Annotated in this window: 51 protein-coding genes and 1 tRNA gene (2 of these 52 only partly in view); 23 read left to right on the top strand and 29 right to left on the bottom strand. The window is 51.0% G+C overall.

Annotated elements, in window-relative coordinates:
• The 5 genes from M0L20_RS19520 to M0L20_RS19500 all read right to left on the bottom strand — a co-directional run.
• On the bottom strand, positions 1-846 hold the 5' portion of the coding sequence (locus M0L20_RS19520; RefSeq protein WP_248478650.1) for a Gfo/Idh/MocA family protein. 498 nt of this gene lie to the left of the window's left edge; only the first 846 of its 1344 coding nucleotides appear in the window; its start codon is at positions 844-846; its stop codon lies off the left edge, out of view.
• Between the two features lie 42 nt (positions 847-888).
• On the bottom strand, positions 889-1755 hold the full coding sequence (locus M0L20_RS19515; protein WP_248478648.1) for a sugar phosphate isomerase/epimerase family protein: 867 nt from the start codon (positions 1753-1755) through the stop codon (positions 889-891).
• Positions 1756-1966: 211 nt separating this feature from the next.
• Positions 1967-3892, bottom strand: coding sequence for a molecular chaperone DnaK (gene dnaK / locus M0L20_RS19510; RefSeq protein WP_232558273.1), 1926 nt, complete (start codon positions 3890-3892; stop codon positions 1967-1969).
• 216 nt (positions 3893-4108) lie between these two features.
• The gene (locus M0L20_RS19505; protein ID WP_248478647.1) at positions 4109-4702 is read right to left on the bottom strand and encodes a phosphatase PAP2 family protein; all 594 of its coding nucleotides are present in this window, start codon (positions 4700-4702) and stop codon (positions 4109-4111) included.
• Between the two features lie 137 nt (positions 4703-4839).
• Positions 4840-5400: a DUF937 domain-containing protein gene (locus M0L20_RS19500; protein WP_232558271.1), complete on the bottom strand. Its 561-nt coding sequence runs from the start codon at positions 5398-5400 to the stop codon at positions 4840-4842.
• A 122-nt stretch (positions 5401-5522) separates the two neighbouring features.
• On the opposite strand from M0L20_RS19500, the gene M0L20_RS19495 reads away from it, so the two are divergent.
• Positions 5523-5963, top strand: coding sequence for a nuclease A inhibitor family protein (locus tag M0L20_RS19495; RefSeq protein WP_232558270.1), 441 nt, complete (start codon positions 5523-5525; stop codon positions 5961-5963).
• 56 nt (positions 5964-6019) lie between these two features.
• Here M0L20_RS19495 and rplT read toward each other — a convergent pair whose 3' ends face one another.
• From rplT to M0L20_RS19455, 8 genes are all read right to left on the bottom strand, one after another.
• Positions 6020-6364, bottom strand: a complete 345-nt coding sequence (gene rplT / locus M0L20_RS19490; RefSeq protein ID WP_232558269.1) for a 50S ribosomal protein L20 — start codon at positions 6362-6364, stop codon at positions 6020-6022.
• A 103-nt stretch (positions 6365-6467) separates the two neighbouring features.
• Positions 6468-6662 carry a 50S ribosomal protein L35 gene (gene rpmI / locus M0L20_RS19485; RefSeq protein WP_162384346.1) on the bottom strand — a complete coding sequence of 65 codons (195 nt, stop codon included), beginning with the start codon at positions 6660-6662 and terminating at the stop codon, positions 6468-6470.
• 241 nt (positions 6663-6903) lie between these two features.
• Complete coding sequence (infC, locus tag M0L20_RS19480; protein WP_232558268.1) at positions 6904-7461, bottom strand: translation initiation factor IF-3; 558 nt, start codon at positions 7459-7461, stop codon at positions 6904-6906.
• Positions 7462-7649: 188 nt separating this feature from the next.
• A complete protein-coding gene (thrS, locus tag M0L20_RS19475; RefSeq protein ID WP_248478646.1) occupies positions 7650-9593 on the bottom strand; it encodes a threonine--tRNA ligase in 1944 nt (647 codons plus the stop codon).
• Positions 9594-9714: 121 nt separating this feature from the next.
• A complete protein-coding gene (locus tag M0L20_RS19470; protein ID WP_248478645.1) occupies positions 9715-10917 on the bottom strand; it encodes a tetratricopeptide repeat protein in 1203 nt (400 codons plus the stop codon).
• 20 nt (positions 10918-10937) lie between these two features.
• Positions 10938-11834, bottom strand: a complete 897-nt coding sequence (locus tag M0L20_RS19465; protein WP_232558265.1) for a class I SAM-dependent methyltransferase — start codon at positions 11832-11834, stop codon at positions 10938-10940.
• A 55-nt stretch (positions 11835-11889) separates the two neighbouring features.
• Positions 11890-12351, bottom strand: a complete 462-nt coding sequence (locus tag M0L20_RS19460; protein WP_248478644.1) for an EVE domain-containing protein — start codon at positions 12349-12351, stop codon at positions 11890-11892.
• An 82-nt stretch (positions 12352-12433) separates the two neighbouring features.
• Complete coding sequence (locus M0L20_RS19455; protein WP_232558263.1) at positions 12434-13006, bottom strand: DinB family protein; 573 nt, start codon at positions 13004-13006, stop codon at positions 12434-12436.
• 569 nt (positions 13007-13575) lie between these two features.
• Between M0L20_RS19455 and M0L20_RS19450 the strand changes: the two genes are divergently transcribed.
• Positions 13576-15069, top strand: a complete 1494-nt coding sequence (locus M0L20_RS19450) for a capsule assembly Wzi family protein (protein WP_248478643.1) — start codon at positions 13576-13578, stop codon at positions 15067-15069.
• Positions 15070-15399: 330 nt separating this feature from the next.
• A complete protein-coding gene (locus tag M0L20_RS19445; RefSeq protein ID WP_232558261.1) occupies positions 15400-15948 on the top strand; it encodes an RNA polymerase sigma factor in 549 nt (182 codons plus the stop codon).
• A gap of 71 nt (positions 15949-16019) precedes the next feature.
• Here the strand turns inward: M0L20_RS19445 and M0L20_RS19440 are convergent, their stop codons facing one another.
• Both M0L20_RS19440 and M0L20_RS19435 read right to left on the bottom strand, forming a co-directional pair.
• Complete coding sequence (locus M0L20_RS19440) at positions 16020-16844, bottom strand: glycoside hydrolase family 16 protein (protein WP_435531841.1); 825 nt, start codon at positions 16842-16844, stop codon at positions 16020-16022.
• 42 nt (positions 16845-16886) lie between these two features.
• The gene (locus M0L20_RS19435; protein WP_248478641.1) at positions 16887-17756 is read right to left on the bottom strand and encodes an alpha/beta hydrolase; all 870 of its coding nucleotides are present in this window, start codon (positions 17754-17756) and stop codon (positions 16887-16889) included.
• A gap of 144 nt (positions 17757-17900) precedes the next feature.
• Between M0L20_RS19435 and M0L20_RS19430 the strand changes: the two genes are divergently transcribed.
• Positions 17901-18605, top strand: a complete 705-nt coding sequence (locus tag M0L20_RS19430; RefSeq protein ID WP_232558258.1) for an esterase family protein — start codon at positions 17901-17903, stop codon at positions 18603-18605.
• Between the two features lie 35 nt (positions 18606-18640).
• Here the strand turns inward: M0L20_RS19430 and M0L20_RS19425 are convergent, their stop codons facing one another.
• Positions 18641-18865, bottom strand: a complete 225-nt coding sequence (locus tag M0L20_RS19425; RefSeq protein ID WP_232558257.1) for a hypothetical protein — start codon at positions 18863-18865, stop codon at positions 18641-18643.
• Between the two features lie 1036 nt (positions 18866-19901).
• On the opposite strand from M0L20_RS19425, the gene M0L20_RS19420 reads away from it, so the two are divergent.
• Complete coding sequence (locus M0L20_RS19420) at positions 19902-20141, top strand: hypothetical protein (protein ID WP_248478639.1); 240 nt, start codon at positions 19902-19904, stop codon at positions 20139-20141.
• A 620-nt stretch (positions 20142-20761) separates the two neighbouring features.
• Positions 20762-21235: a hypothetical protein gene (locus M0L20_RS19415; protein ID WP_232558255.1), complete on the top strand. Its 474-nt coding sequence runs from the start codon at positions 20762-20764 to the stop codon at positions 21233-21235.
• 547 nt (positions 21236-21782) lie between these two features.
• Here M0L20_RS19415 and M0L20_RS19410 read toward each other — a convergent pair.
• Positions 21783-22040 carry a hypothetical protein gene (locus M0L20_RS19410; protein ID WP_248478637.1) on the bottom strand — a complete coding sequence of 86 codons (258 nt, stop codon included), beginning with the start codon at positions 22038-22040 and terminating at the stop codon, positions 21783-21785.
• 195 nt (positions 22041-22235) lie between these two features.
• On the opposite strand from M0L20_RS19410, the gene M0L20_RS19405 reads away from it, so the two are divergent.
• Both M0L20_RS19405 and M0L20_RS19400 read left to right on the top strand, forming a co-directional pair.
• The gene (locus tag M0L20_RS19405) at positions 22236-23324 is read left to right on the top strand and encodes an ATP-grasp domain-containing protein (RefSeq protein ID WP_232558253.1); all 1089 of its coding nucleotides are present in this window, start codon (positions 22236-22238) and stop codon (positions 23322-23324) included.
• A gap of 126 nt (positions 23325-23450) precedes the next feature.
• Positions 23451-24632, top strand: coding sequence for an alpha/beta hydrolase family protein (locus tag M0L20_RS19400; RefSeq protein WP_232558252.1), 1182 nt, complete (start codon positions 23451-23453; stop codon positions 24630-24632).
• Between the two features lie 85 nt (positions 24633-24717).
• On the opposite strand, the gene M0L20_RS19395 is transcribed toward M0L20_RS19400, so the two are convergent.
• Both M0L20_RS19395 and M0L20_RS19390 read right to left on the bottom strand, forming a co-directional pair.
• A complete protein-coding gene (locus M0L20_RS19395; protein ID WP_248478636.1) occupies positions 24718-24933 on the bottom strand; it encodes a hypothetical protein in 216 nt (71 codons plus the stop codon).
• Positions 24934-24975: 42 nt separating this feature from the next.
• Positions 24976-25242 carry a hypothetical protein gene (locus M0L20_RS19390; protein ID WP_232558250.1) on the bottom strand — a complete coding sequence of 89 codons (267 nt, stop codon included), beginning with the start codon at positions 25240-25242 and terminating at the stop codon, positions 24976-24978.
• 152 nt (positions 25243-25394) lie between these two features.
• On the opposite strand from M0L20_RS19390, the gene M0L20_RS19385 reads away from it, so the two are divergent.
• The 3 genes from M0L20_RS19385 (at position 25395) to M0L20_RS19375 (ending at position 28667) form a co-directional block, all read left to right on the top strand.
• Entirely contained in the window at positions 25395-26495 is a 1101-nt protein-coding gene (locus tag M0L20_RS19385; RefSeq protein ID WP_232558249.1) for a carboxylate-amine ligase, read from the top strand.
• Between the two features lie 47 nt (positions 26496-26542).
• Positions 26543-27379 carry a type 1 glutamine amidotransferase gene (locus tag M0L20_RS19380; RefSeq protein ID WP_248478635.1) on the top strand — a complete coding sequence of 279 codons (837 nt, stop codon included), beginning with the start codon at positions 26543-26545 and terminating at the stop codon, positions 27377-27379.
• Between the two features lie 91 nt (positions 27380-27470).
• Positions 27471-28667, top strand: a complete 1197-nt coding sequence (locus M0L20_RS19375; RefSeq protein ID WP_248478634.1) for a hypothetical protein — start codon at positions 27471-27473, stop codon at positions 28665-28667.
• 80 nt (positions 28668-28747) lie between these two features.
• Here M0L20_RS19375 and M0L20_RS19370 read toward each other — a convergent pair whose 3' ends face one another.
• Complete coding sequence (locus M0L20_RS19370) at positions 28748-29944, bottom strand: hypothetical protein (RefSeq protein ID WP_248478633.1); 1197 nt, start codon at positions 29942-29944, stop codon at positions 28748-28750.
• Positions 29945-29989: 45 nt separating this feature from the next.
• Between M0L20_RS19370 and M0L20_RS19365 the strand changes: the two genes are divergently transcribed.
• On the top strand, positions 29990-31192 hold the full coding sequence (locus M0L20_RS19365) for an aspartate aminotransferase family protein (protein ID WP_248478632.1): 1203 nt from the start codon (positions 29990-29992) through the stop codon (positions 31190-31192).
• Positions 31193-31429: 237 nt separating this feature from the next.
• Here the strand turns inward: M0L20_RS19365 and M0L20_RS19360 are convergent, their stop codons facing one another.
• The gene (locus M0L20_RS19360; RefSeq protein WP_232558244.1) at positions 31430-33016 is read right to left on the bottom strand and encodes an acyl-CoA carboxylase subunit beta; all 1587 of its coding nucleotides are present in this window, start codon (positions 33014-33016) and stop codon (positions 31430-31432) included.
• 218 nt (positions 33017-33234) lie between these two features.
• Between M0L20_RS19360 and porQ the strand changes: the two genes are divergently transcribed.
• The 3 genes from porQ (at position 33235) to hslU (ending at position 36904) form a co-directional block, all read left to right on the top strand.
• Positions 33235-34281 (top strand): type IX secretion system protein PorQ, encoded by a 1047-nt coding sequence (gene porQ, locus M0L20_RS19355; RefSeq protein ID WP_248478631.1) that lies wholly within the window; start codon positions 33235-33237, stop codon positions 34279-34281.
• Positions 34282-34351: 70 nt separating this feature from the next.
• Positions 34352-35395 carry an LLM class flavin-dependent oxidoreductase gene (locus M0L20_RS19350; protein WP_248478629.1) on the top strand — a complete coding sequence of 348 codons (1044 nt, stop codon included), beginning with the start codon at positions 34352-34354 and terminating at the stop codon, positions 35393-35395.
• Positions 35396-35512: 117 nt separating this feature from the next.
• A complete protein-coding gene (hslU, locus tag M0L20_RS19345) occupies positions 35513-36904 on the top strand; it encodes an ATP-dependent protease ATPase subunit HslU (protein WP_248478627.1) in 1392 nt (463 codons plus the stop codon).
• A 31-nt stretch (positions 36905-36935) separates the two neighbouring features.
• On the opposite strand, the gene M0L20_RS19340 is transcribed toward hslU, so the two are convergent.
• The 5 genes from M0L20_RS19340 to M0L20_RS19320 form a co-directional block, all read right to left on the bottom strand.
• Positions 36936-37346 carry a hypothetical protein gene (locus M0L20_RS19340; RefSeq protein ID WP_354004232.1) on the bottom strand — a complete coding sequence of 137 codons (411 nt, stop codon included), beginning with the start codon at positions 37344-37346 and terminating at the stop codon, positions 36936-36938.
• Positions 37343-38506 (bottom strand): MFS transporter, encoded by a 1164-nt coding sequence (locus M0L20_RS19335; RefSeq protein ID WP_248478625.1) that lies wholly within the window; start codon positions 38504-38506, stop codon positions 37343-37345. The genes M0L20_RS19340 and M0L20_RS19335 overlap by 4 nt, the downstream gene beginning before the upstream one ends.
• A 372-nt stretch (positions 38507-38878) precedes the next feature.
• Positions 38879-42016 (bottom strand): efflux RND transporter permease subunit, encoded by a 3138-nt coding sequence (locus M0L20_RS19330; RefSeq protein ID WP_248478623.1) that lies wholly within the window; start codon positions 42014-42016, stop codon positions 38879-38881.
• A gap of 92 nt (positions 42017-42108) precedes the next feature.
• Positions 42109-43212, bottom strand: a complete 1104-nt coding sequence (locus M0L20_RS19325) for an efflux RND transporter periplasmic adaptor subunit (RefSeq protein ID WP_232558238.1) — start codon at positions 43210-43212, stop codon at positions 42109-42111.
• Between the two features lie 19 nt (positions 43213-43231).
• Positions 43232-44554: a TolC family protein gene (locus tag M0L20_RS19320; RefSeq protein ID WP_248478621.1), complete on the bottom strand. Its 1323-nt coding sequence runs from the start codon at positions 44552-44554 to the stop codon at positions 43232-43234.
• 463 nt (positions 44555-45017) lie between these two features.
• Here M0L20_RS19320 and mltG point away from each other — a divergent pair, with 463 nt between their 5' ends.
• The 6 genes from mltG to M0L20_RS19290 all read left to right on the top strand — a co-directional run bounded on the left by mltG (position 45018) and on the right by M0L20_RS19290 (position 50618).
• Entirely contained in the window at positions 45018-46055 is a 1038-nt protein-coding gene (gene mltG / locus M0L20_RS19315; RefSeq protein ID WP_232558236.1) for an endolytic transglycosylase MltG, read from the top strand.
• A gap of 8 nt (positions 46056-46063) precedes the next feature.
• Complete coding sequence (locus M0L20_RS19310) at positions 46064-46474, top strand: acyl-CoA thioesterase (protein ID WP_232558235.1); 411 nt, start codon at positions 46064-46066, stop codon at positions 46472-46474.
• A 79-nt stretch (positions 46475-46553) separates the two neighbouring features.
• On the top strand, positions 46554-47507 hold the full coding sequence (locus tag M0L20_RS19305; RefSeq protein WP_232558234.1) for a YihY/virulence factor BrkB family protein: 954 nt from the start codon (positions 46554-46556) through the stop codon (positions 47505-47507).
• Positions 47508-47764: 257 nt separating this feature from the next.
• Positions 47765-48808 carry a glycosyltransferase gene (locus M0L20_RS19300; RefSeq protein WP_248478619.1) on the top strand — a complete coding sequence of 348 codons (1044 nt, stop codon included), beginning with the start codon at positions 47765-47767 and terminating at the stop codon, positions 48806-48808.
• A 65-nt stretch (positions 48809-48873) separates the two neighbouring features.
• Positions 48874-49494 (top strand): L-threonylcarbamoyladenylate synthase, encoded by a 621-nt coding sequence (locus tag M0L20_RS19295; protein ID WP_232558232.1) that lies wholly within the window; start codon positions 48874-48876, stop codon positions 49492-49494.
• 95 nt (positions 49495-49589) lie between these two features.
• Positions 49590-50618 carry a hypothetical protein gene (locus M0L20_RS19290; RefSeq protein ID WP_232558231.1) on the top strand — a complete coding sequence of 343 codons (1029 nt, stop codon included), beginning with the start codon at positions 49590-49592 and terminating at the stop codon, positions 50616-50618.
• Positions 50619-50708: 90 nt separating this feature from the next.
• Here M0L20_RS19290 and M0L20_RS19285 read toward each other — a convergent pair whose 3' ends face one another.
• The 3 genes from M0L20_RS19285 to M0L20_RS19275 all read right to left on the bottom strand — a co-directional run bounded on the left by M0L20_RS19285 (position 50709) and on the right by M0L20_RS19275 (position 54877).
• Positions 50709-53111: a TonB-dependent receptor gene (locus tag M0L20_RS19285; protein ID WP_248478617.1), complete on the bottom strand. Its 2403-nt coding sequence runs from the start codon at positions 53109-53111 to the stop codon at positions 50709-50711.
• Between the two features lie 214 nt (positions 53112-53325).
• Positions 53326-54687, bottom strand: coding sequence for a trigger factor (gene tig / locus M0L20_RS19280; RefSeq protein ID WP_232558229.1), 1362 nt, complete (start codon positions 54685-54687; stop codon positions 53326-53328).
• Positions 54688-54795: 108 nt separating this feature from the next.
• Positions 54796-54877: transfer RNA gene (locus tag M0L20_RS19275), tRNA-Leu, on the bottom strand.
• Positions 54878-55086: 209 nt separating this feature from the next.
• Between M0L20_RS19275 and M0L20_RS19270 the strand changes: the two genes are divergently transcribed.
• A complete protein-coding gene (locus M0L20_RS19270) occupies positions 55087-57339 on the top strand; it encodes a RelA/SpoT family protein (protein WP_248479155.1) in 2253 nt (750 codons plus the stop codon).
• Between the two features lie 121 nt (positions 57340-57460).
• On the top strand, positions 57461-57671 hold the start of the coding sequence (locus tag M0L20_RS19265) for a Fur family transcriptional regulator (RefSeq protein WP_232558228.1). It continues 299 nt past the right edge of the window; 211 of the gene's 510 nt are visible here — the first part of the coding sequence; its start codon is at positions 57461-57463; its stop codon lies beyond the right edge, outside the window.

The following is a 57671-nucleotide window of genomic DNA, read 5'->3' as shown; positions in this document are numbered from 1 at the left end:
CCGCTTGGCAGCCTCAACCGTTACGTATTCAGGATAGTCGACCTGCAAGGCCCAGCGGGCTACGTCCAGTTCATGGGTAGCATTGTTGCCGCTTTCAGCCGTACCGTACAGCCAGCCATACCAGTGCCAGTTGTAATCCCAAGTGTCGTGGGTGTATTCCATACGGGGAGCTGGTCCCTGAAACAAATCCCAGTCCAGCCCTTCCGGAACGGGCGCTTTCTTCGGGATGGGCACCTCGCCCCGCGCACTCGCGTAGAACGCTACCGCTTTAAACGGCTTACCGATAGCACCGTTGTGAATCTGATTGATGATGTCGATGGATTCCAGCGCCGAGCGTTGCTGGTTACCCATCTGAATGACCTTCTTGTATTTCTTCTGAAAATCGACCAGTAGCTCGCCTTCGCGGGGATTATGGCTACAGGGTTTTTCGACGTACACGTGTTTACCACCCTGCACCGCCATCCAGGTACCCGGCGCGTGCCAGTGATCGGGAGTCGCGATGAAAAGCGCATCCACATTTTTGTCGGCAATCACTTTGCGAACGTCGTTCTCCAGTTTTGGTTTGTAGTCGATGTGTTTCGAAAATTTCTGGAGCGCCGACTCCCGCTGCTTTTTCATCACATCACACAAATACACCAGTTCGACGTTACTGTCTTTTTTCGAGATGGGTTCGTAGTACGCGCCCAGCCGCCGACCCAGCCCGACAATGGCCAGGTTTAGTCGTTCATTGGCCCCAATTATTTTCGCGTAGCTTTTCGCCGACATACCCGTCGCCAGTCCGCCAACGGTTAGCCCGGCGGTGCTCAGGGCTGCTTTTTTTATAAATTCTCGTCTCGTTGTTTCCATTCTTGCAGGTTGATTAATACGTGAGTGAGCGACCGAACGGTTCTACGATTTTCGCTTGTTGGTTCGGGTGGCATCGCAAACCCCTTTGAAGTACCCGACCGATTCGGCAATACCCGCCAGCGGATCTTTCATGTCTTTTTCGTACTCCAGACTACAGGAACCGTCGTATTTGACTTTACGCAGCATATCCACAAAAGCCGGAATATCGATTACGCCCCGGCCCAGTTCGCAGGTTTTTCCTTCCTTGGAAGCCGCCGTCACGTTTTTGAGGTGAATATCGAAGATGCGTTTGGCGTAGGTTTGCAAATCCGCTACCGGATCATCGCCGTTCCGCCGGTCATGGCCCATGTCGAAACAGAAACCGATGCGGGCATCAAGGTTTTTGATGGCGTTGTGAATAGAAACGGCATTGGGGTACAATTCGATGTCGGGGCCGTGGTTATGGATAGCGAACCGAAAATCGTACTCTTTTACTTTCTTATCCACATAAGGTAATAAGTCGGTATTCGGCACGCCAATGATAAGCTTCACGCCGACTCGTTTGGCATAGGCAAAGGCATTATCAACCTCCTGCGTGGTTTTCATGTAGATAGGCCCAACGGCATAACCCGTCACTCCCGCCTTGGCCAGCTTTTCGTGGAAGGCCGTAATCTGTTCGGGTGTGCTATTCAGCGGAAGATGAAAATCCTTGATGCACAGATAATGGACGTCCGTTTTCTTCATCATCTCCAACGCCTGATCCAGGCTGAAATGAACAAATGTATACCCCGCCATGCCTAGTTTGAACAGGTCTTCACCGGGAGCGTGGTGGGTTTCGGTAATTCGTCCGGAAGCCATTGCCACCGGGCCTACTGTGGCCAGGGCAACCGTGCCTCCCGCATTTTTTAGAAACGATCGTCGCGTCGTCATTACTACAAACTGGTAAGTTTTTGGGCTATCCCAGGTAAGGTAAGGCCGATGTACGTGGTTTTTACTGATGCGGGCCCTTTGTTTTGGTTATGAATGCAACAGATTATTGCTTTGGTGCAAGAAAGAGCCGATTCTGACCCGTTGGCCCGTAGTAGCCACCAATAAAAAAGCCCCGCTAAGTTTCCTCAGCGGGGCTTCCTGTTTTAGGAGCTTATTTTACTTCTTCGTAGGGTACGTCCGACACATTATCGCCGGTTGGTTGTCCCTGGTTACCGGGGTTCGGGTTTCCACCGTCGAAACCGGCACCATCCGTTGGACCACCCGCGCCGTTAGTCGCGTTGTACAGATCCGTCGAAGCAGCCGACCAGGCCGTATTCAACTTTTCCAGGGCTGCGTCGATGGCCGCTACGTCGCGCGAACCGTGTGCGGTGCGCAGTTGACCAAGGGCCTCTTCGATCGCCGTTTTGTTGTCCGGAGTCAGTTTATCACCGTACTCTTTCAGTTGTTTCTCGGTCTGGAACAACATCGAGTCAGCCTGGTTGACTTTCTCAATTTTTTCGCGTTCCGCTTTATCAGCCGCTTCGTTGGCTTTCGCTTCTTCACGCATCCGGTTGATCTCGGTTTCGGTCAGACCGCTCGACGCTTCAATCCGAATTTTCTGTTCTTTGCCGGTACCTTTATCTTTAGCCGTTACGTTCAGAATACCGTTGGCATCCACGTCGAAGGTTACTTCGATTTGCGGAACACCACGCGGTGCGGGTGGAATGTCCGACAGGATGAACCGACCTAACTGACGGTTTTGAGCCGCCATCGGGCGCTCCCCTTGCAGGATGTTGATTTCCACGCTTGGCTGGTTGTCCGAAGCCGTCGAGTACACTTCCACTTTCTTGCTCGGGATGGTTGTGTTGGCTTCCACCATTTTGGTGAACACGCCACCCATCGTTTCGATACCGAGCGACAGCGGGATAACGTCGAGCAGCAACACGTCTTTTACTTCACCGGTCAATACACCACCCTGAATCGCAGCACCAATGGCTACAGCTTCATCGGGGTTAACGGCTTTAGACGGTTTCTTACCGAACAGTTTTTCGACTTCGTCCTGTACTTTCGGAATCCGGGTCGAACCACCCACCAGAATCACTTCGTCAATCTGGCTGGCCGACAAACCCGCATTTTTCAGGGCACGACGGCAAGGCTCCAAGCTCCGCTGGATCAGCGTATCCGCCAATTGCTCAAATTTAGAGCGGCTCAGCGAACGCACCAGGTGTTTGGGGATACCATTCACCGGCATGATGTACGGCAGGTTGATTTCCGTCGACGTCGAGCTTGACAACTCTACTTTTGCTTTCTCGGCGGCTTCTTTCAGGCGTTGCAGGGCCATTGGGTCCTGGCGCAGATCGATGCCTTCGTCTTTTTTGAACTCATCGGCGAGCCAGTCGATGATCACCTGGTCGAAGTCGTCACCACCGAGGTGCGTATCACCGTCGGTTGATTTTACTTCGAATACGCCATCGCCCAGTTCAAGGATAGAAATATCGAACGTACCGCCACCTAAGTCGAATACCGCGATTTTCTGATCCTTATCCGTTTTGTCCAGACCGTAGGCCAGAGCCGCAGCGGTTGGTTCGTTGATAATCCGTTTTACGTCGAGACCAGCGATCTGACCCGCTTCTTTGGTCGCCTGACGCTCCGCATCGTTAAAGTAAGCCGGAACCGTAACTACAGCTTCGGTTACTGTTTGACCCAGGTAATCTTCAGCCGTCTGCTTCATTTTTTGCAGAATCAGCGCCGAAATTTCCTGTGGTGTATATTGACGGTCGCCGATACGAACGCGTGGGGTTCCGTTCGGGCCGTTTTCGATGTCATATGCGACGTTTTTCGCTTCGTTTGTTACCTCGTTGAAGCGCTTACCCATGAAACGCTTGATCGAGGAAATTGTATTCTTGGGGTTGGTGATGGCCTGACGTTTGGCGGGTGCGCCGACTTTCCGTTCGCCGTTACCGTTATCCATAAACGCGACGACCGACGGCGTCGTCCGTGCTCCTTCTGAGTTGGGGATCACGACGGGCTCGTTGCCTTCCATCACGGCCACACACGAGTTTGTGGTGCCTAAGTCAATACCAATAATCTTTCCCATAACTGCCAACAAATGTTGTGGTTTAGTTTCTTTGTTTCTGTGTATACTCTGACAGACATGATCTATCTATCAATAGAAATGCCAGCGGGGAAAAATGTTTGAATTGCTGTCAGATTGGCAGAGCAATAAGCCTAAATGGGCCAGAATGACGTTTCAGGTGGACCTGCCCGTTTACAATGTGGCAGACCAGCGGCAGAAATTAGCCCCGAAAAAAGCTTACCAACCCGTGAGGCCATAAAAGAGCGCGCCCGTCAACGTACCGAGTGCCATGCCCAGGATCACTTCAGACCAGGTATGCCGTTGCAACACCAGTCTGGAAGCAGCAATAAGTAAGGCTAACGCAATGGCTGCCATTCCAACTGGTTTATTCGATGACCAAACGACCCAGGCCATAAAAAGGGCAACCGATGTGTGCAGCGAAACCTTGTTGAAAAAGTTTACTCCATACGCACAGATAACCAGCAACAGCGCGCTCAGCATCCCCAGACAAAGCACTCGGGATTGATTCGTAGCGAACAGCGCAATAGTCACGAAGGTCAACAACCCAATCACTCTGGGATAAAGTCGGTAGCGCTCCTGCCGATTCGACACATCAGCGTTTGTGTATGTACCCCGTTTCGTCAGGCGATGCGTATGCCAATAGACCGGCACAACCACACCACCCGCCAACAGACCGCAAACCCATACCGCTTGACCGGCGGGTAAGTACTTCCAGGCAAGGAAAGCGGTAATGCAGAACGACAGACACAAGGGGTGACCGACAACGGAGAAGACAGTGGCTGCTTTGACAAGCCAGGAGGACGTGTTCATAAGCGGTGGCGATGGGAAAAATCGCAGGTGTCGTTTAGCCCATGCCTCTCAAAGATAGCGTTTGAAAGCGCTGACGCACAAAAAAAGACCCTGCACAGAACAAGGCAGGGTCTTTTTTTGTGCGTCAGCGCTTCTGTTCAGCTTTTACCGAATAGTCCGCCCAGCATATCGCTTAGTCCGCCACCCGACTGTTGTTTGGGCTGCGCTTGCGCATTGCTTCCGCTCATCATCCGCATCAAGTCGCTCATGTCGAGTTTACCATCGGCCATAGCCGACTGCGCCATGCTCATCCAGTCGGTACCCTGTTTGCCCGTAATTGAACCAACGACGTCGTTCGGATTGACCGAATGGTCATTGGGGTCCTGCGCTTTCTGGCTAAGCTTACTCAATACGATGGGAACGACGGCGGCTGCAATAGACATGGCGACCTGGGGAGAGATTCCCAGTTTCTGAAACAGATTCTCCTGGACCGTTTTCTGAACGCCCTGGTTCACCTCTTGCTGAGCCCCGCTATTTCCGGTCAGCATACCGATCAGATTTCCCAGACCACCACCCTGGGCCTGCTGTTGCAAACCGCTCAGAATGCCCCCCGATACGGCCTGGAACGCGTCTTGATGCTTGTCGCTTGGAATAGCGGTATTGCTGGTGATGGCAGAGCCCGCTTGCTGCTGAACCAGATTCATCAATGTTTCTAACATGACTCTATGAATTTACGATTAATGGAAGATAGAATAACCTACTCCCTATGTGAAAATTAACTAGCGTCCGACAACGACTTGGACCAGAATCCTTTACTTTGCCGCGAATTAGCGTACACTCTATGACGAACGAAAACTCAAAAAGTAGCGATCAGCCTGCCGAAAATCGGACCGTAAGCGATCAAATCAACAGCGTATTGCCTGATTTGCTTTATCCCAGCGAATCCGATGAGCCGGTTGAGTTCGTTACGTGTTATCTTAACCAGGAAGAACCACTAACTGTTAGCCAGATTAAAGACTGGCAGATGCTTCCTCCTGAAATTCACGTTGACGAAGTGCCGGAAAATGAATTTTGGGAGCCCGTCATAACGGAGCAAGACTGGTACGGCGACGAAGAAAAAACGCGGACCACGAAATTTCAACAACTAAAGCAATTGCTGGAAAAGGAGCTAACGGATCGGCAGGTATTCTACGCCGGACAAACGGAAATCGACGTTTTTCTACTCGGCAGACAGGCCAACGGCGAGCGGGCCGGGATCAGGACAAAATTGGTACAGACATAAAAAAAGCGCGGAGCCTACCCTACCAGCAAGCTCCGCGCTTTCAAAACGATTCCTGTTTACTTTACTTGCTCCACGACGGCGGCAAATGCTTCCGGGTGGTTCATGGCCAGATCAGCCAGTACTTTGCGGTTGAGTTCGATGCCCGATTTGCTCAAGGCACCCATCAGTGCTGAATAGGACATACCGTTGATCCGGGCACCCGCGTTGATCCGCTGAATCCACAGACTACGGAAATCCCGTTTTTTGGCACGGCGGTCGCGGTATGCGTAGCCTAAGCCTTTTTCGACAGCGTTTTTAGCAACTGTCCAAACATTTTTACGCCGACCGAAATAACCTTTGGCCAGCTTCATTACTTTTTTCCGACGCGCCCGTGAGGCAACGTGATTGACGGAACGTGGCATATTAATGCGTGTTTTTTGACAACTGGCGACCGTCTGACGGGTACTTTAAGGCCAGGCATCGGGTGAAACGTAAAACCAAGACGCAACTGCGTCTCTTGTTAACTTAGACGTTCAGCAGGGCTTTGATCCGACGCTCGTCAGCTGGGAATACCAGCGTATCGTGCACCAGGTTGCGCTTCTGTTTGGTCGTCTTTTTCGTCAGGATGTGACTGTGGAAGGCGTGCTTCCGCTTGATTTTTCCGGTGCCAGTCAGCTTAAAACGCTTCTTGGCCGCCGAATTGGTTTTAACTTTTGGCATTTCAGTAGACCGCTTTGTATGGAAAATTAAGTAAACAGGCCGCAAAGATACGAAAAAATAAACGCAATCGACCAACTTAGGCCAATTAGCTTGCGTCAATGAATCACACCAACCGCCTAGTCGATATCGGCCCGTTTGTCAGGAACCCGACGCAGCAACAGCAGAAGCCCGTTTTCACCTACCGAGAAGTAGATCAAAACAGGCTTCTGTCAGCCACTATCAACGAGTGAACTGGGGTTGGTTATTTTTTAGCGACAACCGGTTTTGGTGCCAGAAACATAGACATCCGTTTTCCTTCGAGCTTGGGCTCCGCTTCCACTTTGCCGTATTCTTCCAGTCCTTTCGAGAACCGCTCCAGCAGTTGGAAACCACGATCTTTAAAGACGATGGCCCGGCCTACGAATTGTACGTACGCTTTTACTTTGGCGCCTTCTTTCAGGAAGTTAATGGCATGTTTGAGCTTGAACTCAAAATCGTGATCATCCGTGTTGGGACCGAACCGGATTTCTTTAATAACGACTTTCGTCGCGTTCGCTTTGATTTCTTTCTGTTTTTTCTTCTGCTCGTACTTGAACTTGGAATAGTCAACAATACGACAGACGGGCGGCACCGCGTTGGGCGATACCTCAACCAGATCGAGGTTCTGCGCTTTGGCCATAGCCTGCGCCTTGTTTATATCGTAGATTCCCTGCTCTACATTTTCACCGACCACCCGCACCTCGCGGGCTAAAATGCGCTCATTAACTTTGTACGGTTCTTCAACCACACGACGAGGTGGTCTGCGCTGGGGTAATGCCATATATTGTGTTTAGTGTAACTAACTTTTAAATCGCTTGGAATAACGTTTGGAGTACTAAAAAGTTCGGGAAGCTATTGAAAATACTGATGCTGCGCAAGAAAGAATATGTATTCAGGCGCTTCGTTTCCGATTTTTGGCAAGATCGATACCGCACAACCAGAAACCAAGCCCCTGAATAGAATAATCGCTTACACGTTTACTTCGGCCTGGAACAACTGAACAAATTCGTCAATGCCCATACTGCCTAAATCACCCTGGCCTTTCCGTCGTACCGATACCTTTCCATCGGCGGCTTCCTTCTCGCCCACGATTAGCATAAACGGTACTTTGTTGACCTCGGCATCGCGAATTTTACGACCAATTTTCTCGTCGCGTAAATCCACGAAGCCACGGATATCCTGCTCCTGCAAGTTAAAAAACAACTCGTTGGCGTAGTCTTCGTATTTCTCCGAGATCGGCAGGATAGCAATCTGATCGGGCGATAGCCAGAGCGGGAAATTACCCGCCGAATTTTCGATCAGGATAGCAATAAACCGTTCCATGGACCCGAAAGGCGCCCGGTGAATCATTACGGGCCGATGCTTCTGGTTGTCGGCACCGATGTATTCCAGTTCGAACCGGTTCGGCAGGTTATAATCAACCTGGATGGTTCCCAACTGCCACTTCCGGCCCAGGGCATCACGCACCATAAAGTCCAGCTTAGGCCCGTAGAAAGCCGCTTCGCCGAGTTCGGTTACCGTTGGTAGACCCTTTTCGGCGGCCGACTCAATGATGGCGGCTTCGGCTTTCTCCCACAGGTCGTCGGAGCCGATGTATTTGGTTTTATTTTCCGGATCGCGCAGGGAAACCTGGGCGCTATAGTCGGTAAAGCCAAGCGACCGGAAGACGTACAAGACCAGATCGATCACTTTCATGAACTCGTCCTTTACCTGATCGGGACGGCAGAAAATATGCGCGTCATCTTGGGTAAAGCCCCGCACGCGGGTCAGGCCGTGTAATTCACCCGATTGCTCATAGCGGTAAACAGTACCAAACTCAGCCAGCCGCAGGGGTAAATCCCGGTACGAACGGGGTTTGGTTTTATAAATTTCGCAGTGGTGCGGGCAGTTCATCGGCTTAAGCAGAAACTCCTCGTTCGGGTCCGGGGTCCGGATGGGCTGGAACGAATCCTCGCCGTATTTTTCCCAGTGGCCCGACGTTACGTACAATTGCTTGCTACCAATGTGCGGAGTTACCACGGGGGAATAGCCCGCCCGGATCTGTGCTTTCCGCAGGAAGTTTTCCAGCCGTTCGCGCAGCATGGTTCCTTTCGGGAGCCACAGCGGTAACCCCTGTCCAACTTTTTCCGAAAAAGCGAACAACTCCAGTTCTTTCCCTAGCTTCCGGTGATCGCGCTTTTTGGCTTCTTCCAGCAGATACAGGTAATCGTCGAGTTCTTTCTGCTTGGGATACGTAACCGCGTAGATACGGGTGAGCTGCTTGTTTTTTTCGTTCCCGCGCCAGTAAGCCCCGGCCACGTTCATGATTTTAGCGGCTTTGATAAAACCCGTATTCGGGATATGTGGCCCCCGGCACAAATCCGTGAAATCGCCCTGGGAATAGAACGTGATCGTACCGTCGGCCAGCCCGTCCAGCAGGTCGAGTTTATACGGATCGCCTTTTTCCTCGAAGTACGCAATCGCGTCGGCTTTGCTCATCGGTTTGCGGATATATTGCTGTTTCTGGCGAGCCAGTTCCAGCATTTTATCTTCAACCTTCTTGAAATCTTCCTGCGAAAACGCCTGTCCATTGAGGTCGACATCGTAATAGAAACCGGTTTCGATGGCGGGCCCGATACCAAACTTGACGCCCGGATACAAGGCTTCAAGGGCTTCGGCCAGCAAGTGAGCCGACGAGTGCCAGAAGGTCGCTTTACCTTCGGAATCGTTCCAGGTCAGGAGTTGGACATTGGCATCCTCGTCAATTGGTCGCGTAGCGTCCTGAACGACACCATTTACTTTGGCCGCCAGCACATTGCGTGCTAGTCCTTCACTGATTTGGGTGGCAATATCCAGCCCGGTGCTTCCTTTGGGATACTGCCGAACGCTCCCGTCGGGCAGCGTCACGCGGATTTGTTCGTCCTGCGCAATCATTTGTGTACTGATTTATTTGTGGGTACCCGCAGCCTACCTACAACTGTAAGCTACTTCATTGGCTATATGATATAGGCTGTATGGTTGAGTAATACATCCTGTATCGTACAGCTTACATCGTTTAATTCTGTCCGATTGGTTTGACGGTACGCCGGAGCGAATCGCCCGAACCGGTCGTTACCCGCTCCTTGGGCTGAATCGTCTGGATGCGCACGCGCGTCGTATCGATCGTAGCCCGGTTTGACGCGGCTGGCAAGGCTTCATCGGACGCATCGGGCAAAAATAAGGAGTTTTGCGAGTATTGTCGCCGTTGCGAACGCCATAAACCTGCCGCAGCCTGCCGATCGGTCGTATTTAACTGGGTTGCTTTCGTGTAAGCGGCAATCGCCAGGTCGTATTGACCCATTTGTTCGTGGCAATAGCCGATGTACGTATCAATACGCGGAAACTGCGGCCGTATCTGCTGAACACGCTGATAATTGGCCAGGGCTACGTAATAATTGCGGAACTTCTGATTAAGCAAGCCAATCTGAAAGTACGCCTGATAATAGTTGGGCTGTACACTTAGTGTCTGTTGATAACAAGTCATCGCACTATCCAGTTCACCGGCCATGTGGTAGATCAACCCCCGACCGTAATAAAGCTTGGCGTTCTTCGGAAAATAACGCAGTGCCTGCCCGTTGATGTGAAGAGCCGCGTTACGATCACCCAGCGTACGGTAGACCGACGCCAACTGGTTATACGTGTCGAGGTAGCGCGGTTTTAAGTGCAACGATTGCCGATAAAGGGCCAGCGCCTGGGTGGTATCGCCCAGCTTGGCGGCCATCAACCCCCGAAAATAATAGGCTTCGCCGTCGTAGGGAGCCATTTGCAGCGCCTTGGTCACGTAAAGCTGCGCTTTGGGAAACTGATTTTGCTGTTGAAAGAGGTCGCCTAGCAGCGTGTACAGTTCAGGCGTATCAACGCCCAAGAGTTCAGCCCGCTGGGCGTTGACGAGCGCCTTTTCGGGCTGTTGCAATCCTCGCAGAATCTGCGCGCGGATCAGGTAATACGAACCCGCGTTGTCATTTCGGCTGATGGCTTCGTCGATATCACTCAGGGCTTCGTTGACTTTCCCCATCGTCAGCAGAATAGCCGCCCGTTTGGCGTAGGCCGATGCCGGTGACGACTGGTTGATGGCACGCGTTAAGGCCCGCAACGCTCCCTCCGTACGGCTGCTGTCGCCCGGCTTGGGAAAGTCGGGGATGTGGGCCGTCTGCCGGTCATTCCCACCGCAGGACCACAAAAGGACCGTCAAAGGCAAGAAAAACAAATAGGAACGCATAGAAAGTACCATTAGGCTATTCAAACCGACGCAAACCGATAAAAAACGCCTAATGGCAGCCGTTTTTGAAAACTATCCGTTACGACCAGTTCCCCCCATTCCGGATTCGGTACGCTGCCAAATACCTGATTCATCAGATTATCCAGCAGAATCGACGAAAAGCCGAGCGAGTAAAGATTGATGATAAAGAAAAAGTTGTTGCGGTCCAGCAAATCGGCGCAGGATTTCAGCAGATCGCTGAGGTGTTCTTCGAGCACCCATTTTTCGCCATCGGGTCCCCGACCATAAGCGGGCGGGTCCAGAATAATTCCGTTGTATTGATTGCCCCGACGCACTTCCCGACGCACGAACTTGACCGCGTCCTCTACCATCCACCGGATGTTATCCAATTCGCTATGATCCATGTTCTCCCGGGCCCAGCTGATAACCGGCTTCACCGAATCGACGTGGGTAACGTCGGCCCCGGCCTGACGGGCGGCCAGCGATGCTCCGCCCGTATACGCAAACAGATTCAACACCTTGGGCCGGGCTACCTGAGCGGATAGTTTTTGTATTGCGTTGTGAATGTACACCCAGTTATCAGCCTGTTCGGGAAACAAGCCAACGTGTTTAAACGTAGTCAGGGCCAGCTTAAACTTCAGGTTCAACCCACTTTGTCGAAACGAAACAAACCAGGGATCGCGCATGGTCGGCGTAGTTTGCCAGTCGCCCCGCTCAGGTGACTGCCGGTCGCGCCGAAAGATCGCATGCGCCCGCTCCTGCCAGTTCTGATCAGGTAACGATCGATTCCAGATGGCCTGGGGTTCGGGGCGGGCCAGTATAAATTCGCCGAAGCGTTCTAGTTTTTGGAAATCGCCCGAATCAATCAATTCGTATTCAGACCAGGGCGCTGGGGTAATTAGGTGAATATCAGCCATTTTTATTTACTAACGAATGAAGCGTGTAGCGCAGGAGACTTGTTCGGCTACGAGCTTACCTGTCTTCACTCTTCGCTGCATGTTGACCCATTGCCAGAATCAGTTCAAATTCATCGGGTTTGATAGGCATAACCGATAAGCGCGATTGTTTGATCAAGGCCACGGTTGCCAGCATGGGCTCGGCTTTGATGCGCGCCAGCGTAACCGGTTTTTCCAGGGCCATAACCGGCTCCAGTTCGACAACCACCCAGGGGGTCGGGCGGGTGGCTGCGTTGGCGACAACCGGCTCGTCGAGAGCGGTAGGGTCCGGATAGCTTTCCCGCACCACCGTAGCCAGACCAACGACAGCAGGATTGGTCACACTGTGGTAGAACAGGACCTGATCGCCAACCTGCATCAGTCTCAGGTTGTTGCGAGCCTGATAATTCCGGACACCATCCCAGACGGCACGGCCCTGCTCCATAAAATGATGCCACCCGTACGTGTCGGGTTCGGATTTAACTAGCCAGTAATTCAAACGGTGGGTAAGTCATTAAGCGTAAAATGATAAGCTCTCAAAACGCGATTGGCGAACGGCTGCCAATGCGCGCGGGTTCCTATCAATAATAGTCATCCTGCTCGTGACTGTTCCCGTAACGCGAGTCATATTCGTCGTCATCGTCGGCAAAGTTCGAGCCTGCTCCTTTAAACGTCAGGGCTTTCCGGAGGATCATAATCTGCCCGGTATGGTACAGATCGTGGTTGACAATACCGTGCAGCATGTCGTAGTACGTATAATCACGTCCGGGCACGATGTCTTCCAGGAATTCGTCGTCATCGCGTTTGTCTAATTCATTGATGAGTTCTTCCTGGCTCAGGCTCAGTTCCATCTCGAGTGCTTCCCACTCAAAATCATCAATTTTATCAGGCAGTGCGCCAAAGTTTTTTTCTGGGGTTGTGATATCAAACGTCGCATCGCCCTGCATTTTCTTGACGCAGAAAATACGCCAGCTCGTCATGTGAAAAACCAGTTCGGCAATGGAGTGGGTGTTGGGCGCAATTCGGCGACCCGCCATATCAGGGGTCACCCCCCGTAACACTTCAACTACCGATGGACCGTGCCAAGCTTCCTCACTTTCGTAGGTTGTATTGAGGAGGTCAATGATTCGAATAAGTTCGTCGTTTGGAACCATAAGGTTGTTTATTCAAAAAATAAAGCGGTCGGCCTGAGTTGTTCCGGTCGATACGCCACCGTGCTAGCCACTGGCGATCCCGGCTACTGTCCGACAACTCAACAGTAAGCAATTTTAACGTTTATTACTACTTCCTTGCAGACGGTTTGTTTGACACCGCTACAAATAAATTTACGAACTGAGACGTGCTTGTATAAAGTTAACAAAAAGACAACTTCATACAACGCAGTCCTTTTCCTGTCCGCTCAAACAGGTTTAGATACGCCCAACAAAGGTACATCAATATCGGTGGCGTTTCGAAAAAAACATATCGATCAATTTGACTCCTCCTCCGTACGCCCAAATGGTACGCCACTACCGTTTGATTGTCAACCGCTTTTCTTTTCGTAACAAAAGCCCAACCATTTAAATACCTATTTTTTACAGATAAATATACTTACAACTAAATCCAGTTAGTCGATGGCATAGTTTGTGTACCTATCCTTTACCAATTACGAACCGATCGGTAGTGACGGACCAGCACGTTCTACCATCTAAGAGGTATTCCGGTTTTGCTTTTCCTGCTGCCTATGCGTTTACTTGTACTTTATTTGCTAGCTGTATCCACCTGCTTTTGTCAAACCCCCAAACCCCTACGGTACAGTACCGAAGTAGGCAGTTATTTTTCCACGTCGGGCCAAACCCCTTTCTGGCTGAGGACCAATCAATTCGGCATCGTTTCCCTGGATCACTCTCCCCTGACCGTACGACAGGTACTGCACGTCGATTACCACGACGCCCCCCGAACGAAACGGGATAGTTTGCAGGCGCTTAACCGGCGCGTCGATTGGGGCTGGCGGGCGGAAGCGGTGTTCAACACCGGGTACAATGTGCGACTGATTATCCCGGAAGCGTACGTAAAAGTTCGGGTGGGACCCGTCGAAGTCTGGAGTGGTCGCCGACGAGAGATTATCGGTCTGGTGGATACGACGCTCACTTCGGGCTCCTACATGCTCTCAGGCAATGCCCTTCCGATGCTTAAGTTTCAATTGGCGATCCGGGAATTCTGGCCCCGCAAAGGGCTGTTGGCGATAAAAGGATTGTATAGTCATGGCTGGTTTGAAGCAGACCGGTTTGTGCGAAATACGTGGTTGCACGAGAAAGCCTTTTATGTTCGTCTGGGTAAACCCGATTGGCGCTTAAAGCTGTACGGGGGCATGAACCACGAAGTCATGTGGGGTGGCACGACTACGGAACTATCGAGTTCACGCATTAAAAATAACCTGTTGCCTTCCACTTTCCGGGACTACATCGATGTAGTAACCGCTAGTTCACTGGGAGCCCGTACCAACGTGGATACCAACCGGATAAGCCAGTTTGACCGGGAAAACCGGATTGGCAATCACCTGGGCACGGTTGACCTGGGCTTTGAGTACACGGGGCGCTCTTTCGCCGTTTTTGCGTACCGCCAGAGTATTTACGAAGACGGGTCGTTGTTTCACCTCACCAACCTACGGGATGGCTTGCATGGTATCCGCATTCGGCGTCTACATTCGGTCAAGCCAAGGGGTCTGCAAATCGAGACGGTATTACTGGAGTACCTGTACACGCAAAACCAGGGGGGCTCTTTGTTTATCGACAACCAGGAAGCACAACGAGGCCGCGACAATTATTTCAACCATTCGCAATACCAGGATGGCTGGTCGCGGTACGGCATGACGCTCGGTACGCCTTTCATTACCCCTTCCGGCAACAGCCGCAGCGATTTGCCGCGTTACGGGTTCACCAACAACAACCGGGTGGCCGTCCTGCACCTTGGTCTGTCGGGACACATCGCCGATTTTATGCGCTTCCAGTTCAAAGCTTCCTACAGTGAAAACCTGGGCACCTACGAAGTTCCTTTCCCGGAACCGGTTCATCAGTTTTCCGGTCTGCTGGACGTATCAACACAATTACCCGTATTTAACGGCCTGACCGTCAATACGGCCATCGCAACAGATATGGGTCGGTTGTATCCCGCCAGCGTTGGGTATTACCTGAGCGTCCGCAAAGAAGGACAGAACCGAAAGCCAACCAGAAGGTAAGCTTGGCGAGTCCTTATGGCCTGACGGGTTTCTCTTAAAAACGCCGATAAGTATACGAAGTAACCACAACTGGTTCGTACAAATACCAAGGTGTTGCCGTAAGATATATAAGCTAAAAAAGTTTGCTGTATACGTTTTACAGATTATTGACAAACTAATTAACTTGCTGTCTGGGTACGAGTGAATCAGGACTTGCTTGCACGGCTTGTCGTATTGGCAAAGAAACCAGGTCTTTTGTTAGACGAAACCGGTGAACAGTTTTTCTCCTGTGTCAATCGTATCACGAGCGGCCCAATTGCGAACTACCTTGATACCCTAATAACCTAACCTATGAACAGCCAGTTAAAAGATGAGGAATTGATCCGCATGCATCTAATGACTCATCGCAATGACTACTTCGAAACCCTTTACAAGCGCTATGTAACGAAGGTATACCAGCGATGCCTGAACTTGACGAAAGATACCGCTAATGCCGAAGATTACACGCAGGATATCTTTCTGCGGGTATACGGTAACCTCACTAATTTTAAAGAAAACTCGGCTTTCTCAACCTGGCTGTATTCGATCTCCTACAACTACTGCATGGACCAGATTCGTTGTGCCAACCGAACATCTACCGTTTCGCTGGAGCAGGATCAGGAATACACCTGGGCGGAACCGACCGATCAGGAAAACCGGGAATTTCAGCTGCAACAGCTGGACAAAGTACTGGGTGTCATCTCGGAAGAAGAAACCCTGATGCTGCGGATGAAGTATGAAGATGGGCTCGATATTACCGAAATTGCCCAACAACTAAAGCTAAAAAACAGCGCGGTCAAGATGCGGCTCAAGCGAACGCGCGATAAAATCCGGCTTATGTACGGCGAACAGTTTTTCTGATTAGCCCCTACCCTTGGACTCTGTCAGTTGACGTACAGGTTTTACCAATGCCCGTACGTCAACTCGTTTTGTTACTGGCAAACGCGTACATAATCGATTTCCATCCGTTGCGGCCAGATGGACTCATCGACGCCTTTCTGCCCACCCCAGTTGCCGCCAACGGCTACGTTCAGCAGTAAGTAAAAAGGCTGATCGAACGGCCATTGGGCTTCTGTATTTCCCAGGGCTGCTTTTTGAACGCTGTAATAATTTTGGTCGTCGACAAAGAATTCGATTTTGTCGGGCGTCCACTCAATGGCGTACAGGTGAAAGCGGGTACTGACGTCCTTGACGGGGATTGCCTGCCCTTTTTCGGTTTTCTTGGCGTGGTTGTAGGCTTCTGTATGAACGGTGCCATGAACTACCCCTTCATCAAAGCCAACGTGTTCCATAATGTCGATTTCGCCCGCTCTGGGCCACCCTGCGGTTTGAATACCCTGCCCCAGCATCCAGACCGCAGGCCAGGTACCCCGTCCGGCGGGGAGTTTCGCCAGTGCCTCAATACGTCCGTATTTCCAGGCGGCCTTGCCCCGTGTCAGCAAACGAGCGGATGTGTACTTGTTTCCCTGATAGTCTTCTTTACGGGCTTCGATAATGAGTTTTCCGTTTTCAACCCGCGCGTTTTCCAATCGGTTGGCCGTGTAGTACTGCAATTCGTTGTTACCCCAACCCTTGCCACCAACTTCATAGCCCCACTTTGTTGAATCGGGCAACCCGTTTTTCGTAAACTCGTCAGCCCAGACCAACTTGCGGGCGGAAGGTGCAACCGGATCACCCACGGGTAACCCCACATTCGGACTTTTACAGGCTAGCAAAACAGCCACCCCCACCATCTTCACAATCAATACGCTTTTCATCATCGTTCCAAAAGCTTACCGTTACACCGTTTTTTTGTCACGTTAGCGGGTTCCAAATGCCCACGTCAGAAAGTCAGGCATGATCGCACTCCAGGTTTCCTGGTTGTGCTTACCTCCATCGATTTCCACGTACCGAATCGCGGACGATGAAGATGGCACTCGCCCGCCGGTCGGATCCCATACGTATCCTTTTTTAACCAGTTCGTCAATCAGATCGAGCGTGTCGTCAATCGCATCGATCACACCGTTGTTGTTTCGGTCGCTGGTTTCGTCCTCGGTTCCGGTCTCGAACCAGAAGGCAAGGTTCGACTGATAGGTACCCTTACGAACCAGATCGTGCATAATGCGGTCAGTCTCATCGCGGTAGCCGTCTTCAGTGCTTTTACTGCGCCACCAGAACGAGCCCGAAAACACCCCCGCCCGGCTAAATAGGTCAGGATGATGAAACACCAGATCGAAGGCGGACAAACCACCCAGCGAAAAACCAGCAAAGGCACAGGCTGCTGGTTCGCTACTGACGTTGTAATGTTTTTTTACGTAAGGGAGCAGTTCCGTCAACACAAAATCGGTGTACAATCCAGCTTTGCTGCCCCGATGCATGTAATCCGCGCGGGCCGCTGTTCCGTACTCCTGAATCCGGTCGCCGGCATGAATGGCCACCAGCACAAAGGGTTGGATGAGCTGCTGCTGGTACAACGAATCCAGCACCTGCGTCATGCGCAACCGGCCCAGATCCTGACCATCATTCAGGTACAGTACGGGGTAACTGTGACCAGAGGGATGATAAGCAGGGGGCAGAATAATGTCCAAGTGAACAGTACGACGGAGCGGAACGGAAACCAATGAATCGTCGTGCCAAACCGTTACGGAACAAGACTCGGCAGAAGAAACAACCGGTAAATGAGCAGCCATAAGCGCGAAAATTCTCAATAATAAATAGACCACAACCGGCAAAATAGGCATTTTTTTCGGCTTACGCCCGCCTATTTTTGTCGATCCGGGCGATTTCTTCTATTTTTCACCCGAAAAAGAAGGTACGTCTAAACATACAACACCGTGCAGCAAGATTATCGAAAATGGTACTCACACCACCTCGGCCGCGATATTGACATGCTGGTTTACGGCAATTGGGGTTATCCGGTAGTGCTGTTTCCGACCTCAATGGGGCATTACTACGAATACAAAGATTTTGGCCTGGTCGAAACGGCTCGTTGGTTCGTCGAGACGGGTAAGGTTAAGTTGTTTTGTATCGACAGCATTGATCGGGATAGTTGGTACGCCAAGCACCTCCACCCCGGCGCACGCATCTGGAACCACGTTCTGTACGATCGTTTTCTGCACGAAGAACTGGTCCCGGGTATTCAGCGGGAGTGTAACGTCCAGAAAATAGGTGTGTCGGGGGCTTCGTTCGGCGGCTATCACGCCTTAAATTTTGCGTTTCGGCACCCTGAGCAAGTAGGCCACTTGCTGACGATGGGAGCCGCCTTCGACATCCGGTCATTCCTCGGCGGTTATTACGACCAAAACGTTTACTTTAATAATCCGCCCGATTTCCTGCCCAACGCGCAGAACAACGAATTTCACCACATGAACATCGTACTGGGCACATCGGAATACGATTTCTGCCGGGACGCGAACTACCAGATGTCCGGTATACTAAGCCGGAAAGGAATTCGGCATCAGCTGGACGTGTCGCCCTGGGGCAATCACGACTGGCCCGTCTGGAAAGACCAGTTTCCGCGCTACCTGAGCCAGATTTAACCGAAAGAAAGCGTTGTTGAACACCTGCGTTCGGTTCAGTGCTGGTTCATGCGCAGGTGTTCCAGGTAGCAGGTCAGCGCCTGCTCGACGGATATTTCGTGCTGCTGCGCAAGGCAAAGCACCGAATACGTGATGGCGTATGATTCAGGAAGTTTGTGAAAGCGCTGCCAGATGGCGTACGCATCGTCATACCGCTGGCCTGTCAGCCGGGTAATATGAGCCAAATTCGTGGAATCCCAGCCCAGATAGGGCAGAAACATAGCCTTTATACAGTTCACTACGCCAACATTTTCCGTTAACAATAACTCTACGGCGCAAACTAAGGGAATTATACGGAAGCAATTTTCAGCCGGTAATTAAGAAGTAATTAAAATAAGCATAAGGATTATTACCGGTTTGAAAGCGGCCCATACCCTGATTGGCTTACTTTACTTTCATGCCGCCCAAAGGCGCTGGAAGCCAATTATAGAACGCAGCGAGAAAGCCCGGCAGTAGTACCGCCGGGCTTTTCTGATTATTCCTAAACCCTTAATTTTACTTAATTACTTGTATAATTAACGAAGTCAGGGTTCATACCCTTCAACCAGTGGTTTTACTCACCCCAGGTAGTAATTCATCTGCCGGATCTGCCAATAAATCGACTCATTTACTCCTTGCTGTTACTGCGACTACGCGATAAACTTGCGGGGTTCGGCGTAGCTTTCGGTTGGCTTGGCCACTCCATTAAGCCGTTCTTAAGTGGGTGTTAAATTGTCGTTATAATCACTTCGGCACAAAATGATTGCTGGCGACAGGATGTTTACTTTGTACAGCATCCTACATCAACCGTTATGATGTTCAAAAAAAATTCAACGTTAGCGGGTCCCTGGACAATGGTTTTTCTCATCGCGACCGTGGTACTTACCTTGATCGCCGAGTCCGTGATTAAATTGTTTTTCTAGCAGGAAGTGGTTTACGATCGCCTGCTACGCTGAAAGAGGCCATCGTTCACGCTTCCGCTACGCACACCAGCAATGGTTTACCGGCCTTTTCCTTGTGGTTTTAAATCAATACGGGCTAATCGGACCGAACGGGGCTATTTTGTACCGGTAGATCAAATGGACACTCATTAACTCAATCTAGTTTACGCGCGTCGATAAACTCAACTACCTTTCGGATGTGCTTACAAGCACGGTGAAAAGTACCCAAACCCCACTGGCCTTGCGAGTGGGGTTTCTCATGGTTGCCGCTCAATTAATTCGTTTCTAAGTAGTTACGTTTTTCAGTAGATTCGTGTGTACAACCTCACTAGAAACCATGCTTCTCTTTCGCGCACTAGTCCTCCTGTCTGTTGTAGGCATTCTGATTGTCCTGTATCGATTGGTTAGCTTCCGCAAACAGTGCCCTGGTTGTGGCTACGCCGACCCGAATCGAATACCCCGGAAAGGGATTGCCAAACGACTTCCGGTAAAGGCGTATGCTTGTCCCCGTTGCCACAATCATTTTTACAAAATTCGGGAGGTTACGCAGGCTTCTTCCAATGCTACCCTGGTTTGACGATGCATTACCGATCCGACCACTTGCGCGGACGATAGGGGTTTTCGGGTAAGCGCCAGCATCAGACTGGAAAATGCCCGAGCCGAATTACCGTATACTAAAAGCGCTTCGTACTCTCCCTTACTTTTCGGTAATGCCTAGTCTAAATAGTATAAAACAAAAGACTATGCTGGAGCTAATCGATATCGCAATCGCCTTTGGAATAGGGTTTTGGCTACGATCCTGTTTGGTCAATCACAAAAAAAACGAGTCGTAACGCTTTATTCGACTATCTATATTCGGAGACGTGTAAACGCTGGAATTCGCTAGTTACTACGATCCAATTCGTATTGGTTTACTCGGTTAGCCCGACGCTGTGCCTACCAACTCGTCCCTACCGTTTTGCTCCAGGGAGTTGAGGTCCTGTCCGTTGGAAGCCATTCCGAAAATGATACCGAGTCTGACAACTACCCATTAAAAAATACTCGTCTGTTTATAGATCTGGTCCATATACCTGCTTTTTGGCAGCTGGCGTGACAGAGCAACAAGCGTCCCATTACCTCACTATTCGCTGAAACTATGTCGTTTGTTTCATACAAACGGTTAACTTGATGCTCATAGACACTCAACGCTATTTTAGTATGTATTTTGTAATTGACGCGCTTACCCGCGACAACCAGGAGCGAAACTTTGGGTTTCAAGTTAATGAGCAAGAAGTTGAACTAGGACTTGATATCCTGTCTGGCTTTGTTGAGAAAGGGGACAAACTGGTTGAGGTTCTACTTGTTTTTGACAACAACGTAACGAAACTACCGATTTCCATTTTTGATGGTCACTCCTTTGCAAAGCCTATCAAGCAGCTGCAGGGACAATGGCAGGAAATCTTACGTTCAACGCCTGAATGGCAGATGAAACCAGTTTATAGCAGCGATCTTTTGCAGCGAGCCCAAACGGCTCGACAATCTAAAATAGATTGTCTTAAAGTAAGCCGGGAACAGATGCAGAAATTACTCGACCGGGCTAGCCAGCAATCAAACAATGGGCTTTTATTGAATCACTACCAAACGCTTATTAACGCCTATACCCGTATGCTCGCCAGCTACGAGGCCCGGTAAGCGTCAGACAACAGCCTGGCAGACAGGGCAAGCTGACCGAAGCACTCGTTGATAAACCCATCTGAAAATCAAGGCTGAGCCAATCAATTGTTAAAAATAACGATCAGTTATACTATACCGAATAATTTATTTACAATATTTTTATTTCGGTAACATGTATATTGCCACGCATTATAAGGTTAATTATAAATCCCTATTGGCTCTGCTGGTAGGGATTTTCGTCCTGAGCATTCCAATGTGTGCAGACGAAACAGTTGGTTGCAGTAGTTTGTCCTGAATTAAGGCTTTGTTCGATTTGCTTTATTCATGACTTACGTTATTCTTTTCGTCGTTCTACTGCTGAGTCTTGTTTATGCGTATCGACACACAAGCTTTTCGGCAAAATGCCCCAAATGTGGTCGCTTCGATTATGACCGCATCCCCCGCTCTGAACTGCTCAAGATTTTCTCTGCTATCATTCCGTTTAAGGTATACCGGTGTCGCAATTGCTGGAATGCATTCTTACGGATCTCGAGCCGATAGCCTGTACGCTGTAAGCAATTAGCTGTCAATTCAGTCCGTCGGCCAATCTTTTCGGATCAGGCAACCGCTGGCCATTGTCAGGACAAATCGCCATTCGCTGTACCTGACCAGAACCTATGTAGCAAGTTGGCACGGAACCCTGCCGGTCGAGCGTTTGTGGGGCTATTGCGTTACTTTTTGTGAAACCAGCCGGGAAGAGTCGCCTGATTTTTTCCCGAAAACCTACCTCCGTTGAGCACTCAATAGGCATCGTTCCTTTGTGCGAACAATACGCAAGAGGCAAAGGCTGGAGTTACGTTACCCGGCGTTACGCTAACCAAACCTGGTAAACCCAAGCGAACCGCTTATTTCCAATAAACGCACTTGCCCAAGAACAATGGGCTTTTTATCTGGTTTACCCCCGAAATAGGCGTACTTTTCAGCGTTGTTATCCCATTACGGTTTACATCTTCCCACTTTTTAGTATAACAGACAGATTATGAGCGACAAAGTTAAGATTGGCATTCTGTTCGGCCAGGAAAACACCTTCCCACAAGCCTTTGTTGACCGGGTCAACGAAAAACAACGTACGTTCCCGGCTGAATTCGTTTCGATCGAACAGGTCGAACAAAGTGTTCCGACCGACTATGCCGTCATTATTGACCGGATCTCACAGGATGTCCCTTTTTACAAAGCGTTTCTTAAGAATGCAGCCTTAACCGGCACGGCTGTCATCAATAACCCATTCTGGTGGAGTGCCGACGAAAAGTTTTTCAACAATGCACTCGCCGTGCAGCTGGGGGTACCCGTTCCCAAAACAATCCTGCTTCCTTCCAAAGAACGGCCCGACGATACGAATCACAACTCGTTCCGTAACCTGCAACACATGAACTGGGAGGCTATTTTTAATCACATTGGTTTTCCCGCTTTCATGAAACCCCACGCCGGTGGTGGCTGGAAAAGCGTTTACAAGGTAGACAACCCCGAGCAGATGTTTAGGGCGTACGACGAAACGGGGCAGTTGGTTATGCTCTACCAGGAAGCCATTGACTTCACGGACTACTTCCGGTGCTACTGCATTGGCGGCAAAGACGTGCGGATCATGCCCTACGAACCTCGGAATCCACATCACCTGCGGTACGCTTCGGAGATGAAAACGACGGGCGATGCCGGTAAGAAACTGCTCAACACGATGACCGATTACGTGCTTAAACTGAATCACGGTCTCGGCTACGATTTCAATACGGTCGAATTTGCGGTACGTGACGGCATCCCCATCGCCATTGACTTCTGCAACCCCGCCCCCGACGCTGACATTCATTCGGTCGGGCAGGAAAACTTCGAGTGGGTGGTAGAAGCCGCAGCGACGATGGCTATCGAACGAGCCAAGACCCTACAGAAAGGCAAGGACAACCTGACGTGGGGCACGTTTGTGCGCGGTTCGGTAGCCGGCGAACCCCTTCTTTCGCCTAAACCGCCTAAAGCGGCTACGGTCACCAAATCAGACACGGTTACGAAAGAAGCAAAATCGGCAAAACCGGATGTAGACGAGAAAAAACCGGCCAAAGGCAAAAAGCCGAAGGCCTAAGCGCAACGCTACTTGGTAACATACAGACAGCACGTCGTAACTTTTTTTGGCATGACACGCTGTCTGTATGTATTTTTGTGATTGGATTTTAACCACCGTCACACCACCACCAAGTACGTTAACTCGATGAAAAAAGGTTTACTAGTTTCTTTTTTGTGTGCTTTTTCGTTTCTCTTCAACGCCTGTACCCCTCCCGAAAGCCAGCCTAAACCCGTATTAATCAGCGCCAGTCAGATTGTTTTCTACAACAACACGACCCTCAAGGGCGTTACCACAACCAACAGTTCGCTAACCTATCAACCCGCCGATTATGAGGTTAGTGTAAACCGAATTACGTACCAGACTACGCTTAGCGACGGGACAACCATCACGGCTTCGGGGATTGTTTATCTGCCGAATCAGCTGTATTCACCGAACAAACAGTATCCGCTGCTCAGCTTTCAGCACCCTACGGCTTTCTCGAATGCCGAAGTGCCGTCGGGTTTTAATTTCGGTACCGTTAGTTTTTCGTATCCCCTTTATTTCGCAACGCACGGCTACATCGTGGCCTGCCCGGATTACATTGGCTACGGCACCGCTGATCACGTACCCCACGATTACGAACACCGCCAGACGCTGGCTCAGGCAACGGTGGATATGATGCTGGCCACAAAGGACTTCCTGGCCAAGAAAAATGTGCAGTGGAGCAACCAGCTGTTTCTGGCGGGTTATTCGGAAGGTGGTTTTGCCACCCTGTCCGCCCAACAGTTGCTGGAAGAAAAATACAAGTCAGACCTTCCGTTGAGCGGGGCCAGCTGCGGAGCGGGTCCATACGCCATGTCGGCGTTCTTTAAGCACATAACCCAGAATTCGACGGTAGGTGGCGTTGCCAACTACATTTATGCCTGGGAAACGCTCAGCTACAACCGCATTTATGGTTTGAACAAGCCAGTCTCTTATTACTTCAAGGAGCCGTATGCCAGCCAGATTGCGCAATCGCTCGATAATGCCCGGTCGATCCTGGCGAGTTTCGATCAGATTTGTACAGATCAGTTTCGGGCTGAGGTCAACAATCCGTCGTCCCCATTCGCGCGGGCCCTGGCCGACAACGATCTAACCGACTGGCATACCACGACGGCTACCCGGCTTATCCATAGCCAGCAGGATGAAATCATTCCTTTTCTGACCTCCCAGCAAACGTACAGCGACATGCGCAAGCTCGGTTCGTCAAACTTGAGTCTGGTGGCGCTTCCCCAGGGAGCACACGTTCCGACTGAGGTGCTGTTTATGCGTCAGTCGCTGGACTGGTTCGAACAGATTAAAAAGTAACGTACTTAATGGTTGATCAACAAACGGAGGTAAGGTCTATCCGAAAAAAGGACCCATATCCGTTTGTCGATCGACCATTTTTAGTTTATAACCCAAGTGCTTTGGGATCAATCCCCGTGTCGCGAGCCGATGTCCGAAGTATGGCCATCATTTCAACGTAGCTAAACAACCGACCATCAATGTAATCCTGCTCGTCGGGGTCCGCAAACGTTTTCTTTTCTTCGAGATCCCGCACATTCGCATGAATGGTAATTAAAACGTCCTGAACGAACGCTTCTACTTGCTGGCTGTAGGCTGTCATTGTCGGCTTGTTGATTCGATTGCTGTTTTTCAGAGAAAACGGTTACGGCTTCGTTAGGCCTTCCCGACGGTCCAGTTCCCGAAGTACATCGACCATCGTTCGAAACCGGTTAGCGTCGCCGATAAAACTCAGTCCAGACATGATGAGGGCAAACCCACCTGTGCTCACCCAAAACCAAGGGTCTTCATTGGCTTCCTTCATCTTTGATCCATGCAGTAATACGGCAAGGCCGCTGCCAAGCAACATCGCTCCTCCTCCCCCAAACCACCAGTATTTGGTCAACAGTTTCTTTTCTTCCGGCGTCTGCATACGTAATTGATCGTTATTTTGCGTTCATTTGGAAAAACCATATTTCCCGCTTTGAGTTTATAAAAAAACAGTATATTACTCACGCATCAGCGTCTTTCAGCAGGCAGAATCCCTGACTGTATCTAACCCATCGACACTCAACCCTTTACAAAATGCCCGTATTCACACTCGGTATAGAAGAAGAATTTCAAACCATAGATCCAGCAACCGGCGAGTTACGCTCGCACATGTCTAAAATCGTTGACGGCGGTCAAATTGTCCTTCAGGAGCGCGTAAAAGCCGAAATGCACCAGGCGGTAGTGGAAGTAGGCACCAACATTTGCAACGACATTCATGATGCGCGCCACGAAGTAAGCTACCTCCGCAAGATGATTATCGAACTGGCGGACAAGCAAAACCTAAAAATCGCGGCTGCCGGGACGCACCCGTTTTCGGACTGGCAGGACCAGCTGATTACCCCCAACGAACGCTACGACCGGCTCATCGATGAGTTGCGCGATGTGGCCCGCTCCAACCTGATATTTGGCCTGCACGTGCACGTGGGTATCGAAAATCGGAACGAAGGGGTTCAGATCATGAATGCGGTGCGGTATTTTCTGCCCCACGTGTACGCCATTTCGACCAACTCACCGTTCTGGCGGGGTCGTAATACGGGGTTTAAGTCGTACCGGTCTAAAGTGTTCGACAAGTTTCCCCGAACGGGTATCCCTGATTATTTTGCCTCGGCGGCTGAATACGATGAGTACATCAACTTACTTGTCAAAACCAACTGCATCGACAACGGCAAAAAAATCTGGTGGGACATCCGGCTGCATCCGTTTTTCAACACCATTGAGTTTCGCATCTGCGACGTACCCATGCGCGTTGACGAAACGATTTGCCTGGCCGCCATTATGCAGGCGCTGGTGGCAAAAATTTATAAACTGCACAAACAGAATTTAAATTTTCGCCCGTACCGCCGAATCCTGATCAACGAAAACAAATGGCGGGCCGCTCGCTACGGCATTGAAGGAAAGCTCATTGATTTTGGCAAACAGGAAGAAGTTCCTACGCACCAGTTGATTCACGAACTGCTCAATTTTATCGACGATGTCGTGGATGATCTGGGTAGTCGAGCCGAATGCGAGTACGTGCTCAAGATACTGGAAATGGGAACGGGGGCCGACCGGCAACTGGCCGTTTTTCAGCAACATAACGACCTCAAGCGCGTAGTCGATTACATCGTTGAGGAAACTTCTTTCGGCATTAGCTAGTTTTTATGAGACGGTCTAATTCGATTACTTTACCGTAACATGACACTATGAGCTTAGTAAAAATTGCCGTTCTGGACATGAATAACAACCACGCCAACGAAGGCATGCGTTGTATTTTACAGCTGATTCGAAGCGTCCAGGGCAACGATCACGCCGAATTGGCTTTCAATGTATTCAATGTTCGGGCCAACAACGAAATTCCGGGTCTTGACTACGATGTTTATATTTCGTCGGGTGGTCCTGGTAGTCCGCTGGCGTCGGAAGAATCCTGGGAAGAACCTTATTTTGCGTTGATTGATCAGCTTTTTAACTGGAATCGTCAGAACGACCGCAAGAAGTTTGTCTTTCTGATCTGCCACTCCTTTCAGCTGACGATCCGGCATCTGGAGCTGGGTCTCCTCAGCAAGCGCAAATCAACTTCGTTCGGCATTTTTCCGGTTCACAAGACCGATGACGGCTGTTCGGACGACTTGTTTCAGGGATTGGCCGATCCGTTCTACGCCGTAGACTCGCGGGACTACCAGATTACGGAGCCCAACCTGGAGCGGATTAATGAACTGGGAGCTTCTATCCTGTGTCTGGAAAAAATTCGTCCCCACGTACCGCTCGACCGGGCTGTTATGGCCATGCGCTTTTCGCCCGAAATCATCGGTACGCAGTTCCACCCCGAAGCCGACAACGAAGGGATGCTGCGGTATTTCCTGACCGACGAAAAACGCAATCAGATCGTTACCAACTTCGGCCAGGAAAAGTACGACGAGATGGTTGCTTACTTGCAGGACCCCGACAAGATCGCGTTGACCGAATCGGTTATTTTACCCGGCTTTTTGCGGCAGGCCATTGCCACGTTCGCTTCTTCCGATCAGTTTATCGAACAGAATTAATTTTTCGACAGGATTAACAAGATGCACAGGATTTTATTTGATACCTACACCGAGAATTTTGTACATCCTTACTCCTGTCGTTGAGAAAACCATGATTCAAACCGTTCGTCAAGCCTATAACCAAGCCTTTAGCCCGGAACATTACCGGGCTTTTTTGGACAAGATCGACGCCGATCTTCCCGGCCAGTTGGAGTTTCGCGTCGCCGAAACGCCCGTTTTTGTTCCTACCGTTCTTACGAATAAACTCCTGGCGGCCTGCGACACAATTGTTGATGTAATCACGCGCGACGATTTTAAACAATTGACCGAGGACGCGATTCCCGCTGGACAACGGGTTCCGAATGAAGATGCGCACACCCAATTTCTGGCGGTTGACTTTGCTGTCTGTAAGGACGAGCACGGCGAACTGACCCCGCAGCTTATCGAGTTACAGGGTTTTCCATCGCTCTACACCTTCCAGCCGTACCTGGCCGATCAGTTCCGTTCCTTTTATCCGATTCCCAATCAGTTGTCGCACCTGTTTACGGTCTCTACCAATGACGCGTATCTGGATCGGCTCCGGCAAATGATCGTGGGCGACTGCAATCCGGAGGAAGTTATCCTGCTGGAGATCTACCCGGAAAAGCAAAAAACCCGCATTGACTTTGCCCTGACGCAACGAACGCTTGGCGTAGCGCCCGTGTGCCTGACGAAGATTCAGAAGGACGGACGGCAGCTTTTTTACGAAAAGGACGGTCGTCGGATTCGGATCAAGCGTATTTATAACCGACTGATTTTCGATGACTTACGAAACTACCCGGATCTCCAAACGGACTTTACACTAACCGACGACGTTGATGTCGACTGGGTGGGGCATCCGAACTGGTTTTTCCGCATCAGCAAGTACACGTTACCCCTAATCGAAAGTCCCTACGTACCAGCTAGTTATTTTTTATCCGATCTGACTGACTATCCAGCCGATCTGGAAAATTACGTGCTAAAACCCTTGTTTTCTTTCGCGGGGAGCGGGGTCAGGCTCACGTTTACGGCGGCTGACCTTGACGCTATTCCAACCGAACAGCGAAGCGGGTATCTGCTGCAACGCAAGGTAAAGTATGAACCCGTTATTCAATCGCCCGACGGATTGGTTAAGGCTGAAATTCGGTTGCTGTTTATCTGGCCAAAGGAAGACGCCCGGCCTACACTATTAACCAACTTAAGCCGCCTGAGCCGGGGTGAAATGATTGGCGTAGATTTCAATAAGAACAAGGACTGGGTCGGCGGAACGGTGTGCTTTTTCGAGAAATAACCGGTTCGTACTCACTAAAGAAGTCCGTCTAAGCTTGCTAGTAAGTTTAGACGGACTTCTTTGTAAGGTATTCGTATGAGCTATTTCGTCTTCCCACCGAGCAGCAGGTTATAGCCGATGTACGGGATAACGCGTACATTTTTTCCGTCCCAGGAGTAGTTATTGCGGTAGATCAGGCTGTAAGCGCCCAGGTCGAACGAGTGACGCCGACGGTCGAGCCGCAGAGCAAACGACAGGGTAGCCCGTTCGCCGGTGTCATCATAGAAATAATAACGCTGCCCCAGATTAATTCGGTTGTCACTGAGTAGAGTCAGGTTGGGCAATATTTTCTGCACCAGTCCCAGCGTCAGGAATGACTGATCCGGAATACGTTCGAGCGTATAAGGCGTCGGATACATTGATGACCAATACTGGTATACCGATTGTTTGCCGCGATTGACCAGACCATAACCCAGCGTAACATTTCGCTGGCTGGTGCCGATAGAGGCCAGTGCCTGAAAGGTCCATGCTCGTTTGGAGTAGGAATACCGATAGGTGTTTGGTTGGTACGACACATTAAGTCCCACCCTGAACTTCCGACCGATCGACGCGCTTAATTTCGACGTTAGTTGGAAACTGTTATTTAACACACTACCCGATCCGTAATACGCATCGTAGGCTGACCGATAAAGCCACGGGATAGGCGTAGCAACCCCAACACCAACGCTCCAGTTGCGGGTAATTCCGTACTGAAATTCGTTGAGCAGCACCCACTTATTACGATAGTAGAACTGCCCTTTCTTAGGATTGTAGGCCGTTTGTCCGATCAGCAGCCAGGGCGAAAACTGGTTTGGAAACGTGCGTCCCGAATCAGCGCCCGGAACGGTATCAACCACCGTTGAATCGACGCGTTGGAGCAGCTCCGGCTCAAAATAAGTGAGCTGACCATTGCGCTTCCGAACGGTAATCATGGTGCTATCGCGCCGGACAAACCGTCCTTCCAGGCGTGTACTATCCTTAAGGTAAAAAACAGAATACGAGGGAGCGCTGGTCGTTGGACGCGGTCGGATGGGCATAATCCCAATGAGCTGGTCGGTTTCAACAAAGGTCATGTCCCCGCCTGCTTTTTTGACCGTTATCAGCGAACTATCCTGACGAACAATCTGCCCGCGTACCACCGAGCCATCGCGCATCAGCAAAAACGATTGCTTACGCGCCAAATCCTCTGGTGTTACCCGAACGGCTTGCCCCCACAGGACGACCGGGTAAAGTACGAGTAAAAGAAGAACTGTTTTCATGGTTGCGGGTGTTAGGATACAAAGACGACAAAGTTGATGATTGGCATGAAAACGGTTACGCACCGGCAGTTATTTTTTCAGCACGTAGCACAGACCTCTGATTTCCCGTTAGGGTTGGAAATCGATCGATCAGAAGGCGTATTTATTTATTCAACGGATGGTAAGCCATTCATGGATCTGATTTCGGGGATTGGCGTGAGTAACGTCGGCCACCGGCATCCGCGCGTGCTGGAAGCCATTCAGCAGCAGCTCGACAAATACCTGCACCTGATGGTTTACGGCGAGTATGTTCAGACACCGCAAACCCAACTGGCTCATGCACTGGCCCAAACGTTACCGGTGGGGCTTGACACGGTATACTTTACCAACTCGGGAACCGAAGCCGTAGAAGGGGCGATGAAAGTAGCGAAACGCTATACCAACCGGACCGAAATCATCAGCTGCTTCAACGCGTACCACGGCTCGACGCAAGGGGCGCTTTCACTCTCGGGCGACGAAAATTTCAAGCGCAACTACCGCCCTCTCCTACCCGACGTCCGGCATATCCGGCATGGTAACTGGGATGATATTGAGAAGATTACGACGCGTACTGCCGCTGTAGTCATCGAAGTAATCGGGGGTGAAGCGGGCGTCCGTATTCCACCAGCCGGTTATTTACAAGCGGTCCGTCAGCGTTGTACGGAGGTGGGTGCTCTGCTGGTTTTTGACGAAATTCAAACGGGATTTGGCCGTACGGGAACGTTCTGGGCGTTTGAAGGCGTGGCCGTTACGCCGGACATTTTACTGTGCGCGAAGGGAATGGGCGGAGGAATGCCGATTGGCGCGTTTATCAGTTCGGCTGAGATTATGAGCGTCTTCAAAAATAACCCGATCCTCGGCCATATTACCACATTCGGCGGTCATCCGGTTTCGTGCGCGGCTTCGCTGGCCACGCTTCAGGTCATCCGGGAGGAAGGTCTTTACGAAGCTGCCGAAGCCAAAGGGCAACTTTTCAAGCAATTGCTAACCCATCCAGCCATTCGGGAAGTGCGCGGAAAAGGGTTGATGCTGGCGGTTGAGTTCGACTCCTTTCCTATTCTGAAATCCGTTATCGACCGGGCCATTGCGGGCAACGGGACAGGCTTAGGCATCATTACGGACTGGTTTCTATTCTGCGATAACTCCATGCGCATTGCGCCACCACTCGTTATTACGGAAGAGCAGATCCGGGAAGCCTGTTCGATCATTCTACAAGCAATTGACGCCTGAGCGTCACGGGAATACGACCGATAAGGTTCCGACAATCAGCGCGAGGCTAAAAATAATCAGCAAACCGATCAGCACTGTTTTCAGTAAACCTCCTGGTTGTTTGGTCGATTGATTGTCCATAGGCATGCGCAAGTACGTTCGGATTTTACACAAATATGCATAAAGAATTGTATAATTTCATTGCGGGTAGTTGGTTATTGCCGGAGTACTCCACAGCACATGCTGTCAAAAGCAGCCCTAAAGGGGAATATTGCCGTGCTTTTTCTTCGGCATACTAGCCACCTTATTTTCCAACATACCAAAGGCCCGAATGAGCTTGTGACGAGTCTGGTCGGGCATGATTACTTCGTCGATATAGCCCCGATTGGCAGCCCGGTACGGGTTGGCAAACTTCTCGGTATACTCCTGTACTTTCTCCTGCAACTTGGCCTGCGGGTCGTCAGCTTCCGCAATTTCGCGTTTAAAAATAATTTCGGCGGCCCCGCTGGCTCCCATCACCGCAATCTCGGCAGACGGCCACGCGTAGTTCAGATCAGCCCCGATGTGCTTCGAATTCATCACATCGTAAGCCCCTCCGTACGCTTTTCGCGTGATCACCGTCACGCGGGGAACCGTGGCTTCGCAAAAGGCGTACAGCAGCTTGGCTCCGTTCGTGATGATACCATTCCACTCCTGATCGGTTCCCGGCAGAAAACCCGGCACATCTTCCAGGACCAGCAAGGGAATGTTGAAGCAATCGCAGAAACGGACAAAACGGGCGGCTTTGGTGCTCGCGTTAATGTCCAGAACGCCGGCTAATACGGCGGGCTGGTTGCCAACCACGCCGATGCTGCGCCCACCAATTCGGGCAAAGCCAACCACAATGTTTTCGGCAAAATTCCGGTGTACTTCCATAAACGTACCCGCATCCACCAGTTCCTCAATGACTTCGCGCATGTCATAAGGTTGGTTTGGATTGTCGGGGATGATGCTGTTAAGCGCCAGTCGGGTTTCGTCCTGCGCGTCGTAAGGCAGCAGCGCGGGCTCGTCCTCGCAGTTCTGGGGAATATAGCTCAGCAGCCGCTTGAGGTGCTGGATGCACGCCAGTTCGTTTTCGCAGGCGAAATGCGTCACCCCCGACTTCGTGCTGTGCGTGCTGGCTCCGCCCAATTCTTCCGCCGTAACGGTTTCATGCGTAACCGTTTTGACTACGTTCGGCCCCGTCACGAACATGTAGCTCGTATGTTCGACCATGAAAATAAAATCGGTAATGGCCGGGCTGTAGACCGCTCCGCCCGCGCAGGGACCCATCACCGCCGATAATTGCGGAATTACGCCCGACGCCTTCGTATTTCGGTAGAAAATATCAGCATAACCCGCCAGTGACAATACCCCTTCCTGAATCCGGGCCCCACCCGAATCGTTCAGCCCAATGATTGGCGCGCCATTTTGCATAGCCAGATCCATCAGCTTGCAGATTTTCTCCGCGTGGGTTTCCGAAAGGGCACCGCCAAAGACGGTAAAATCCTGCGCAAACACGTACACCAGCCGTCCGTCTACAGTACCGTAACCCGTTACAACACCATCGCCCAAGTAATGCTCTTTGTCGAGTCCAAAATCGCGGGTACGGTGCATGACGAACTTCCCGATTTCCTCAAACGACCCTTCGTCAACGAGTAAACCGATTCGTTCGCGAGCCGTTAACTTGCCTTTGGCGTGCTGGTTGTCGATCCGCTTCTGACCGCCACCGAGTTCAGCTTCGGCGTTTTTTTGGGCCAGGACAGCCGTTTTGGATGGTTTGACAGTTGGTGACAAATCGGTTTCGGGCTGAATTTCCGGTTGCATGAGGTAGAGTTTAGCGAAAGCGCGTTAGGCAAAGTTAATTGTTCTACCCAATTCTACCGATTTTGTTCCATTTTCTCTTGATCAAAGCTAACATCGTAATGACAGAGCTAACGGACAAAGAAAGCGGGTCGTATCGGCGGGCAGGAGGTTTTCCATTCTGCCGTTGAGCTTTCCCGCTTTTTCACCGACATTTGCCCCAGACTTTTCATTTCTGATACGTGCTAAAACCGCTACTGAGCCTGCTTCTTGGGCTACTCTTCTGCCACATGGCCGAGGCTCAACCGCTCGGTGGCCAGCGTATCTTTCCGTTTCTGGATTTGCCGACCCATGCGCGCGTTGCCGCCCTGGGTGGACAGCTGGCTTCGGCAACACAACCCGATGGCTCCTATCATCTTAACAATCCCGCCCTAGCCGATTCGGTTCGGGATAATGAGCTGTCCATTAACCTGATGCCTTATCTGGCCGCGGCTAAATATTACACGTTGCAATACGGTTTACCCATTCAGGCCAATGATCCCAACCGTCGGGCGCGGTGGGCCGCAGGCTTACAGTATCTTACCTATGGCGAGTTTACACTAACCGACCCGGCAGGCAATTCGCTCGGCACCTTCTCAGCCAATGACTACGCCCTAAGCCTGTCCCATGCCCGTACCGAAGGTAACTTTACGCTTGGCGCTACCCTTAAAGCGGTTGGGTCGAGCATCGAAACGTACTCAGCATTTGGTATACTGGCCGATTTGGGGGGCATCTGGAGACATCCGAAACAGGACTTAACGTTTGGTCTGGTGGCCAAAAATGTGGGTTACCTGCTTAAAAACTACGGCCCAGCCGACGCCGATTTACCGTTTGACCTGCAAGCGGGCGTAACCGTAAAGCCGAAACACGCCCCTGTACGCCTGACCTTGACGGCGCATCACCTGCAACGCTTCGACATCAGCTACAACGACCCGAGCCTGAACGTTCGGTACGATTTGAACGGCAACATCATTTCGCAGCCGACCAGCGTGACCGAAAAAATAGCGCGCCATCTGATTGTCAGCGCCGAACTGCTGCTTAGCCGGCATGTTCATTTGCTGGTAGGCTATAATCACCAGAAACGTCAGGAAGGAAAGTTGACAACCGGTGGCGGTGGAGCCGGTATTTCGTTCGGAGCCTCGGTACAGGCGCGGGGGTTTCAACTGACGTACGGTCGCTTCTCGTCGGTACCAACCGCCGGAACCAGCCAGCTATCGTTACGTGTTGACCTGAATCGATTGATGAACTAAAAAGCGGGCGGCACCCGCCTTTCGGCAACAGGCCCGCAGCATAGCAAACAACTCCTTTAACGACGAAGCGATGGAACTAGGTATCAGTAGTTTTGGCGAGGTCATTCCCGATCAGGTAGCGGGCAGGGCCCTCAACGCCCACACGCGCATGCAGCAGTTGCTGGAAGAAATAAAACTGGCCGATCAGGTGGGTCTGGATGTTTTTGCCCTGGGCGAACACCACCGGCCTGATTTCATTATCTCCGCTCCCGAAGTGATTCTAGCCGCTGCGGCTACCCAGACAAAGACCATTCGGTTGTCGAGCGCCGTAACGGTTTTGAGTTCGGCCGATCCGGTGCGGGTGTACCAGAATTTTGCCTCGCTGGATCTTATTTCGAACGGGCGGGCCGAAATCATGGCCGGACGGGGTTCGTTTATCGAGTCGTTTCCCCTATTCGGTTATGACTTGAACGATTATGATGATCTATTCACCGAAAAGCTGGAGTTGTTGATGGCCATCAACCAGCAGGAAGTGGTTAGCTGGCAGGGCCACTTCCGGCCATCTATTCCGAACGTAGGTGTGTATCCTCGCCCCTACAAACCAACGCTTCCGATCTGGCTGGCTGTTGGGGGTACGCCCGCTTCGGCGGTTCGGGCGGGCAGTATGAACCTGCCGATGACGCTGGCCATGCTGGGTGGCACGCCCGACCGGTTTGTGCCCCTAGTGAACATGTACCGGCAGGCGGCCCGGAAAGCGGGACACGACCAGATCCCGCTCGCCGTCAATTCCCACTTTTACGTGGCGGATAACTCGCAACAGGCCGCCAACGATTTTTACCCGTTCTACGCGGTGCTGATGAATCGGATTGGTCGGGAGCGCGGCTGGCCCCCGCTCGGTCGCGAACAGTACGAATACCTGCGGCAGCACGGCCCTTTGCTGGTGGGTAGTCCGCAGCAGGTCATCGACAAGCTACTGACGTTCCATGAGCTGTTTCAGAATACGCGCTACCTGGCCCAACTCATTGGTGGACAGTCGGCCGACCATCCGAAACTGCTACGGGCTATTGAATTATTTGGCACCCAGGTAGCCCCCGTGATTCGGAAAGAACTCGCTGCTACACAACAGGCAATCTAGTCCATAGCCCAAAGCCCGTAGGCGTACGAAGTGCATTTTTTACGCCTTGTGGAGACATTTTTCTAATTCCTGCGTTTCATTACTAGGCAGCGCGTATCATACGCTTCTTTTTTTTCGATGACCGAATTACTCAAAGACCTTACCCCTCGGCAAATCGTTGCTGAGTTAGATCAGTACATTATTGGCCAGAACGACGCGAAACGCAACGTAGCCATCGCGCTGCGTAACCGCTGGCGTCGGATGAACAGTGCTGCGGACATGCAGCACGAAATTACGCCGAACAATATTCTAATGATTGGCGCAACGGGTGTCGGCAAGACCGAAATTGCCCGTCGGCTCGCTAAAATAGCCGATGCGCCCTTTATAAAAGTTGAAGCGTCGAAATTCACCGAAGTAGGTTACGTCGGGCGCGATGTGGAAAGCATGGTGCGCGATCTAGTCGAACAGGCCGTCAACATGGTGCGGTCCGCGAAAAAGGAAGCCGTCAAGGTGCGGGCTCAGCAACTCGTCGAAGACGCTATCCTGGATATCCTGATCCCGCCCGTCAAACCTGCTGGCAACACTAATCAGCTCGGTTTTGAGAATCAGCCGAAAGACGCCGATGCGGAGCTCAACGAACGAACTCGTGAACGCTTTCGGGACAAAATCCGCTCGGGCGAGATGGACGACCGTAAAATTGAGATCGACGTTCAGCAATCCCAAGCGCCTAATATCGGTATTATGGGCGGTGCCGTGGATGATCTTTCCATGATGAACATTCAGGAAATGATCGGTGGCATGATGCCTAAACGGGGCAAAAAACGCAAGGTGACCATTGCCGAAGCCCGGACAATTTTGCTCGAAGAAGAAGCCGCCAAGCTGATCGATATGGATGAAGTGAAAGAAGAAGCCATTCGAAAAGCCGAAGATGCAGGAATTATTTTCATCGACGAAATCGACAAAGTAGCCTCGGCCCGGTCGGGTAACGGCGGTGGCGGACCGGACGTCAGCCGGGAAGGTGTACAGCGTGATTTGCTTCCCATTGTGGAAGGCAGCGCGGTCAATACCAAGCACGGTGTCGTTCATACCGACCACATTCTGTTTATTGCCGCTGGTGCTTTCCACGTCGCCAAACCCAGCGATCTGATTCCTGAGTTACAAGGCCGTTTCCCGATTCGGGTGGAGTTGCAGAGCTTGTCGGAGGACGATTTTTACCAGATCCTCAAAGAACCAAAAAACGCGCTGACGAAGCAATACGAAGCCATGTTAGGCGCCGAACAGGTAGAACTTACCTTTCAGGACGATGCCCTTCGCGAACTGGCCCGGATTGCCTTCGAGGTTAACGCGGAAGTCGAAAACATCGGGGCTCGCCGGTTGCAAACGGTACTGAGTCATCTGATGAATGACTTTATGTTCGACATTCCCGACGCGATTGGGGCCAATGCGCACGTCGTGGTGACGAAAGAGTTAGTGGGTGAAAAACTGAACGGTCTGGTCAAAAACCGGGATTTGAGTCAGTTTATTTTGTAGTTGATCTGCCTGGTTGTCGCGTAGACGAATCTTATTTTGCCCACGCGACAACCAGGCGGGTTAGTTTTTCAATGGCCCGGTCGGTATCAGCTCGCTTCCGGTCAGGTGGCTCGAAGCGGTTAAACGGACGGAGTTCCAGCACAAACGTTTCGTCAACGGCCTCATCATCAATTGGCGTATACACTTTATAGCCGACTACCTGAACGGGCAGTACACCATGCTGCCCTTTAAAGCGGGTTAACAAATACGTCAGCAATCCTTGGATTTCTTTTTCGGTAACTCCTTCAGCAGGCACAAACCGAACGTCGGCGCGGTTCCGATCAACAAGCGTCTGTTCCTCGGCGCTATAATGCCCCTCGCAGCTCGAAAACGTCCGGACCAGACCGGTGGCATTCAGGGCGTCAACCAACGGTCGAATCTGCGGTTCAATTTCTTCCATCATGGCTCTCCGTCCACCAAGGCCATTTCATCGGCATCGTTCATCCGGTGCGTTTCGGGCGGTTGCCGCTGGCGCCACTTCCAGCTTAGGTAAAGCACAGCAACTATAGCCAATACGCCGGACAGGATAAACGACGCATCAATCCCGGCCTCACCCGCAAAGTGATTCAATAGCCAGCCCGATGCCACCGCGCCCAAGCCAATTCCGGCTTCCAGGGCTATGTACATCGTCGCCATGGCGCGCCCTCGCGTTGCTTCGTCGCTCAGATCTGCCGTCCAGGCCTGAATGGTAGGTGAATTCATGCCCCACGACATTCCATACACAATGGCCGCACTCCAGAACCACAGGTACGCGTTCGGATCAGCCGGGTCGGTAATCGTCAACAAAACCATCGAGATAGCTAGTGCCGTGGAGGATACCAACAGCACAGGCACCCGTCCGTACCGATCCGACGCTTTGCTGAACAGTAGGCGAACGGCCAGCGACGCCACGGTATATACGCTGAAAAACAACCCTTTATTGGCAATACCAAGCGACATACTCACCGTAGCGATCACGGTCAGCACGACGCCAGACGAAAACGCCTGAAGCAGTTGAACCGTGAACGGTGGAACGGCCTGTTTATCGAAAATTTCGTCTTTTTTTAACCGCAACAGACTGAACCGGAACGGTTGCCGGTTAACCAGCGTTTCGGGCATCCGCAGCAGGATACCGATGGACAGCAAGGCAAATGCCGACGATGTCCAGAACATCACGTTCATGGAGTAATCATCCGCCAGCCAGCTCCCGATGGCCGGTCCGAGCGACATGCCCATAGCCGTAAACAAACCCAGCGTTCCCATGGCTTCGCCCCGACGATTGGCCGGAACCACATCCGCTACGTAGGCAGCGGTGGCTGTCGGTTTGGTGCCAGTCGAGAAACCGTGGATGAGCCGCAGGGTCAGAAACCCCCAGACCGTCAGCAGGTACGGATACAGAAAACCACACACAAAACACACAATCGACCCAAACGCCATGACGGGAACGCGCCCGACGGTATCGGTAATCTTACCGCTGAAAGGCCGGGAGACACCCGCCGTAAGCGTGAAAAGCGCAATGATTAACCCGACATATTCCCGCCCGCCCAACTTTGTCAGGTAAGCTGGCAATTCCGGAATCATCATTTGAAAACTGGCTGAAAACAAAAAATTACTGAGGCACAGCAGCCAGAACGAAAACGTGTACAACGACGGGCCACGTACGGTTTGTGCCCCTGATAATGAATGCGTGATTGACAAGTTGATCTATTGAAGGTTCCGGCTGCAAAGGTAGGCCGTTCTCCCCAATCATTGAGCCCGAACAATAAACTGTATTGCTCTGTGGTAACGCCCAAACGCACTATCGGGGTGGTATGTCGGGGTGGTATGTCGGGGTGGTATGTCGGGGTGGTATGTCGGGGTGGTATGTCGGGGTGGTATGTCGGGGTGGTATGTCGGGGTGGTATGTCGGGGTGGTGTCAGGTTCTCAAACCTGACACCACCCCGACAGCAAAATACCTAAACTGTTTTGTTTGAGGCCAGAGCCGCTTTTTTCTCTTTGCGCCAGGCCCGGCCTTTGTGGATCAGTTCGTACGTAACGGGTAAGATCAACAGGGACAGAACGGTACAGGTCATTAGACCACCGATCATGACGATTGCCAGCGGTTTCTGCGTTTCGGACCCGATTCCCGTACTAAGAGCCGCGGGTAATAAGCCCAGCGAAGCCATCAACGCCGTCATAACCACGGGTCGTACCCGCGTCTGCGCCCCCTCCCGCACGGCCTGTACCAACGGCAGCTTATTGTGCAGATTTTCCTTGAAGCGGTTGATCAGAATCACGCCATCCTGCACCGAAACACCGAACAGGCAAATGAAACCAACCCCCGCCGAAATACTAAAGTTGATACCCGTCAGCCAGAGTGCCAGGATACCGCCAATCAGGGCAAAGGGTACGTTCAGGATAATCAGTGCCGCGTCCAGGGCGCTACCAAACGTAAAGAGCAGGATCAGGAAGATAATCGTGATACTGATGGGTACCACAATCGACAACTGCCGCTCGGCCCGCGTCTGATTCTCGAATTCACCCGCCCAGCGCATCTGGAAACCTTCGGGCAGTTTGACCTGCTGACCAACTTTCTGCTGTGCTTCGGCAATGGTGCTTCCCAAATCGCGGCCCCGTACCGAAAACTTGATGGCAATAAAGCGGGCGTTGTTTTCCCGGTAGATAAACGCCGGTCCCGAACGGGTACCGATGTCAGCTAGCTCCTTCAGTGGAATTTTACTACCCGAACGCGTAGGCACCAGCAAGTTTTCGATTAGCTCGGGTGAGTACCGAAACCGCTCGTCATAGCGCACTTTAACATCAAACCGGCGCTCTCCTTCGTAATACTGCGTCACGGTTTTACCACCAATGGCCGTTTCGATAACCGACTGGGCGACGTCGGTGGGTACGTTATACAACGCCATTTTTTGCTGATCGAGCTGGATTCTGAATTCAGGCTGGCCCAGGTTCCGGAACACACCCAGATCGCTCACGCCCGGAATCGTCCGCATCACGTTGAACACGCGCGTAGCTTCCTGATCAAGTACGTTCAGGTCCTGCCCAACGATTTTAATCGCCATCGATCCTTTCACCCCCGAAACCGCTTCTTCGACGTTATCCGATATCGGTTGGGAAAAGTTAAAGGACACACCCCGGAAACGCGCTAATTTCTGCTGCATTTCTGCAATCAGTTCATCCTTCGTTATATCGCGCTTCCACTCCTCTTTGGGGTACAGGTCAACAAAGAATTCGTTGTTAAAAAAGCCCGTTGGGTCGGTTCCGTCGTTAGGTCGCCCGGTTTGTGAGATCACACCCCGCACTTCGGGAAACTCGTCAAACACCGCCCGGAATTTGCGGGTATACGCGTAGCTTTCGTCCAGCGAAACAGAATAAGGCAAGCTGGCCCGCACGTAGATCGAGCCTTCGTTGAGCTGCGGCAAAAACTCGGAACCAATGTGAAACAGAAACAAATAGATCGCAAAAGCCAGGCCGCCCAGCGCAATACCAATGATGGTACGTGGTTTGCGAATGGCCCAGGCCAGCGCGGGCACGTAGCCTTTTTCGAGTCCTTCCACAACCGGGTTATGCCGCTCCCGCACGTTTTTCTTCAGCAGGATGCTACACAGCAACGGAATCAACGTAAGACTCACAATAAGCGAACCAAGCAACGCAAAACCGATGGTCCAGGCCAGCGGACTAAACAATTTACCTTCGACTTTCTGGAAGCTGAAGATCGGCAACAGGGCCGTAATGATAATGAGCTTGGAGGTAAAGATCGACTTACCCAACTCCGTAGCCGTACTCGTGATCCAACTCAGTTTGGCGCGCCCGTTAAATTTGGTCATTCCCAGCTTCTCGGCCCGCACGGCCAGCATCACGAACAAGCCCTCGACCATCACGACGGCGCCATCGATGATGATACCGAAGTCAAGCGCTCCGATACTCAGCAGGTTAGCGGTCATACCGCGCAGCCGCAGGCAGATAAAGGCAAACAGCAACGCCAGCGGAATAACAATGGCTACTGTTACGGTGGTGCGCCAGTCGGCCAGGAATACGAGAAGAATAACCGTTACCAGGAAGATACCCATGCCCACGTTTTCGCCCACCGTATGCAAGGTGTAGTTGTTCAGCGTGGTGCGGTCGTAGAACGTTTTGATTTTTACGTCTTTGGGTAAGATCTGGTTGTTCAGCTCATCGATCTTGGCTTTAAGGGCCGGGATAACGTCGTTTGGATTTTCGCCTTTCCGCATAACCACGATACATTCAACGACATCGTCCTGCTTGTCGCGCCCGACAATACCCAGCCGGGGCTGAAACGATTCACGAACCGTTGCCACGTCGCGCACCCGGACCGGAGCGCCGTTTACGTTGTCGATGATGATACCGGCTACGTCCTCGGGTTTGGTGAGCAAACCGATGCCACGCACCACCAGCGACTGGTTGCCCTGCTTGATGACATCGCCCCCCACGTTGATGTTGCTTTGCTGAATAGCCTGATCAACGTCCAGCGCGGTAAAACCGTAATTGGCCAGTAGCGTTGGATTCAGACTCACCTCGATGGTTTTTACTTTACCACCGAAACTAACGACATCCGCAATGCCGGGCACACTTTTGATTTGGCGCTCGATCACCCAGTCCTGAAGCGTTTTTAGCTCGGTGATGTCTTTGGTTTTGCTTTCGAGCGTAAATCGGTAGATTTCACCGGTTGGACCATAGGGTGGTTCAACTTCAGCCGTAACGCCATCGGGCAGATCAACCCCGGCAATGCGGTTGGCGACGTTAGTCTGGGCCGTGAAGTTATCGACGCCATCCTCAAAGATCATCGTCACCACCGACAGGCCAAAAAGGGACACGGACCGCAGCGTGCTTTTGCGCGGAACGGAGTTCAGTTCGGTTTCGAGGGGTAAGGTCACAAACCGTTCTACCTCTTCCGCCGAACGACCCGGCCATTGCGTAATAACGATAACGTTCGTATTGGTAACGTCCGGAAACGTTTCAACGGGTGTATTCAGAAAACTAACCACCCCGGCCACTACGATCAGGCCGATGGTAAAAAATATGGTGAGCCGGTTAGTCAGGGCAAAGCTGATCAGGCTACGAATGAACTTGTTCATGGAAACAATTGAGTGAATGAGTACCTGGGCGATTGAGCGCGGTCACAATTGCTACGTTTGCAACCGCCTGCAACAACCCGTTCCCTCGAAACCTAATCGGTCAAATCGTTGTACAGCAGCAAGCTACCTTCGGTCACCACCGTATCGCCGGGCTTCAGGTTCCCGCCCTCCACGAAGGCGTAGCGGGTCGTATTTTTTACCACTTTAACCTCCCGGACTTCGTACTTGTCCCGGCCCGTCTGCACGATTACGTAATAATGGTCCCGGTCGAATACAACGGCTTTCTGCGCCACGGCCAGCGCCTGATCCGTTCCCGCCACCCCCGTATTGGGCAGATGCACATGAATGGTGGCAAACATATCGGGCTTGAGCAAACCGTCCTTGTTGTCCAGTACGATCCGCACCTTCAGCACCCGCGCCTGTTCGTCCAGTACGCTGCTGACGTTGCTGATTATACCCTTGAAGGTTTTGTCGGGATAAGCCAGTACCTGAATATCGACGGCCTGGTTTTGTTTGATTTCGGGAATGTCCTGCTCATAGACGTTGGCAAGCACCCATATCTTTTGCAGACTCGAAATGGTATAGAGCGGGTCCTGATTATCAGATCGTAAGTCCTGCCCTGTGTTTACATTTTTCTCAACAATATAACCAGCAATGGGTGCTTTTACGGTAAAATAAGGCTGTCCTGTTCCAGCCGTACTTCCGCCGTAGACGCGCAGGATATTCGTTGATTTCCCTAATTCGTCCTGCGCCTTTTTCAAATTGCTCTGGGCGGTCAGGTAATCCGTTTGCGAAGCAAATCCGGCTTTGTACTGTGCCTCGACGTTTTTGAAGTTTTGCTTGGCAACGTCCAGATCCGACTTGTCGGCCTGGTAGTCGTTGGTATAATTCGAGATGTCGCCCGACCGAATTAGGGCCAGGTCCTGGCCTTTCTGCACGTAAGCGCCCAGCGAAGCCGTCGTTTTTTGAACGTTTCCACTCACCAGCGGGAAAACGCGCACGACATTATCCTGATCAAATGTCACCGTTCCGTTAAGGGTTAACTCAGCCTCGGGGCTCATGCGCCGGACGGAATCGGTCAGATAACTGCTGGTTGAATCGGCAGCCGAGGTCGGCACTTTTTCGTCTTCAGCATTTTTATGTCCACAAGCCGCCAGCAACAAACCGGTAGCCGCAATGCATAGCAAAGATTTCATACAACGACGTGGTTACTATCTAATAAAATCGGGTGGAGGTTACGAAATTCAGCAGCTGCTGCGATTGAAACAGGTTGTTTCGAAGGTTAATCAAGTTCAACTGCGCTTGCTGGTAGGTACGGATTTTGTCCAGATAATCGAGCAGACCAATCGTTCGGGCGTTGTAGCTGCGGGTAGCTTCAACGGAGATATTTTGCAATCGGCTGATGTAATCCGTGGGCAGGGTACTGTATTGATTGTAGTAAGTGCTTAGTTTATCGTATGCATTAAGCACATCACTTTGTACAATCGTTTGCTGGTTGTCGGCACCCGCCTGTGAGCTTTTCACGTTAAATTCAGCCGCTTTGATCGCGCCCTGATTTCGGTTGCGAATTGGCAAGTCCATAGCGGTATACAGACCCGTGAAGTTGTTGAAAGCGTTGCCGTATTTGTCGAAAACAAAACCAGCAAGCAGGTCTGGTGTCCGACGGGCTTTTTCCAGGCTTAAGCTCCGTTCCGCGTAGTTGATCTGTTCCAGAGCAATGGCTGCATCGGGTCGGTTGTGCAGGGCGGAGTCGATTGCCACACTGAGTTGCGGCAAAGGTGGTGTAGCAACCGGAACATCCGTAGGCAGGATGAAGCGATTTCCCGTTTGCCGGAGCAGTACCCGCAGTGTAGCCTGCTCATCGGCAATCTGGCTTTGATAATTGGCAATCGTGGCCCGCAGGTCGCGCAGAGCCGCTTCCAGGCGCGTTACCTCGTAAGGAGCAACTCCACCCGTACGCTGGGCAATTCGATACGACTCAATCAATTGCTGCTGACGCCCTTCTTCCCCTCGCAGCAGGGCGACGGCCTGGAGGTCGTAGAACAGGTTGGCGTAGGTGGTATTTAGCTGATAACGCAGCGTCCGTAGAATGTCGCGAAAGGCCAGCGCGGCCAGCGCCCGGTTACTTTCGGCCACCGCAACCAGCTTGCCGCGCTTCCCGGCCAGCATCAGCAATTGCTGCACCTGGATCGTCATCCCCCCCCGGTTGAACTGGCTGTTAGCCACGTCGGCCGCCGAGTTTTGTCCGTACTGGAAAAACTTACCCGTTTGCGGATTGAAAAAGTTGGATTGAAACTGAACATTTGGATTGTAACGCAACCCTGCCTGAATGACGTTGGCCTCAGCGACGCTGATCTGATAGCGTTGGGCAAGCAACTGAAAATTTCGGTCCAGAAACTGCTGTTCAAGTTGAGGTAACGTTTGTTGAACCGTATCCGGCTGAATGCCCACTGTTTGTGCAAACAGCGTTGGTATTGTCAACAACCAGCCAAGGACAAATGCAGGACTTGCTTTTCTGGCGATCGTTCGAAAATTCATAAGATAGAATCTGTAATTGGAACAAGGTGATTAGGGCCGCAAGTACCAGTCTTACGGTTAATTCATCATTAAATGGCTATTAACTACCTGTTAAAATTACTCAAGCCTGAACTTGGGCTAAGTAAATACGCTGAGTAAAGCGGATCAGGATTGCGTTTGTTTAATGAAAATAGGACAATACATCCAAATATAACTTTAAGTAATCTATGAGATACTATCTGCCAACAATAGTAACTTTTCGGTAGAGCGTAACGAAGCGCAATTTGTGTGGGTAAAATTTACGGTTCAGCGCATAAAATCGATCTCATAAAGCTCCTTGCCGTACATTTGCAAAAAGTTTACAAGAGGTCCGCTTCCGCATTACGTCTCACGGACGATTTGTGATTCGAAACAAAACCCGTCTGTAGCTAAAATGACGGCAAAACCGGGGCAGCTTCTGTAAAGCACAACTTGATTCTGTATTATGTCGCGTAACCTCAAAATTGGCCTGTTCCTCACCGTATCCATCCTGCTGACGACGTTTACGTTTTACTTCTGGCAGGTTTTCAAAAGCCCGAATCTTCAAGTCCAGGAAAACGACAAAACCTTTGCGCTGCTTATTCCCCGAGGGTCAACGTTCGAGTCGGTCATGGACACCCTTAAAACACACAAGGTTGTCAACGACGAAACGTCGTTTCGCTTTCTGGCAAAACTGATGAAGTATCCCGAACGGGTAAAAGAAGGGCGCTACGAGATCAAACCCAGGATGGGCAACCGCGAGGCTCTGGTCAAGCTGCGCAACGGCAGTCAGGACGCGATGCCCGTTACGTTTAACAACATCCGGATGAAAAGCGACCTGATCCAGCGGTTGGGCAGCAAATTCGAATTCGGCCCTGCTGCGCTTGGTACGCTGCTCAACGATCCGGCAACCTGCGAGAAGTTTGGCTTCGATACGACAACCATCGTCTGTCTGTTCCTGCCCAATACCTACGAATTCTTCTGGACCATCAAGCCGGAAGCGTTTCTGGAACGGATGGGTAAAGAATACAAGAAATTCTGGACTCCCGAACGTCAGGCAAAAGCGAAAGCACTGGGTCTGACCCAAACGCAGGCGCAGGTACTGGCTTCCATTGTGGCCGCCGAAACCAACAAGCGGGATGAGCAGCCACGGGTGGCGGGCGTTTACCTGAATCGACTCAAACGGGGTATCAAACTCGAAGCCGACCCAACGGTTATTTTTGCCCTGCGCGATTTTGGCATCCGGCGTCTGCTGAATCGGCAACTAGCGGTCGATTCACCGTACAATACGTATCGCTACACGGGTTTGCCACCGGGACCAATCAATCTCCCCGCTCCCGCTACCATCGATGCTGTGCTGAACGCCGAACAGCACGAATACCTTTATTTTGTGGTCAACGCTAGTTTCAACGGCTATCATACGTTCTCGAAAACCTTATCGGAACATTTGGCGAATGCGCGGTTGTATCAGCAGGCCCTGACCCGAATGAAAATTATGAAATAGCCCCACCTATGTTTACCCACGACGTTACGGGTATCCGCGTTCGGTATTACGACACTGACCAGATGGGTATCGTTTATTACGGCAACTACGCCCGATTTTACGAAATTGGCCGCGTAGAAGCGCTCCGTCATTTGGGCATGGAGTACAAAGCGCTCGAAGAAAGCGGTATCGGGATGCCGGTCTACGATATGAGTTGCCGCTTTATCCGACCGGCTAAATACGACGATTTGCTGACCATCCGGGTTACGATTCCTCAGTTGCCGAATACGCGCATCGTGTTTCGCTACGAAATCTTCAACCAGGACGGACAATTGCTCAATACGGGCGAAACGACGCTTATTTTTCTCCGATCGGCTACGGGCCGACCAGGTCCGGCTCCCGCCGATTTGCTCGACGCTGCGAAACCTTTTTTTGACTAGCCGGTTAAAAAATAGTCAATAAGCCGGTGAATGGCACCGTTTATGCGGTTTTACCGGCTTACAACTTACTGACCTGTGTATGCTTGAAAAACTATGGAGCTTGAAAGCATTTCGGGTGACACGCGCCTGGCTTCGCGAGCACAAACCGTTTAACTCAAAAATCAGCTGGTACACCTTTCTGCGAAAAATGGGTGCCAAAATCGCGGAAAACGACACTAGTGAGCGGGCCGCATCGGTATCCTACAGCCTGATTCTATCCGTCTTTCCTACCGTTATCTTTTTCTTTACGCTTATCCCGTACATCCCCGTACCCAATCTGGAGGAACAGATCATGGGCTTCCTCAAAGAAGTATTGCCGGGTGACACCTTTAGTTCGGTTGAGACAACAATTCGCGACATTATCAGCCGCCCACGGGGTGGCGTGCTGTCGTTTGGCTTTCTGCTGGCGCTGTACTCCGCAACGAGTGGTGTGGTGGCCCTGATGAACGCCTTTAACTCGACCAACGAGACGCAGGATCGGCGTGGCTTTTTTGAAGTGCGGGGCGTGGCGGTTGGCTTAACCATCATTCTGGCCTTTGCGCTCGTTTTGGCCATTGTTGTGCTGATCGTGGGGGGTGTTGTCAGCGATTACTTGCTACACTTCGGTATTCTGAACAATGCCGTTTTCGTCAATCTACTGGCGCTGGGCCGCTATCTGCTGGTTTTTGCCGTGTTTGTAGCGGCTGTTTCGGTTATTTACCACTTTGGCCCCGACGTGCGCATGAAATGGGCTTTTGTTGCGCCGGGAGCCATCACGGCCTCCGTGTTGATTGTGTTGACAACGCTGGGCTTTTCGTTTTACGTCTCCAACTTTGGTTCCTACAACAAAGTGTACGGTTCGATCGGTACCCTCATCGCGTTGATGATCTGGATCAATCTGGTTTCTCTGCTGCTTATTATTGGCTTTGAAATGAACGTCGCACTCTACAACCTGGAAGGCGACCGGGACCCTGACGTTGCCCAGAAAACAACAAACGTCACCCCGAATACCTAGGATGACGTTTGCAAACGCTAACCCATAAAAGGAAAACGGCCACACATCAGGCGATGTCATCTTGTAAACCGTTCCTGACTCTTACGGAAAAACCGTGCCAACGCTACGCGCTAATCAACATCCCTTCATTCTTATCTCCGTTTGCTCAAAAAGTAGACTTTTGGTGACAAATGGTTCGTACTATTGTCTTTTAGTCAACCCCAGAAATCGGCACGGCTTTTTCTGCTTATACGCCAATACCTTCTTAACCAGACCGAATGATTTCCGTTACTGGCCAATCTAACCCCTTACCGATGAGTCCTTACCTCAACCGGATAAAGCCCTGGGTTAGTGTAATTTGCACCAGTTTTAACCAGGAAGCCTACGTTGAACAGGGGCTTCAATCGGTAGTCGATCAGCACTACCCAAACGTTGAACTGATTGTTATTGATAACGGCAGCTCCGACCAATCAGCGAAACGAATCGAACGGTTTGTGCAGAAACATCCGGCGGTACGCTTTATCAAAAATCCTACCAATCGCGGGCTGAATCAGGCGTTTAATCAAGGACTGGCCTTGGCCAGTGGTCGCTACGTGATCGATCTGGCCGCTGACGATGTGCTCCTGCCCAACCGAATTGCCCGACAGGCCGACCTGTTCGAACAACTGGCGGGCCCTTACGCGGTTGTCTTTTCCAACGCGGCTTACGTCGATGAACTCGGCAATCAGACAGCGCTTCATTACGCCGTTGATGCCGAGGGTCGTGCCCGTTTTAAAGTCCCTTCGGGCGATGTGTTTAAAAACGTGCTGGAGTCGCATTTCATCTGTACGCCAACCATGATGATGCGCCGGGATGTGTTGAACGAGCTGGGCGGCTACGACGAAACGCTGTCGTTTGAAGATTTTGATTTTTGGGTTCGCTCCTCGCGGCTTTACCACTACGCCTACCTCGACGAAGTCTTGACCCAGAAAAGACGGCTTCCCAACTCGATGCAGGCCCAGGTAATCATGCCCGGAAATCAATTACTCAGTTCCTCGCTGACCGTCTGTTACAAAGCATTTGATCGTTGCAACCACCCGGCCGAATACAAAGCACTGGCGGGCCGGGTTCGGCAATTTATCCGTAAAGCCTTCTATGCCGAACAGTTTGACCTAGCGCTGGAATTTGGTCAGTTGCTCCAACGAATGGATTCGCCGGGTGCGCTTACATCGCTGATTCTTAGCCTTAGCCGTTTTCATTTACCCGTCAATAAACTGTACCGACGTTACCTCAAATGGAACCATCCGCACCAGCCAGCCTATCAACCGGCTAAACTGGTTTAGGTAGTTTGTAGTTTATGGTTAGTCGTTCGTCCTTAGCGGACATCTATTAACTAAAAACGTTTTTTATGTCGGCTGAATTCATCAAGTTATATCCGCAGAATCCCGATCCGCGCCGGATTGATCACATCGTAAAAGCGTTGCGCGACGGTGCCGTCGTCATCTACCCAACCGATACCATTTACGGGATGGGCTGCGACATTCATAATGCCCGCGCCGTAGAACGGGTAGCCCGTATCAAAGGAATTAAACCTACCAAGAACGACTTTTCATTCATTTGCTACGATTTAAGTCACATTGCCGATTACGCCAGGGTGAGTAATCAGGCGTTTAAGCTGATGAAAAAAGTCTTGCCGGGTCCGTTTACGTTTATCCTGGAAGCCAGCGGCAGCGTTCCTAAACTACTCAACACCAATAAAAAAACGGTGGGTATCCGCGTGCCGGATCACAACATCCCGCGCGACATCGTTCATGAGCTGGGTAACCCAATTATCACTACGTCGATCCGGGATGAAGACGAAGTAATCGAGTATTCGACCGATCCGGAACTGATCTTCGAGAAATTCCAGCACCAAGTCGATATCGTCATTGACGGTGGTTACGGTGGTAATGTAGCTTCCACCATTGTTGACGCAACCGACGATAACTTTTCGATAATTCGTCAGGGACTAGGCGAACTTATGCTTTGAAAAGTTACCATAAGCCTCTATACTTGCACTATCCGGGTATACGCTGACTTGCAGCTCAACCTTCTCATGCTTTTTTTTAAACTTAGTTGATTACCATGCGTTTTCCCCTGGCCGCGCTTACTCTGCTGGCTCTCAGTCAACTTACTGGCTGCTCTTCCGAATCGAAACAGGAAAGTTCGTCCAAAACAGGTAAAATCACCACAGAGGCATCGGCTGAATCCAACGTTGCGAAAACGGATTCGGCTGAAAAGCCCGAAGCCGAAAAAAATTCACTTGCCTCTTCCCGCTCGGTAAGTACCGGCGACTCGACCCTCGATTCGCTAACGTACGCCCCTACGGAAGCCATCCTGCCCAAAAAACGGATCTTTGCTTACTACGGCAATCCGCACTCTAAAAAGATGGGTATTTTGGGAAAGTACCCCAAAGAGGAAATGCTGCAACGGCTCGACCGGGAAATCAAGAACTGGGAAAAAGCCGATCCGGCGACACCGATTCAGCCCGCGTTGCATCTGGTAGCGATCTCGGCGCAGGGGGCTCCCGGCAAAGACGGCGGCTACCGGATGCGGATGTCCGACAAAACGATCAAGAAAGTGCTTAAGTGGGGCAACGAGCACAAGGCTATCGTGTTTCTCGATATTCAACGGGGTCACGCTCCACTTGGTCCCGAAATGAAATTCCTGGAGAAATACCTTAAATTGCCTTTTGTGCATCTGGGTATCGATCCTGAATTTTCGATGGTCACCGGCGCCAAGCCCGGCACTAAAATCGGCAGTTACGATGCGGCTGACGTCAACCAGGCGGTTCAATTTCTGAGTAACGTTGTCAAAGAAAATAACATACCGCCTAAAGTACTGGTGGTTCACCGCTTTACGCAGGGGATGATCAAGAACTACAAAAACATCAAACTCAACCCTAATGTCCAGATTGTTATGGATATGGACGGTTGGGGCCCGCCGGTGCTTAAGAAAGATTCGTATCACGACTACATCCAGAAAGAGCCAGTGCAGTATACAGGCTTTAAATTGTTTTACGACAACGATTTCAGAAAGCCCGGTTCGCGCATTATGACTCCCGAAGAAGTACTGGCGCTGACTCCCAAGCCTATGTACATCCAGTACCAGTAGGTCCTAGAGAAATACCCCAAAATAATACCGAGAAGCGGAGGCCGAACACGTCTCCGCTTTTCGTTTTACGCCGTAATTGCCTGAACGGGGCTAGAACTCGCCTTCAGCCGGTTTTTCTTTCTTTTTCGCCTGCCGTAGTCGGTAGCTAAGGGTCAGGTTGACCTGACGAAGCCGGTACTGCGAACTACTTTCGGTATAAAAGTTTTCGCCTTCGGTAATGGACCGAAATCGACGGGAGTTGAATACGTCAACGACGTTCAAGGTCAGCGTCCCGTTGTTATTAAACAAATCTTTACTGATGGCCAGATCGAGTGTCGCCAAGGCTTTACGTCTTCCCTGCGGTGTTTTCTGGGGCGCTTCGTAATTACCCCGCAGTTGGACATCCGTGGATTTTGGGAGCGTAAAGCGTGAAATCATCCGGGTAAACCAGCTATAGGTATCGCTTTGATAATTCACGTCGAGGTTACTCCCGTTGGTCATAGCCCGGAAAAAGTTGAAACTACCGTCCAGTTTCCACCAGGTAAAAGGCGAGTAGGAACCGGCAAACTCCGCTCCATATGAATTTTCACTCGCCAAGTTTTCGGGTCGGGTTGTCGAATACCCCTGCTCGTTGACCCGGCGAATGGACAGAATTTTGTCGTTCGTATGCCGGTAATACACAGACGAACTAATCGACCCTTTGCTGAAATATTTGACGTGACCAATTTCGAAGGCGTTGGTGAATTCAGGGTTGAGGTTCGGATTTCCGCTGAAAAAGTTTCGGTTGTCGCTGAACGTCATGAACGGACTCAGATCGTTATACTGCGGTCGGCGAATCCGGCGGCTGTAGCTCAGTTGCAACGCGTGCTGACGAGGCAGATCGTAGGTAACGTGCATGCTTGGAAACAGATTAGCGTAATGGCGCGGATTGACGTCGTTTGTCCGGCGAAGTGTTGTCGTCACATCCGTTAATTCACCACGCAGTCCCGCCTGGTAGGAGAGCTTGCGCGACTTATTGCCGATGATTCCGTACAGCGCGTGAATGCGTTCCTCATACAGAAAATCGTTGGTTAGTCCGGGTAACGGCTGCCACACGCCATTGTCACCCCGTTGCGTCACCGAGTAATCGTTCGTCATATCGCGCGAACTGCTCCGTAGTCCGGCTTCGACTTTCCCATTCTTGCTAAACGGTCGAACGTAATCAATTTGAACGAGTAATTGCTTTTCGGTTTCGTCGTTAAGCGACCGTTGCAGCACAGCGGGCGTGGTAGCCATAAATCCGTCAGGCCCAACGGTCTGCTGATTAAATAACTGATCGGAACTTTCCCAGTTATCCAGATAGCGTACATCGGCGGTAAGTTCGTGGCCTTCGCGGGCAAAGGTTCGTTTGTACGTCAACGCATATTCCGAATTGGGCTCCGTTTCGGTTTCGTCCTGCGTGCGGCTGGTTATACTGCGGAGATTTTGGGTCGAAAACTGGTAATCCCGGTAAAGTATATCCGCGTAGCGTTTTCCTTTGCTCAGCCGCCAGGTGTAGGAAGCCGTCAGCACGTTCTTGGGATTGAAAAAATAATCCAGACCCGCGCGGGCATTGTTGTTCAATCCCTTCAACCGGTTTGTCGAATTTTGCTGAGTAATAAACGTGGTATCATCACGGTACACCTCCTGATACAGCGAACTCCGACCGGGCGTGTTCCGGTACGACGCCGTATAATTAACGAAGAAGTTAAGGTTTTTACGGCGGTAGTTTACATTAGCCGCCAGTCCGAAATTGGCCGGATAACCTGTAATAACATCAAATGAGCCATTGATACCTTCTCTGTGCTCTTTTTTCAAGACAATATTGATAATGCCCCCCATTCCTTCGGCCTCATAGCGCGCCGACGGATTTGTGATCACCTCGACCCGCTCAATACTGCTGCCCTGCAACTGTTGCAACCCACTCCCTCCTTTTAAACTGACCAATCCTGATGGCTTTCCGTCAATCAGAATCCGGACGCTATTACTACCCCGCAAACTCACATTCCCTTCCGCATCGACAGCCACGGACGGCACGTTGCTCAAAATATCCGCAGCCGTTCCTCCCGCATTGGCCAGGTCTTTTCCTACGTTAAATATTTTTTTGTCCAGCGCCAGTTCCATCTGACTGCGCTCGCCCTTCACAACGACCTCGTCTAGCCGTTTGGTGCTTGCTTTTAGTATTAGTTTACCAAGATCGATCGGCTTATTCACGACCTGGATTGCCGGGATACGTCTTTCGGTGTATGACACAACGGAAATTTTTACCCAGTACGTCCCTGGCTTGGCCCGAAGTTCAAACGTACCCGCTTCATCGGAGATCGCTCCAGTTATCAGCGTAGAGTCTGCTTTCTGATGTAACGTAACGGTCCCGAACGGAATGGGCTTCGTTTGTTCGTCAAGAAGTATTCCTTTTATGACAACTGATTGATCGCTTTTTGATTGAGCGAACGTCAAAAGAGGCAGTAAGAATAAAATCAGTAAACTTGTTTTCATACAGGGCTTAGCTAGTGCTTGCTTAATCGTTCACAGACGCCATGAACGTAGCGTATGGCTACTAAGCAATAGCCCATTTTGTCAAAATATACTGCTTACTCCGGCAGATTTAGCTAAAAAACATACCAACTAGTAAGTTATGCGGCTCTGGTGTTCATAAAACGCAAAAGGCCCGGTCAATGACCGGGCCTTGATTACGTGTATACAGGCAGTACTAGCGATTTTCAACCAGTGCTTTAAACTCATCAACCGTTACCTCCTGGGTAGCAATTGTCAACTGAGTCTTGGCGTAGTCGATTACTTTATCATCGTACACCCGGTTGAACGTGCTGGTGTAATTCTGGCCGTTGTTTTTCTCGTCCAGCAGGTAGTTCCGGGCAATGCGATCGATGGTTTGGTTCATCTCCTCATTTTCAGCACCGGCAAAACCGAACTGCTCGCGTACCATTTGACGCGTTACTTCCAGCACTTCCTCGAACTCAACTTTGATGTCGGCTTTATCGGCGATTTTATTCTTGATGAGTTGCAGTTTTACGGACTTCGTAAAGTCATCGTACTGCTCATCAATTTGTTCTGGGGTGAACTTTCCTTCGTTTACTTCCAGCAACCAGTTTTTCAGGAACTCGTCGGGCAGCAGAATCGGCGTGTTTTCGAGCAACATCTTTTCGATGTCCAGTCGCAGCAGTTGAGCGGCTTCACGTCCGTAGTTGCCCCGGATGATTTCGGCTACTTTCACGCGGAACTGCTCTTCGTTCTCGACGGCACCAGCACCCAGCACTTTGTCAAAGAACTCCTGATCCAACGCGGCTGGCTCATGACGGGTGATATCGTCTACCTCGAACGTAAACTCACCGGTCAGGTTAGCAATGTCTTCTTTTGGTGCACCGGTTGCCGTAGCCCGTGCTTTTTCGTCCGGGAACGCAGCTTCCAGATTGAACGTAACCACGTCACCTTTTTTCTTACCGATAAACTGTCCTTTGGCTTCTTCAGCCATCTGATTCATCGGGAAAGCCGTTTTGGCCGTAAACGCTTCACCTTCAGCGGGTGCGTTCACCTGCTTCAGTTCACCATAGATCGTATCACCATCGCCTACTTCTTCGCCATGAGCGTGCGCATGGAAACGTTGTTGCAGTTCGGCAATGGTTGAATTGACTTCGGCATCACCAGCCTGAATTTCGTACTGCGTTACACCCGGCAGATCGTTGAAATCGATATCGAATTCCGATGCCAGACCCAGCGTGTAGCTAAACGCGAAATCGGTTTGGTTATCCCAATCGATGGCATCGGCCTCTTCACGATTTGGCACAGGATCACCAACGACCTGCAACTTGTTTTCGCGAATATACTGGCTAACCGTTTTGCTTAGCATCGAGTTGATTTCGTCCACCAGGATGCTTTTACCGTACATTTTCTGCACGAGCGAAGCAGGAACATGGCCAGGCCGGAAGCCTTTCAGTTGAACCTTCCGACCGTAGTCTTTCAGTTTTTTGTCAACTTCTGGTTTGTAGTCGGCTGGGGTCAAGACGATTTTCAGCGAAGCATTGGTATCACTGGCTTTTTCTAAAGTAATATCCACGTTTGTGTCGGTTTTAAAATAAAAGAGCGAAAGACTGAAAGAAGGGAGAGTGAGTCATTCACAGACAAACGCTCTTTCACTCTTTCAGTCTTTCGCTTTTAAACGATGTACGGGTGGAGGGACTCGAACCCCCATGCCTTGCGGCACCAGATCCTAAGTCTGGCACGTCTACCAATTTCGCCACACCCGCGGCCTGGAGGTTGAGAAGTCGTCAAGCCAGATTTGTCTGTCTAGCGCTCATCAACTCGTGTTTTGGAGGTGCAAAGGTACAAAAGAATTTATACATGTCAAGAAAAATTTTCAAAGGTTTTATTTTTAGTGGATGTAGCGTCTTTTTTACCATATTATTTTGTTATCTTGGTAGAGCGAGTACAACCACCTGCAAAGACGCCAACCATGATGAATGCCACCGCCGAACCTGCGATCAATCTAGAGCTGGAGCGCCAGGAAATCCTGAAACGCTACCGACGACTACTGCGGGCGGCAAAGCCAATGCTGAAAGGCGATGACGCCAAACTGATCAAAAAAGCGTTCAACACCTCCGCCGAAGCGCACAAAAATATGCGCAGGCGGTCGGGAGAACCGTACATCTACCACCCGTTGGCCGTTGCCCAGATTGCGGTTGAAGAAATTGGGTTGGGCACAACGAGTATCGTGGCAGCTCTGCTGCACGATGTCGTGGAAGATACAGATACGACGATTGCCGACATTGAGCGGGCATTCGGCTCCAAAGTAGCCAAAATCATCGATGGGCTAACCAAAATTTCGGGCATCTTCGAGTACGGCACGTCGCAGCAGGCCGAAAACTTCCGTAAGATGCTGCTGACACTTTCGGACGATGTTCGGGTAATCCTGGTCAAGCTGGCCGACCGACTCCATAACATGCGAACGCTGGACTCCATGCCCCGCGACAAGCAGTTAAAGATCGCTTCGGAAACGATTTACATTTATGCGCCCCTGGCCCACCGACTGGGTTTGTATGCAATTAAGTCGGAGCTTGAAGACATGTACCTGAAGTACGTTGAGCCGGAAGCGTACAAGGATATCGCCAAAAAACTGCGCGAAACCCGCGTAGCCCGCGACCGGTTCATCGGTCGGTTTATCGAACCGATTGAGAAAGACCTGGGCGAAACAAAGATCAAATACATGATCAAAGGCCGTCCCAAATCAATTTATTCGATCTGGAACAAGCTCAGCAAATCGAAAAAGCCGTTCGAAGAGATTTACGATTTGTTCGCCGTCCGGATTATACTGAGCGTGCCCCCCGAAGAAGAAAAAGCGGCCTGTTGGCGGGCGTACTCCATCGTTACGGATCATTTCAAACCCAATCCCGACCGGTTGAAGGACTGGATCAGTACGCCCCGTGCCAACGGGTATGAATCGCTTCATACGACGGTGATGAGCCGCTCCGGTCAGTGGGTAGAAGTACAGATCCGCACCGAGCGAATGAATGAAATTGCTGAGAAAGGCTACGCAGCCCACTGGAAATACAAAGGCAACGATACCCAGACGGGTGCGGGCATTGAAGCCTGGATCAGTCAGGTGCGCGATATGATCGAGTCGGCAGGTACGGGCGATAAAAAAGCCGCTATCGAGTTTGTCGACGATTTTCGAAGCAACCTGTACAGCGAGGAAGTTTTTGTGTTTACGCCCAAAGGCGACTTGAAAGTCTTGCAGCGGGGGGCTACGGCCTTGGATTTTGCCTTCGATATTCACACCCAGATCGGGGCTCGCTGTATGGCCGCCAAGGTCAACAACACACTCGTACCGCTGAGCCATGTGTTGCAAAACGGCGATCAGGTTGAAGTCATTACCTCGAATCGTCAGAAACCGAGCGAAGACTGGCTGCGGTTCGTGGTTACGTCCAAGGCTAAGACCAAGATCAAGGACTTAATCAAGGAAGAAAATAAACGGTTCGTGACCGATGGCCGTGATCTGGTGCAGAAAAAACTGCGGGTGCTGCGGATGGAGATGACCAACGAAACCATCAATCAGCTCCGGGCATATTTCGGCTCCAAAACCAGCGACGATTTCTTTTACCGCGTTGGCAAAGGACACATCGACGTTCAGGAACTAAAGAAATTCAAATCCGACAAGGAAGCGAAAGAGAACCGCCTGAACAAACTCAATACCGATGCCCTACAGGACGCCAAGTCGTTTACCAAAGAACTAAAACGAATCCACGGGGAACGGGCTGATGCCGACATGCTGCTCATTGGTGAGGACATGGACCGCATCGACTACACGCTCTCGAAGTGCTGCAACCCAATTTCGGGCGACGACGTATTCGGATTTGTAACCATCAACGACGGCATCAAAATTCACCGGGTCACCTGTCCAAACGCCGTCGAATTGATGTCGAACCACGGTAACCGGATCATCAAAGCCAAATGGACTTCCCAGAAAGAACTGGCGTTCCTGGCGGGTCTGCGCATCACGGGAATGGACCGTGTCGGTTTAGTGAACGACGTAACGCGGGTTATCAGCAATGAACTACACATCAACATGCGTTCGGTAACGATTGACTCGAAAGATGGTATCTTTGAGGGTAACATCCGGCTTTACGTTCATGATACGGGGCATCTCGAAACGCTCATGCGTAAACTGGAACGGGTTCAGGGCGTCTTCGAGGTCGTGCGGTTCGACTCCTGATTTTTTCGTAGTGTGTACTTCGTGGTTTCCCGTTTGTTCGTAATCGAACAAACTATAGTCCATAAACCATGAACTATAGGCTATAACTTTTATTTTTGCACTTTCAATCATCGGAACGGATATGGCTGCGCCGAAATTATCAAACTTAGAATCTGCCCGGACGATTTTCACGGCTTACTTAGAAAACAAGGGGCTGCGGAAAACACCCGAACGATTCGCTATTCTGGAAGAGATCTACAACCGGGAAGACCACTTTGACGTGGACGAGTTGTACATCTCGATGAAAAACAAGAATTATCGCGTAAGCCGAGCTACGGTTTATAATACGCTCG

It is taken from the genome of Spirosoma liriopis (assembly GCF_023196085.1).
Taxonomy (GTDB): domain Bacteria; phylum Bacteroidota; class Bacteroidia; order Cytophagales; family Spirosomataceae; genus Spirosoma; species Spirosoma oryzicola.
Note: the sequence above shows the minus strand (reverse complement) of the source record. Positions and strands in the feature narration are given on the sequence as shown.

What these genes read in the sequence shown, in the direction of transcription:
- M0L20_RS19515 (WP_248478648.1), bottom strand. Translation starts at nt 1,755, where the DNA reads ATGACGACGCGACGATCGTTTCTAAAAAATGCGGGAGGCACGGTTGCC.
- dnaK (WP_232558273.1), bottom strand. Translation starts at nt 3,892, where the DNA reads ATGGGAAAGATTATTGGTATTGACTTAGGCACCACAAACTCGTGTGTG.
- M0L20_RS19505 (WP_248478647.1), bottom strand. Translation starts at nt 4,702, where the DNA reads ATGAACACGTCCTCCTGGCTTGTCAAAGCAGCCACTGTCTTCTCCGTT.
- M0L20_RS19500 (WP_232558271.1), bottom strand. Translation starts at nt 5,400, where the DNA reads ATGTTAGAAACATTGATGAATCTGGTTCAGCAGCAAGCGGGCTCTGCC.
- M0L20_RS19495 (WP_232558270.1), top strand. Translation starts at nt 5,523, where the DNA reads ATGACGAACGAAAACTCAAAAAGTAGCGATCAGCCTGCCGAAAATCGG.
- rplT (WP_232558269.1), bottom strand. Translation starts at nt 6,364, where the DNA reads ATGCCACGTTCCGTCAATCACGTTGCCTCACGGGCGCGTCGGAAAAAA.
- rpmI (WP_162384346.1), bottom strand. Translation starts at nt 6,662, where the DNA reads ATGCCAAAAGTTAAAACCAATTCGGCGGCCAAGAAGCGTTTTAAGCTG.
- infC (WP_232558268.1), bottom strand. Translation starts at nt 7,461, where the DNA reads ATGGCATTACCCCAGCGCAGACCACCTCGTCGTGTGGTTGAAGAACCG.
- thrS (WP_248478646.1), bottom strand. Translation starts at nt 9,593, where the DNA reads ATGATTGCGCAGGACGAACAAATCCGCGTGACGCTGCCCGACGGGAGC.
- M0L20_RS19470 (WP_248478645.1), bottom strand. Translation starts at nt 10,917, where the DNA reads ATGCGTTCCTATTTGTTTTTCTTGCCTTTGACGGTCCTTTTGTGGTCC.
- M0L20_RS19465 (WP_232558265.1), bottom strand. Translation starts at nt 11,834, where the DNA reads ATGGCTGATATTCACCTAATTACCCCAGCGCCCTGGTCTGAATACGAA.
- M0L20_RS19455 (WP_232558263.1), bottom strand. Translation starts at nt 13,006, where the DNA reads ATGGTTCCAAACGACGAACTTATTCGAATCATTGACCTCCTCAATACA.
- M0L20_RS19450 (WP_248478643.1), top strand. Translation starts at nt 13,576, where the DNA reads ATGCGTTTACTTGTACTTTATTTGCTAGCTGTATCCACCTGCTTTTGT.
- M0L20_RS19445 (WP_232558261.1), top strand. Translation starts at nt 15,400, where the DNA reads ATGAACAGCCAGTTAAAAGATGAGGAATTGATCCGCATGCATCTAATG.
- M0L20_RS19440 (WP_435531841.1), bottom strand. Translation starts at nt 16,844, where the DNA reads ATGAAAAGCGTATTGATTGTGAAGATGGTGGGGGTGGCTGTTTTGCTA.
- M0L20_RS19435 (WP_248478641.1), bottom strand. Translation starts at nt 17,756, where the DNA reads ATGGCTGCTCATTTACCGGTTGTTTCTTCTGCCGAGTCTTGTTCCGTA.
- M0L20_RS19425 (WP_232558257.1), bottom strand. Translation starts at nt 18,865, where the DNA reads ATGTTTCTGCCCTATCTGGGCTGGGATTCCACGAATTTGGCTCATATT.
- M0L20_RS19420 (WP_248478639.1), top strand. Translation starts at nt 19,902, where the DNA reads ATGCTTCTCTTTCGCGCACTAGTCCTCCTGTCTGTTGTAGGCATTCTG.
- M0L20_RS19415 (WP_232558255.1), top strand. Translation starts at nt 20,762, where the DNA reads ATGTATTTTGTAATTGACGCGCTTACCCGCGACAACCAGGAGCGAAAC.
- M0L20_RS19405 (WP_232558253.1), top strand. Translation starts at nt 22,236, where the DNA reads ATGAGCGACAAAGTTAAGATTGGCATTCTGTTCGGCCAGGAAAACACC.
- M0L20_RS19400 (WP_232558252.1), top strand. Translation starts at nt 23,451, where the DNA reads ATGAAAAAAGGTTTACTAGTTTCTTTTTTGTGTGCTTTTTCGTTTCTC.
- M0L20_RS19395 (WP_248478636.1), bottom strand. Translation starts at nt 24,933, where the DNA reads ATGACAGCCTACAGCCAGCAAGTAGAAGCGTTCGTTCAGGACGTTTTA.
- M0L20_RS19390 (WP_232558250.1), bottom strand. Translation starts at nt 25,242, where the DNA reads ATGCAGACGCCGGAAGAAAAGAAACTGTTGACCAAATACTGGTGGTTT.
- M0L20_RS19385 (WP_232558249.1), top strand. Translation starts at nt 25,395, where the DNA reads ATGCCCGTATTCACACTCGGTATAGAAGAAGAATTTCAAACCATAGAT.
- M0L20_RS19380 (WP_248478635.1), top strand. Translation starts at nt 26,543, where the DNA reads ATGAGCTTAGTAAAAATTGCCGTTCTGGACATGAATAACAACCACGCC.
- M0L20_RS19375 (WP_248478634.1), top strand. Translation starts at nt 27,471, where the DNA reads ATGATTCAAACCGTTCGTCAAGCCTATAACCAAGCCTTTAGCCCGGAA.
- M0L20_RS19370 (WP_248478633.1), bottom strand. Translation starts at nt 29,944, where the DNA reads ATGAAAACAGTTCTTCTTTTACTCGTACTTTACCCGGTCGTCCTGTGG.
- M0L20_RS19365 (WP_248478632.1), top strand. Translation starts at nt 29,990, where the DNA reads ATGAAAACGGTTACGCACCGGCAGTTATTTTTTCAGCACGTAGCACAG.
- M0L20_RS19360 (WP_232558244.1), bottom strand. Translation starts at nt 33,016, where the DNA reads ATGCAACCGGAAATTCAGCCCGAAACCGATTTGTCACCAACTGTCAAA.
- M0L20_RS19350 (WP_248478629.1), top strand. Translation starts at nt 34,352, where the DNA reads ATGGAACTAGGTATCAGTAGTTTTGGCGAGGTCATTCCCGATCAGGTA.
- hslU (WP_248478627.1), top strand. Translation starts at nt 35,513, where the DNA reads ATGACCGAATTACTCAAAGACCTTACCCCTCGGCAAATCGTTGCTGAG.
- M0L20_RS19340 (WP_354004232.1), bottom strand. Translation starts at nt 37,346, where the DNA reads ATGATGGAAGAAATTGAACCGCAGATTCGACCGTTGGTTGACGCCCTG.
- M0L20_RS19335 (WP_248478625.1), bottom strand. Translation starts at nt 38,506, where the DNA reads ATGATGATTCCGGAATTGCCAGCTTACCTGACAAAGTTGGGCGGGCGG.
- M0L20_RS19330 (WP_248478623.1), bottom strand. Translation starts at nt 42,016, where the DNA reads ATGAACAAGTTCATTCGTAGCCTGATCAGCTTTGCCCTGACTAACCGG.
- M0L20_RS19325 (WP_232558238.1), bottom strand. Translation starts at nt 43,212, where the DNA reads ATGAAATCTTTGCTATGCATTGCGGCTACCGGTTTGTTGCTGGCGGCT.
- M0L20_RS19320 (WP_248478621.1), bottom strand. Translation starts at nt 44,554, where the DNA reads ATGAATTTTCGAACGATCGCCAGAAAAGCAAGTCCTGCATTTGTCCTT.
- mltG (WP_232558236.1), top strand. Translation starts at nt 45,018, where the DNA reads ATGTCGCGTAACCTCAAAATTGGCCTGTTCCTCACCGTATCCATCCTG.
- M0L20_RS19310 (WP_232558235.1), top strand. Translation starts at nt 46,064, where the DNA reads ATGTTTACCCACGACGTTACGGGTATCCGCGTTCGGTATTACGACACT.
- M0L20_RS19305 (WP_232558234.1), top strand. Translation starts at nt 46,554, where the DNA reads ATGCTTGAAAAACTATGGAGCTTGAAAGCATTTCGGGTGACACGCGCC.
- M0L20_RS19300 (WP_248478619.1), top strand. Translation starts at nt 47,765, where the DNA reads ATGATTTCCGTTACTGGCCAATCTAACCCCTTACCGATGAGTCCTTAC.
- M0L20_RS19295 (WP_232558232.1), top strand. Translation starts at nt 48,874, where the DNA reads ATGTCGGCTGAATTCATCAAGTTATATCCGCAGAATCCCGATCCGCGC.
- M0L20_RS19290 (WP_232558231.1), top strand. Translation starts at nt 49,590, where the DNA reads ATGCGTTTTCCCCTGGCCGCGCTTACTCTGCTGGCTCTCAGTCAACTT.
- M0L20_RS19285 (WP_248478617.1), bottom strand. Translation starts at nt 53,111, where the DNA reads ATGAAAACAAGTTTACTGATTTTATTCTTACTGCCTCTTTTGACGTTC.
- M0L20_RS19270 (WP_248479155.1), top strand. Translation starts at nt 55,087, where the DNA reads ATGAATGCCACCGCCGAACCTGCGATCAATCTAGAGCTGGAGCGCCAG.